Raw genomic sequence first — 56,299 nt, forward strand, 5'->3', positions numbered from 1 at the left:
TTCACCCAGGGCGGGTGACGAAAGAGCGACCCGCAGTTATCGATATCGAATGTCGAGGGTATCCCTTTCCTCAACGTCGTCAAGTGCACGATTTACCCACCATGCGCTGCCAAGACGCCGTTTGCCCCTTTAACGCGATGTAGTAAGGCGATGATGCATCAAAGCCTACTTCAATCCCTCGGATAGCGCGCTTCGAGTTCGGCGACTTGCTCGGGCGTCAGCCCCCGTGGGTTTTCGCCACGCAGCAGCAAGAAGAGCTTGGCCGTTTCTTCTAGCTCTTCTGTAGCGTAAACCGCCGCTTCGAGATTCTTACCCGCCACGACTGGGCCGTGATTTGCGAGCAGGACCGCGCTGTGTTTGCCCGCGAGCCCGCGTACGGCATCCCCGAGCTTGGGGTCGCCAGGCATGTGGTAGGGCACCAGGGGCAGTTTGCCCACGCGCATGACGTAGTAGGCCGTAAGCGGTGGAATGCAGTCGCAGTGATCGACTCCCGGCAGGCAGGAAACGGCCACGGAGTGAGTCGAGTGCAAATGCACGATAGCGCCGGACTGCGGCCGCTCGTCGTACATCGCCATGTGCAGAAACTGCTCTTTAGTGGGTTTGTCGCCGCTGAGCAGCTGGCCGTGCTGGTCCAAGTGCGAAATACGCGCCGGGTCCAAGCGGCCAAGACACGCATTGGTCGGCGTCATCAGCCAGCCACCATCGTCCAGGCGCACGCTGATATTACCGCTGGAGCCCATGGTCAGGCCGCGATCGAAGAGCGACTTGCCCAGGGTACTGATCTGTTCGCGCAGGCGGTTGTCGTCGTGAGTGCTCATTGCAATACCTCGAATGCTCGGGTGAAGAAGTCGATGCCGCCGAAGTTGCCCGACTTCAGTGCTAGCGATAAGGGGCGGCTACGACCCGCGAGCGTGGCTTGTGTCCAGGGAACGCCGGGATCGATCTGTTCGCCAATACGCAGCGCCTGGATACCCAAGGCAGAGACCACGGCCCCCGACGTTTCCCCACCGGCCACGACGAGACGCCCTACGCCCTCGTTGACCAAAGAGGCAGCGAGCTGGCTTAGCGCGCGTTCGACCAGCTCTCCCGCCTGGGCTACACCTAGTTCGGCTTGCGCTTGGTGTACTTTTTCGGGGTTGGCGGAGGCGTATATCAGCACGGGCTCGTCGTCCGCGAGGCGCTTCAACGCGAAGCCAAAAGCACTCTCCCATTGAACGTCGTCTTTGGCCAAGGAGAGTGGATCGAGCGCAAAGCCTGCGCCAGGGTGGCGTTCGAGAAAAGCGTCCACTTGAGCAAGCGTTGCCCGCGAGCAGCTGCCCGACAGCACCAAGGCGCGCCCACTAGCGGACTGAAGGCGCCCGGGTTCGGCAATCGGCGCAAGCCAACCTTGACGTCGATAGCGCTCGGGCAGGGCCTGCCCGAGACCCGAACCGCCGGTCACCAGTGGCTGTGAGGAGACCGCCTCGGCGAGTCGTTCGAGGTCGCCATCGCTGACGCTGTCACAGATCACATGGCGCACGTCTTGCCGGGCGAGCGCTTCCAAGCGCTGTTGAATGGCCTCTGTGCCCTGGGCAATTGTCGCGTGCGCGACTAGGCCAACGCCGTGCGGGGTTTGGCGGCTCAAGACGCGTACGAGGTCCGCGTCGGTCATCGGCGTTAGCGGGTGGTGTTGCATGCCGCTGTCGTTGAGCAGACGATCACCGACGAAGAGATGGCCCTGGTAAACGGTACGCCCGTTGACCGGAAAGGCAGGCACCATCACCGTTTGCCGTGCCCCTAGCTGGTCGAGCAGCGCATCCGCAACGGGGCCGATGTTGCCTTGGTCGGTCGAGTCGAAGGTGGAGCAGTATTTGAAGAAGAGTTGGCGTACGCCCAGTTGTTGCAGCCAAGTCAGCGCTTTCAAAGAGGCCGAAACCGCCTCTTCACTGGGGCAGGAGCGCGACTTCAGTGCCACGATTACGGCGTCGACGTCATCGAGCTGAATGGGCGCGCTTGGCACGCCGATCACTTGAACACAGCGCATGCCACCGCGCACCAAATTGTTGGCGAGGTCGGTCGCGCCAGTGAAGTCGTCGGCAATGGCGCCGAGTACGATGGTCATGAAAACCTCCGGAGAGCGCGCGTCATGCGGCGGCCGTCTTGCGACGAGCCCGCTTGATGAGCGGAGCGATGAGGGTAACGGCCAACAGCAGTGCCGCTACGGCCAAGAGCGATGCGCTAATCGGGCGCGATAGGAAAATGCTGACATCACCCTGCGACATAGATAGTGCGCGGCGCAGTTCGCTTTCGGCAATGGGACCAAGGACGAGGCCCAAAATGATCGACACGAGAGGAAAATTGATCTTCTCGAGCAAATAGCCGAGCACGCCGAAACCCAGCATCAGCCAGACATCGAACATGGAGTTGCGCACCGAGTAGGTTCCCACCACACAGCACATGATGATCAAGGGGCCAAGAGCCGAATAGGGAACGTTCAGCAGCTTGGTGAAGAGCGCAATGAATGGCTTCGAGAACAGCAAGATCATGAAGTTGACGATGAAGAGGCCGGCAAAAACGGCGTAGATCAGGTCGCTGCTGCTGACCATGAACATGGGCCCTGGTTGCAGGCCGTGCATGATGAAGGCGCCTAGGATCACCGCCGTGGTGCCGCTGCCGGGAATGCCCAGCGCGAAAAGCGGAACCAGTGCTCCCATGGCAGCCGCGTTGTTGGCGGACTCCGGAGCCGCGATACCTTCGGGCGCCCCCTTGCCGAATTTTTCCGGATGCTTGGACCAGCGTACCGTTTCGCTATAGCTGACCATTGCGGCCGTGCTGGCGCCAATGCCGGGCAGAATACCGATGATGACGCCAATGAGAGAGGAGCGCGACAGCGTAACGCCAATCTGGCGCAGAATGGGAAGATCGAAGATTTTGATCTTCACCTTCTTGAGCGGCTGATGGCTCTCGTGATCCAGTGTTCGCTTCATCACCTCTGATACGGCGAACAGCCCCACGATGACCGGGATCAGGCCTACGCCCTCGGCCAGGTTGAGATTGCCGAACGTATAGCGGCTGGTACCCGTGAGTGGATCGATACCGATGGTCGCGATGAATAGACCCAGGGCCGCGCCGATAAGCCCGAAAATGAGTCGCCCGCCTAGCGATGCCACCACGGTAAGGCCAAGCACTGCCAAGGCGAAGTATTCGGGCGAGGAGAAGCGCAGCGCCATGCTAGCGAGCATCGGGGTGAAAATAATTAGTGCAACGGTGCCCACCAAACCGCCGATGGCCGAGCTCAATACGCCGATGCCGAGCGCTTTGCCAGCTTCGCCGCGCTGGGTCATGGGATAGCCATCGAAGGCCGTCATGACGGCTTCGGGCGTGCCTGGTGCGCGGTAGAGAATGGCGGTAATGAGCCCGGAGAAAACGGTAGCGCCATAGATCGCCGTGAGCACCATGAAGGCGGTGGTTGGCTCCATGCCGTACGTCACGGGCAGCAGAATGACGACCAGAATCACACCGCTGATGCCGGGTAATGCGCCACCAATGAAGCCAATGAACACCGCCGAGGTAAGTAGCAGCAGGTTGAGGGGCTGCATCACGACGGCAAGGCCGCCAATAAAATGTTCTAGCATGATCGACTCCCTAAAAAGTCCGCGTTGGCAGGCAACTGCCTACGGCATGGGGATGCCCAGAAGTGAAACGAAGACGCCTTGCATCAAGACGCCAGCAACGACCAGAGTGATCGCGATGGCGACCCAGGAGCGTGCGCCCAATAGGTACGTACCGATGAGGGTGAAGGTGAGACTGGCAATCAAGAAGCCCACCTGCTGCATCAGCAAGGTGTAGGCAAGGGTTGCCAGCATCAGCCACCAATGCCGCATTCTTCCCAGCGAAAAGCCAGCACGGCGCGGTGTGTCATCGGTAGGCGCGGTAGCGGGGTCGCTCGCACGTGACCGCCAAGTAAGCAGCAACAATAAAAGGCCAAGGGCAATGAGAATGACCAGCAAGGCCAGCGGCCATACCCGTGGGCCGATGAAGGTCGACACCTCGGCGGAGCTTGGAAACTGAAGCGTCGGGTACAAACTGGCGACAGCGAGTGCTACGACGCCCAACGCGAAGAGAGATATCTTGGCGTGCATGACAAACCCTGAAGGAGTGAAGAAAGCGCCTGTTAGCCAGGCGCTTTCGAGTGACGACGAAGAAGAGGGCAAAGCCCCCTTCCAACCCGGCTTTGCGTTAGTCGTCCTGCAGCAGGCGCGAGTAGAGCTCGAAGTTGTTCTCGAGACGCTGGCGGTACTCGTCACTGCTCATCCAGCCTTCGCGGTAGGTGAGGTTCACGCGCTCGGCGTAGCTTTGATACTCCTCGGAGTCGTAGACCTCCTTGAGGGCCGTCTCGAGCTTCTCGACGATCGCATCGGGGGTGCTGGCGTGGACGAAGATCGCACGGTCATTGCCGTCGGTCAGGTCCCAGCCATTCTCCACCGTGGTGGGAACGTCGGGGTAGTCTTCTAAACGTTCGTCGCTAAAGACCAGAATCGGCGCCATCTGCCCGGCATCGATATAGCTCAAAAGCGGGCTGAGGGACGTCGTGGTGGCATCGATGTTGCCGCCCAGTACGTTGGCCGTGGCGTTACCGGTGCTGTCGTAGGGAATGAAGTTCATGTCGATGCCAGAAGCATCGCGCAGGGCTAGAAACGCCACGTGGTCTGGGCTTGCCGTATGCGTGCCCCCCACGTTGATTTCACCCGGATGCTCTTCGGCGTAGGCCATGAAGGCGTCAAAATCCTCGAAGCGCTCGGGATTGACGAACAGCGCCATCACATCCGACTGCATACGCGCCAGAGGCGTCACCTGATCGAGCCCTACGGGGTTCTGTCCCGCTGCCAGCGACGTCACGAAGGTGGTGGAGGCGAAGTCCAGGGTATGCCCATCCGCAGCACCGTTGGCAGTGCGCTGGTGGGCCAAGGCGCCCGAGGCGGCAGGCAGGTTGATGACGGTGGAGCGAGCGCCGCCCAGTGCTTCTTCGAGCATAGGGCGCACCACGCGAGCGAAGTTGTCGGTACCGCCCCCCGCGCCTGCCGCAACGAGAAGCTGGAGGGGCTTGCTGGGGAAGTCGTCGGCGTCGCTGGCACTGACGCCTGCCGATACGCCCAGCATGGCTAGGCCCAAGGTAAGGTGCTTGAGATGATTGTTCATGAGTGGCGATTCTCCACGTCTGTTTGTTGTTGCTTTGGTTGCTGACGAACGTTGCTCTTGGTGATGCCAGGGCAGCCGTTGGTGGCGCTACCCTTGGCACTGCGTTAACGCCGAGGCGTAAGGGTTACTTATGGAACAGGCGATCCTGCTCCAGGCGTAGCTCGTAAAGCCGCGATGCCGGTAGGCGTACATCCGCCAAAGTGATGGCTTGTCCTGCGGCAATATCGCGAACGACCTCGGCACCCGGAAGCAGATAGAAGGGCACGTTAGCGGTGTCGGCTAGCGCGGCAGCTGGATGAATTTCCGGGCGAAGGCCATCGATGTGGCGATGGTGGCCTTTCATTTCCAACAACTGTCCTGCTGCGATATCGCGCGTTGCCCGTGCGGTAAGGTCGAACTTCGGCGTGGTGTCGTGGCCGCCACCCGAGGGCAAGCCATTGAGCACGGCGTCCAGCAGCGAAATCGGCGCTTCCAGGCCAAGCAGATGGCGTGGCAGGTAAACCATGGCGCTAGTGCCGTTACGGCTCAGGACGTGGCCCTTGTCCTTCAAGAGCTTCCACACGTGCGGATCTTCACAGCGCACCACGACGAAGACGCCACCGGCAAAACTCAGCTCATCTGGGCGGCGCAGGCAGTTGAACACTTCCAAACGCTCGATACCCTGAAGCACACCCCCCTGGGTTTCGGCGTCCAACAGCGTGGGCACTTCGTCGGTGCGTAGCACCATGGCATGAAACTCAGGGCGATCAGGAGCGAGCCCCGTTGCGTTAGCTACGTTGACCATCTCACACAGATCGGGAACCGAGATTTGCGCAATGGCCGCCAGCGCCTTGCTGCGTGCCTGAGCGGTAGCGCCTGCGTGCTCGCCCAGTGTCCAGTGCTCGGCGAGGTCTGCTGCCGGGTACTCGATGCCGTTGCACGTTACGATGTTGCGCGCTTCATCCCAGACGAAGTCGTATTCGCTGCTTTTGCCCGCGGCGATGATCTCGAAGCCGAGCGTTCTCGCCCAGGTGACCAACCCGATCAACAAGCTGGGCTGGTCGCCATCGAGCGGCGTGAACAAACGTGCCTGTTTTTCTGCTAAGCGTGTCAGGTAAGGGCCGACGACCGACTCGGTCTCTTTGGTCGCGATCCCCACGTGCTTGCCTGCCAACAGCGCCGCTTCGGCGTAGCGGGCGCCAATATCGGGTATGCCGGTGGACTCGACCAGAATGTCGAAGGGCAGGGCGGCAACCGTTTCGAAGTTGCCTGCTGCCACGTAATCACCCCGCTCCCATGCTTGCTGTGCGTCTTTCTCAGAATGGCATACCATTATTTTTTCTTTGGAAATACCAGCATTAACAATGGCCTCTGCTGCTTTCTCAGGGCTAACGTCGATCGCAATGCGGGCAGAGAGTTGGCGCATCTGTTCCGCTTGGCGCAGTACGCCGCGGCCAAAATCACCTGCTCCTGCAATACAGGCTTCGACCACTCTTTCTGAATTGAAATGGTATAAGTAGTTCATATATATGTTCTTTTATGTGTTATTGAACGCGAATGGCGTAGCGCTGAGCTAAGGGTAAAGCGTTGCGTCCTGCCAAACCTTAAGCCCCGATATATGATTCATGTTGTGGTATACCATTTTTGCGGTCAATTATTCGGCGCTTATACTTTGGTCTTTGGTGGCGCTTTTTTAAGCATATTTATATGAAAAACAAGCCTATTTTTGTTCCTTGATAGAGGGTTTAGGATTTGAAAGGCTAGTTTTGGTATGCCATTCTTGCGCCTCATTGAAAGAGCGCAAACGCCATGGAAGAAGCCAACCAAGTCAGCCATGCGGGGCTGGTCGATAAAGTAGCCACTTTTCTTCGTGAACATATCGTGATGGACCGCTTTCAGCCTGGGCAACGCCTGCCCGAGCGAAAGCTAGCCGAGGAGCTCGACGTGTCGCGCACGCCGCTGCGCGAGGCATTGAAGATTTTAGCCACCGAAGGGCTCGTCGTGCTTCTACCGCACAGAGGCGCGGTAGTTGCCGATGTTAGCCCCGAGGATATGAAAGAGAAGGCCTACGTGCTCAGCGTGCTGGAACAAGCCGCTGGCGAGCTAACGTGCCAGCGGGCAAGCGATGGTGATATCGCCGAGCTAAAAGCGCTGCATTATGAGATGAAAGCTGCCTTCATTCGGCTGGATCGCCAAGCGTACTTTCGCCTGAACCAAAGTATTCATAACCGCATCGTGGCGCTTTCTGGGAATGCGACGCTCGTTGATATGCACGCCAATCTGAGCCGGCAGCTTTATCGCGTGCGCTATCTCTCCAACGAAAAGACCGAGAAGTGGTCGCGGGCGATGGACGAGCACGAGGCCATCATGGCGGCGCTCGAAGCGCGCGATAGTGAACGCTTGGGCATCGAGTTACGTAAACATCTGGGCAAGACGTGGATGAAGTACGCCAGTACAGAGCAGGCATCTTCGACGCCAACGTTGTCGTCCTGAGCACCTGCCACCATACTTGAACGGCAAGCTAGGCTACACAAGCCGGTTCAAGACGACTGCTCAACGACGCAAGGATGGTGTCCATGATGTCTTTACGCTTCTTATCTCAAGGTACGCTTTCTGGGGCGGCGCTGTTGGCTACCTTGGCGCTCGCGGGCTGTGCGCACCCTTCCGCTTCGCAAGGGGATGCCAAGCATGCAGCTTTTCCGCACGCTGATTACCGCTGCGATGACGGCACGACGTTCTCGGTTGCGTTCGATCAGCGACAAGACCTAGCGCTAGTAACGCTGGACGGCAACGTGATCGGTTTGGAGAGCCAGCGCCCTGCTTCGGGCATGTGGTACGCCTCGACCGACTACGAATTCCGGGGCAAGGGCAATGAGGCCACCTGGACGGCAGGCAGCGCCGAGCCTACCCAGTGCCGTATCCGCTAACTGCGGTGTACTAATCACGGTGTGCTTATTAGGCAAAGCCGACGCAATAGGTCGATGCAATAGAATCGACTCAAGAGGAGGGCGAGCTCGGCTCCGGCCGGGTCGCCAGCCACAGCGCCACGCTTGCCAACAGCACGACGATGGCCCAGCGTAGCCAGCCTTCCCCCAAATGCCAAAGCAGCAGCATGGCGCTGGCGATGATGCTGCTCACCGCGACGTATTTGGCGCGCCGAGAAATGGCGCGCTCGGTCTCCCAGTTCTTGATCAATGGCCCTACGTAGCGCCGCGAGCGAATCCAAGCCTCGAAGCGCGGCGACCCCTTGGAGGCGCAGTAGATCGCCCCGAACATGAACTCGGTGGTCGGCAGCAACGGCACGAAGATACCGATGACCCCGATGCCGAAGCTCAACGCGGCCAGCCCCACCCAGAGGGCGCGGGCCAGCGGGCTGCGTGCAGGTGCACGTTTAGGCGGTGTTGACGGAGTCGCTGTCGGTGGGGAGGACGGAGGCGTTTCTTTCATGCGTCGTGGCTCTCTAAGCTGCGGGCAGGGTCGCCGTAAATCGTTCAGAAGTAGTTCGCCACCTGGGCGATGTCGCTGTCATCGAGTTGCCCCGCTTGCCAGCGCAGGCTCAGCCAGGCCACTAGGTAATCGTAGCGAGCCCGCGCTAGGTCGCGCAACGCCTCGAAGCGTTGGCTTTCGGCATCCAGCACGTCCAGGTGGGTGCGCTCGCCGCCTTCCAGGCTGCGTTGGGTCGCTTCCACACGCTGGGTGGCGGCCTCGACGGATTGCCGGTACGCCTCTTCACGCCGCTGTCTGCTGCGTACCAGCCGATACTGGCGCTCTACGTCGTTGAGAATTTCTGCCGTAGCGGCATCCAACTCGTGGCGCTGCTGTTCGAAGGTACTCTGCGCCTGGCGGCTGGCGGCTACGACCCGCCCGCCCGAATAGAGCGGCAGATTGACCTCGACGCCGATGCTGTCGGTGTCGTAGCGCTGGCCGATGGTGTTTTCGCTGCTGGAGTCGGAAATCTGGCTACGGGCATAAAGCTGTACCGTGGGCAGGTGGCCGGCGTACTGGGCATGAACCTGATGGCGCGAGGCATCCAGGGCGCTGCGCTGTGCCGCAAGCTCTGGGTTATGAGCCAGCGCCAAGGTTTGCCACTCGTCTAACGTGGTGTCACTCGCTTGCGCCTGTGCTGCAAGCATAGCCCAGGCCTCCGGGCGAAGCGGGGCCAGGGGCGTGGCAGGTCGCTGGCCAATGAGCAGATCGAGTGCGTTATGCGCATCCTGTAAGCGATCCTCGGCTTCGATCAGGCGCGCTTCGACCAGCCGCGTTTGGGCAGCAATTTCCAACTGATCGGTACGCGTGCCCTCGCCATAGGCGACGAACTGGGCGCTTTTTTCCGATTCCTCTTCCAATGCCCGCAGGTGCGCTTCGGCCAGGGCGATATCGTCCTCGGCATAAAGGGCATCGGTGTAGGCCTGAAGTACCCGCACGGCGAGCGCTTGGTAGGCGCGGGCAAGCGTTGCCTCGGCGGCCTCGGCGCGTGCCTTGCCTGCCTGATACTGGGCGAAGGCCGCCGCATCCAGCAGCGGCTGGGTTAGGGTCACCGCCGAGGTGTGGCTCGAGTAGCGCATGTCGTTGGTGGTCGTGCCCCGCGGGGTCGACTGCTCTACGTCAGAGTGATTGCGCGCGTAGGAGTAGCGGTAGCCAAGCGTAGGCAGCAGCCGTGAGCGCCCAAGGGCGCGCTCCTGCTGCCCGGCATCGCGGGCATTTTGTGCGGCAAGCAAAGTAGGATCGTATTGGCGGGCGTAGTCGTAAGCGGTCTGAAAATCCAGCGCCTGGGCAGCCAGGGGCAGGCAGAGCCAGCAGCCGATGCTGAGTTTTACTGCCGTGGAACGTAACAACCTCATGCGTCTCCCCATGCCGTGCGTGCGCGGTCGATCAGCGGCTTGAACAGATAGTTGAGCAGTGAACGCTCACCCGTACGGACGAATGCCTCCACCGGCATGCCTGCCTTTAGCGGCGCCGTGCCCAGCACTGCTAGATCGTCGTTGGCGACCTCGACCTCCAGGCGGTAGTAGGGTAGGCCGCTGGCTTGGTCGATCAAACGGTCGGCAGAGACCTGGGTAACCGTCCCTGGAATGCGTGGCGTGCTGCTGCGCTCGAAGGCGGTGAAGGCAAGCTCTACCGGCAGGCCCGGTGCTACGCGGTCGATCTGGTCGACAGGCAGTTGGCCCTCCACGCGCAGTGGCTCGTCTTGGGGAACGATTTCCATCAGTAGGCTGCCGGGCTGCGCCACGCCGCCTTCGGTGTGCAGGGCAAGCCCCACCACCCGGCCCGAGCGCGGGGCACGAATGATTGCGTGTGCCTGCTCGTAGGCGTTGTTGGCCATACGCCCGGCAGCTTCTTGGCCGCGCAGGCGGGCCTGAGCCAGCGCTTCGCCCACTTCGCGCTGGTACTCGTCCTGGAGCTGGGTCAGGCGCAGCGCTAGCTCGTCGATTTGGCGTTGGGTTTGCAATAGGGTGCCGTTAGCGCTGGCAATATCGCCCTGTAGTTGGGCATAGCTGCCTTCGAATTCCAGCATTCGGTTGCGCGGTATGTAGCCACCGGCGGCCAGCTCGCTTAGGTTGCGCCGCTGCTCGCTAAGCACGTCAAGGCGGGCGCGCTGCTGGCCGAGCGACGCCTCAAGGCCGGTGGCTTGGGCGCGCTGCCCGGCAAGGCTGGCCCTAAGACCCGCGAGTTCGGCGTCTAGGGCGCTGCGGCGGCTGGCAAAGAGCAAGCGCTGCTGGCTGACGAGCGTCTCGATATCGGCATCGCCCGAGGGCATGAGATCGGGCGGGAAGGTGATGCTCGCTTGCCCATCGCGCTCGGCTTCCAGGCGCGCCGTTTCCGCCAGCGCCGAGGCGTGCTGCAAGCGCAGCACCTCGGCCTCGTTTTGTAGCTGCGTGGTATCCAGGCTAACCAGCGGCTGCCCTTGATCCACGTGATCGCCATCGCGCACCCAAAGCCTTTCGACCGTACCCCCGGTAGGATGCTCGACCGCCTGGCGGTTTCCTGATACCACCACCGTGGCAGGCACGGCGATGCCATTATCCAGCGGTGCCCAGGCGGCCCAGATGACGAATGCTGCGAGCCCTGCGATGAGCAAAAGCCCACCCAAGCGCCACGGCTTGCGCGTGCGCCGCATGGCCATGGCCTGCCAATCTGGCAGGGTGGAAGGGCTGGCGTGAGGGGTAGGCGCTACCGCAGGCGTGTGATGTTCGCTGGTCATGCGCGTTGCTCCTCGTGTCCTGTATTGGCCTGTCCTTTATTCGTCCGTTCTGGGTGAGCCTGCCCATGATTCGCATGACCATTGATGGCGACGTTGCCGTAGGTATAGGCGCTTTGCCCATAGGCGTTGCCAAGCGGGGCTGCCGTGGGTGCTGCTGCCTGCCGGGCGGCGCTCATGGCGCTCAGTACCTCACTCGTGGGGCCGAACTTTTGCAGCCGACCGCTGCGCAGCGCCAACAGGTGCGTGGTGGCCTTTAGCACCTGCGGGCGATGGGTGATCAGCACGACCGTAACCCCGCGTTCGCGCAGCTGGGTCAGTGCGGCCAAAAGGGCTTTTTCGCCGCTGTCGTCGAGGTTGGCGTTGGGTTCGTCCAGCACGATGAAGGCGGGCGTGCCATATAGCGCTCGGGCCAGGCCGATGCGCTGGCGCTGGCCGCCGGAAAGCCCCAGGCCGCCTTCGCCCAGCAGCGTATCGTAGCCCTGGGGCAGGTTGAGAATCAGTTCGTGCACCCCGGCAATGCGTGCGGCCTCGACCACGCGCTCGGGTTCTGGCGCGGTAAAGCGGGCGATGTTCTCGGCCACACTCCCCGCGAATAGCTCTACGTCCTGAGGTAGATAGCCAATGTGCGGGCCTAGTTGCGCTTTGTCCCAGTGTTGGATATCGGCGCCATCCAACCGCACGGCGCCTACCCGTGGCTTCCATACGCCTACCAACAGCTTGGCTAGGGTCGATTTGCCCGACCCCGAAGGGCCGATCACGCCCATCAAACTACCGGGCTCGAGGGCGAAACCTACCTGCACCAGCGTTGGCGCAGTGGCACCCGGCGGCATGGCGCTTAGCGGTTCGACATCGACACGCCCCTTGGGTGCGGGTAGCGTCATGCCCGGTTCACGGGCGGGGTAGGCCGCCAGCAACGCCTGCAAGCGCTGGTAGGCCAGCCGCGTCGAGCTCCACTGCCGCCAGGCATTGATCACTTGGTCGATGGGGCTCAACGCGCGGCCCATTAGAATGGAACCCGCGATCATCGTGCCTGGGCTTATCTCGCCGCCAATTGCCAGCCACGCACCCAGCCCCAACACCAACGACTGCAACGCGATGCGCAAGCTCTTGGAGATGGCGGTGATCAGCGCAGTGCGCTCGCTGGCGATGCCTTGAAGCGTCACGAACCCCGCGTGCAGATGCCCCCAGCGCGCTGCAAAAGCACTCAGCATGCCCATCGACTCGATGCTATCGGCGTGACGAAGCTGCGCTTCTGCCGTGGCATTGGCCTGTACCGAAAGCGCCCCCGCCTCGCGCAAAGGCGCGCGTGATACCCGTTCGTTGAGCCACGCCAGCCCCACTAGCAGCAGCGCCCCCACCAGCGCCAAACAGCCAATCCAGGGGTGAAACATGAACATCACCAGCAAATAGAGCGGGAACCAGGGCGCATCGAAGAAGGCGAACACGGCATTACCGGTGATGAACTGACGCAGCGAGTCGAGATCGCGCGTAGCTTGCCCTGCCTGCGCGGCTTGCCCACTCAAGCCGCGCTCGAAGGCCGCCGTATAGGCACGTTGGCCCAGCTGCTGGTCGAAGCGCTCGCCAATGTGGATGACCGCCAAGCTGCGCACGTACTCCAAAGCACCCATGAGCGCCAGCAGCCCCAGGGCCATGAGCGTCAGCATCATCAGAGTGGTGGTATTGCCCGAAGCCAACACGCGGTCGTACACCTGCAACATATATAGGGGTGGCACCAACATCAGCAGGTTGATGATGGCGCTGAACAACCCCACGCAGCGTAACGCGCCGCGATAGCGCCCCAACGCTTGGGTGAGTTCATTGCCGGTGGAGCGGCGGGAAGTGGCGGGCATGGCGGCGTGTCCTGAAAATCACATGACAAAAAGACGAACGCGCTTGGGCTCTAAACCCAAGCCATTCGGCTCGAATTCGTTCTCTCATTGATGGTTTCGTCACGTCCTGCTTGACATTACGCCGCAACTGGCGAGAATGCGCAGGCACCGCGCCAGGGCCTAAGCCTGAGGCGCGGTGTTCGAACACTCAGCAAGGGATCCTTCCCTTGCTTTTTTTATTGGTTTTTTACAGCGATAGCGTGGCTCACGCCGCCAGGGCGAAGTCGAAGTCGCTGGCAGCAACACCGGTAACGGATGCCGGAATGGCATCGCCGAGGATGCCTGCGTCTTCAAGCACTGCCAGCAAGCCGCCACTGGTGCCAGTGCCAGCACTATCGTCGGCACCGTTCACCGAACCGTTCATCAGGCCCCAAATGATGTCGTGCACTTCGTTACCACGGCCATCATGGCTGGAAACGATGGGATCATCGAAGGTGAAGGTGATGAAGTCGTTGATCACTTCCCCATTATTAAGGCCCGCACCCAACGTAAGCCCCGTCAAGGTGCCCGTCAGTGCATGGTCAGCGAAGTTATAGGAAAGGCTGCCAGTGGCGGAGAAAGCGAAGTCGCCATCATTGTTAGCCATAGCGTAAGTATCGCCCGCCAAGCCTGAGCTAACTCCGTTGGTGAAGAATCCTCCAGTATTGATACCACCTGGGTTATCGTTGCTATGCTCCCCACCGGCTCCCTCCTTTTGAAACTCTGTTAACAGGAGTTCTAGCGTGCCGGTTGAAAACGTATCAGGGAAATAGGCTTCATCATAAGTATAGCTAATGGACATTTTCAGTCTCCTTGATTTATCAATGTTGGCTTTGAGGCCGTGATTGGCAGATAACGTGAGTTATCTGCCCTGCATGCCCACTGGATGGGCATGTTCGTTAGCAGCGCAGTCGTGCGCTGCGATTAAATTAAAAACGCAGTTCTGCCCCGGCCATTAGGGTGCGGCCCGCACCGTAACTCTTGGAGAAAATATCCGAGTAGCCGGTCACGTAGTTGCGATCACGCACGTTAAGCATGGTGGCGCGTAGAAGCAGGTTAGGGCTGACTTGGTAGCTGGCGTAGAGGTCCCATGTGGCGTAAGTGGGCCAGAGGTCGAAATCGAAATCTTTTGGGCCGCCGCCTGCGCTGTAATTGAGGCGTGTGCCTACATCCAGGCGCTGATCTAACCAGCGGGTACCGAAGGTGAGGCTGCCGCGATCCATGGGCAATTGCCGGGCGCTGTTCATACCGATGACATCGATGCCGCAATAGGTCAGATCATCTCTCATGGCTTCATAAGAGTCGTAGCCAGCCTCGATGGCTTCGTAGTGGGCGTCAGAGTAGTTTCCGTTCTCATCCGGTATATCTTCGCGGATATTACCGCTGCCCAAAGGATAGATCTTCTGGCAGAACTGATTATCGCTACCCAGTACATGTGTGTAGTTAGCTTGGGCATACCAATTTTCAGCGTCGTAATCGATCTCCAGCTCTAAACCACGGAAGTTCATCGGTAGCAGGTTGGGCACGAACATGGTGTGGCCCAGCCCTCCTTGCTGCCCTGGCATCACGTTAACCATAGAGGTGATCAGGTAGTTATCCACGCGGGTGTCATAGTAGGAAAGCTTGCTGAAAAAGCGGTCTCCATCGCGAAAGAGGTCTTGGGCAGTAAAGTTGGCACCTACGTCCCAACTGCGCGAGGTTTCCGGTTGTGCGTGGGGATTAGGGAATAACACTGCAAAAGGGTCACCTGGGTGGCTGCCCTGCATCAAGGTTTCGGTAAGTGCCGGTGGCCGCCAGCCACGGCCCCAATTAGCAAATAGTTCGACGTTCCCATTGGGGCGGTAGGCCGCGGATAACGTTGGCAGCAGCTTATCCATGCTGTTATCGACATCGTAATCTTGCATCACGGTATCCGATAACCAAGTAGGTTCGTAACGCCAGCTTGTCTCATAGTCGATCATTGATGTTGGATCGTTGACGTAACCTTCCCAAGTCGGAATATCATCGCAAGCTGTCTGTCTTTTTTGCTCTGGAATGATAGTACTGACGCAGTTGGATCTCCGAGTCCTCAGACCGCTTTCAGCTCTTCTTAACGCTCTTTCGTAGCGGTTATGGTATGTCCACTCTACTCCAGGCAACTGTGTTGACCCCTTAAGCTTGTAGTAGTCGTAACGAAGTCCGGCTGCCAGGGTGAAGGTCTCATCTTCCCACTGTAAGTTACCAAAGGCGCTGGCAATACTGCGTTCACCGTTGGGCTGCATGGTGTTTTGGCTACCGCCAAACTGTCGCCCGCCGCGCTCTTGTGTCGTCGTCGATTTACCCTTGTCGATGAAGTACTCGATACCATGGTTGGACGAAAATCCGTCGATTCCGCCTAGTGAAAAGCGCGCGGTATTTTCCAGCGTAAAGCCGTAGGTATCGATTTCAGTGCGGTTATTGTTATCGAGACCTGCTCGGCAAGCGTTGTAGTAACTATCCTGCACTGGATTGGTTTCGCAGACGCCAATCATCCATGCCAGATCAGTCATGTTGGTGCCGCCTTGAATCACCGGCCTGCCCGCTTCGATATAGCGGTTCCCCTCGGTAGAAACGAAATAGGCATTCGCTTCGAGGTTGATCAAAGGCGATTCAGGGTTGAGGTTATAGCGCAGGCTGACCGAATCGGAGGTGGTATTGGCATCGCCAAAGCGGCGCCAGGCATTATCGCCGTCGACTACCTCTCCGGCTCGTAAGACCTGCCGATCAGAGACGTTGTTATAAGAGAGCTCGGTGCCTAAGTAGGAAAACGTTAGCGACTGATCGTCATCGATATGAAAACGCGCTTTGAACAGGTTCGAGTCCTGCTCGTTGTCGGTAAACCGCACGCGCTCTACATCTTGCTGAATTTCTTGGTGAAATTGATCCTGCACGCCGACCGTCAGGAAATCGTAATTAGGGCGCCGACGGCCAGGGGCATATTCGCCGAAGTTGCGGTTGCTGCGGGCCGCCAGGAGTTCCAAACGGTCGCCAAAACGTCCCGCCACGGCGGCGCTGCCGATGAAGTTGACCCCATTGCTACGGCCACCGACGCCGGTCATGCCGCGTAGGCGTACACCGATATCGTTGCCGGGCAGTAGCACGTCGTCCACATCGATGGTGCGAAAGTTAGCGCTACCGGCAATGGCCCCGGCGCCATGAACGCCGGTACTGGCCCCTTTCTCGATGACGACATCCGACAATAACTCAGAGTCGACATACATGGTGCCATTGCGCTGTTGGTGACCGTTTTCGTTGAAGTTCTGGCGCATGCCATCGATCATCATGTTGACGCGGCCAAAGTCCTGCATGCCACGAATATTGACCGAAAGCCCCGGGTCTTGGGCATTGATGGCGCTGTAGACGCCTGGCGTATCTTGCAACATATCCGCCGCGTGGCGCGGTGGCGTACGATCAATCTGCTCCCGACTAATCACACTCACCGAGCGCGGCTCGTAGTAGACCCAGTCGTCGTTTAGGCGGTCGGCTTCGACGGTAACGGTGCTGAGGGCTGCTTCGCCGCCAGCGGCGGAAACGGCGCTGGGGGAGAGGAGCTCTATCGAGCGGGGGTTGCGGTAAACGGCGGTGAGAGAAGAGTCGGCTAGAAGCGTTTGAAGGGCTTCTGCGGCGGTCATGTCGCCTTGCAGCGCCGGGGCCATGCCCTCGATGGGTTGGCCATCTTCGCGAACCACGGAGATTTGGGTGAGCGCGGTAAACTGGCCCAATGAGTAGAGCAAGTGCTGTTCAGGGAAATCGAAGCTATAGCGCTGTTGTACGCCTTGCGAGGCAGGCGCACCAGCGGCCGCAGTGCTTTGTGCCTGCGCAGAGGCAGTCAACAAGCCAACCATGACGGCGAGCGTGGTGCGCCTGAGTAACGTTCGCGGCGGCGACAGTAGTGCCTGGGCCAGCGGGCGGCGTTGAAAACCCTGATTCATGAATGCCAAGCTCCCTTGCTAAGTAATGATTATCATTCATTACTAATAACGATTGAAAGCCTGACCTTCCTCATAGGTTTTTCTGGTTATTTACAAATTATTTTTCAACCAGTTGAATTTAAAGAGATTAATTTTCTATTTTTTGTGCGAAAAAAGTCGGAAACACAGGGTGAGCAGGCCTGTTGGCCTGCCTTGAGGCTTAGGTGAGAAGTGAATGTTGGCTTCAGGACTCTGCCTCTACCGCCGTGGGCTCCGGCCGGGTTGCCAACCATAGCGCTACGCTTGCCAGCAGCACGACGATGGCCCAGCGTAGCCAGCCTTCTCCCAAATGCCAAAGCAGCAGCATGGCGCTGGCGATGATGCTGCTTACCGCGACGTATTTGGCGCGCCGAGAAATAGCACGCTCGGTCTCCCAGTTCTTGATCAACGGCCCTACGTAGCGCCGCGAACGAATCCAAGCCTCGAAGCGCGGCGACCCTTTGGAGGCGCAGTAGACCGCCCCGAGCATGAACTCGGTGGTCGGCAGCAGCGGCACGAAAATACCGATGACCCCGATGCCAAAGCTCAGCGCGGCAAGCGCCACCCAAAGGGCGCGTACCAGCGGGCGGCGCGCGGGGGCACGCTTGCGTGTTCCCGGCGAGGAAGGCGAGATGGGCGTGTCATTCATACGGCGTGGTTCTCTAGGCAGTGATACAACGTCCACCCTCAAAGTGGTGCGAAGATGGCCGTTAGGTCTTTAACGTATTGAAAAGCATCCCTAGCACCATGCAGGGCCTCGGTCGCTTGCTTTGCGGAGAGTGGCAGCGCATCGAGCTGGGCGGTAAAGCGGCGCCAATGTAGCCCACGGCCGGAATCGCTGGGAGCGAGGTGGCGCGCACCAAAGTTGACCGACAGGCCAAGCTGGTCGGCATACTTCAGCAAGAAGGCGGCACCCAGGTTCGAGCCCTCGCTAACATAAAGCCAGCCCACGGCGGCCGCGTGGGAGGGAATGGGCGGAGGCGCCAGTGGCGATGGCTTCAAGGTGGCGTCATCGAGATTTAGGTCCTGGCAGTCCTGTACTACGGCCGCGTAACGGCAGCGTTCGGAGAGCCTTTCCAGCCAGTCATTGAGTGAGGGTTGGTGATACAGCGCGGTGGTCTGCTGCTGAAACCAATACTGCACCTGAAGAAACCGCCGATAACCTTCCAGGCTGGCAAAAGGCGACAGCGCCATGATCGCCTCATCGACCCGCTGGTGGGCATTATGGGTATCCAGCTTCAAGCGCTTGCTCAGCGGCAAGGTACCGTTTCCACGCGGCGGGTTTGGAAGTGTTTGCATGTAGGGACTCGCTATGGGTAAGAACGGAGGAGCACATCAAGCGCCCTTCATGCGCGTGTATGAAGGGCGTGTTTGTGGTGGGGTTAGAACTGCAGCTCTATCCCTGCCATTGCCGTACGTCCAGGGCCATAGGTGCGTGAGAAAATATCCGAATAACCTTGAACGTAATTCCGGTCGCGTAAGTTTTCGATAGAAGCACGCATAAGTAGATGGTCGTTGAAGCGGTAACTGGCGTAGAGATCCCAGGTGACATAGCTGGGCCAAATGGCATACGTGAAATCTTCAGGTTTACCTTCGGCGCTATAATTGAGGCGTGTTCCCATATCCAGCCTCTCATTGAACAAGCGTGTCCCTATTACCCAGCTTCCTCTATCCATCGGTACATTGCGGGCGCTGTTCATACCGTAGCCAGTGGCTTGTCCACCAGTTGCGCAGACCAACTGTTGATCAAGGAAGCTTTCGTAGGAGTCATAGCCGTTTTCGATGGCCCATTGATGCTCTTCGGTATAATTGCCTTGCTCGTCGGCCATATCAAACTGGGGCTGATGACTACCCAGTGGCCACCTTTCTTGGCAGAAACTTTGGTCACCGCCAAGTACATGGGTGTAGTTGAGGCGCGTATACCAATTGCGGGCGTCGTAATCCAGCTCAAGTTCAATACCGCGAAAGTTCATGGGAAGACGGTTATTTATGAACATGGTGTTGCCCAACCCTGCGCCAGCAACCACGCCAGGCATTGCATTGGCCATGCTGGTAATAAGGTAGTTATCGGCGCGGGTATCGTAGTAGGTCACTTTACTGAATAGACGGTCATCGTCTTTCAGTAATCCCTGAAACACGGTATTAAAGCCCACTTCCCAGCTACGAGAGGTTTCAGGATCTGCATAGGGATTTGGGAACATAATGGCGAAGGGGTCGCCGGGGTGGCTGCCCTCCATTAACGATTCAGTCAGCGCTGGTGGGCGCCATGATTCGCCCCAACTGGTGAACAGCTCCAACCAATCCGATGGACGATAGGCTGCCTGCAGCGTCGGCAGCAGTTTATCCTCACGATTATTGACCTCATACTCGTACATCCCATGCTCCGCAACATAACCAGGAGCGTATAGGCCACGGTTAAAGATTGTGTCGTAGGTGCCAGCATCACGCATTCGCTGCTTGGCTTCCTCGTCAAACTTTTGATCAAACCTCTCCTGACGAGTTAGGTAGTTCCATTGCACGCCGGGTACACGGGTATCGCCTTGAAGGCGGTAATAGTCGTAGCGTAGGCCTCCACCGAGTGTCCAAGTATCGTTTTCCCACACTAAATTACCGAAGGCACTGGCAATGCTGCGTTTTCCATTAGGCTGAAGCGTATTGTCGGATACCGTGATGGAACTGCCACGTCTATCATAGGCAGTACTGGACTCCCCGCGATCTTGAAAATACTCAATACCATGGTTAAAACGAAAACCATCAACCCCACCAAGGGAAAAGCGAGCGGTATTCTCAAGTGCTAACCCGTAAGTATCGATACTGGTTACGACATTAGATCCCAGACCCGCTTCACACTCCTCGCGCCAACTGTCGGGAAAAGGTGTCGATGAACAAAGACCAATGCTCCAGGCCGTTTCGGTCATGTTGAGGTCGCCCACCATGACGGGGCGACCCTCTTGGGTATAACGCTCGTTATCGGTAGAAACTCGATAGACTCTCGCGTTTAGGTCAACCAAGTCTGATTCAGGATTAAAGGCATACTCGAGCCCGATGGACTGTGACGTCGCCTGAGCATCACCGCGTTTCTGCCATGCCTCTTCGCCATCGAGCGCGCTGCCATCAGCGGGATTAGTAATCCGGCGATCAGAAACATTGTTGTAGGAAATTTCGGTATCCAGGTAGGTAAACTGCAGCGACTGATCTGGTGTCAGGTTCCATCGTGCTTTGAAAAGGTTTGAGTCCTGAGTCTGGTCACTGAATTTAACGCGATCTACCACCTGCTCTCCATCACGGCGAAAGTCATTGCCATCCTGTACACCGCTAAGAAGCCAGTCGAAGCTTTCCTTCCTGCTTCCCGGCGAATATTCCCCCAAGCTGCGCTGACTTCGGGCGCCCAGCAACCCCAGGCGGTCATCGGCGAAACGCCCTGCAACCGCGACACTGCCGATAAAGTTGACCCCGTTACCTTCGCCGCCTAGCCCTGTATTGGCTCGGATACGGGCACCAACATCATTGTCATCCATAATGATGTCGTCATAGTTCAAAGTACGAAAGTTGGCGCTACCGGCAATGGCTCCTGCTCCGTATACGTTGGACGAAGGGCCTTTCGAAATTACGACTTCACTAAGCAGTTCCGAATCGACATACATGTTGCCGTTACGTTGCTGGTGAGCATTCTCGTTGAAGTTCTGGCGCATACCGTCAATCATCATATTGACGCGGCCAAAATCCTGCATACCACGGATATTGACCGATAGCGCGGGATCTTGAGTATTCACCGCGCTGTAGACACCTGGTGTCTCGATCAGCATGTCGGCGGCATGTCGAGGCGGTAAGCGATCAATCTGCTCCCGGCTAATCACACTCACCGAGCGCGGCTCGTAGTAGACCCAGTCGTCGTTTAGGCGGTCGGCTTGTACGGTAACGGTGCTTAAGGCGGTGTCGCTTGCAACCGTTGCGGAGGTGGCGGCGTGTGAGCCGCTGCCTTGCTGTAGCGTGTAGCCGCCCTGAATGGGCACGATGTAGAGATCGTTGCCTTCCAGCAGACGCGTTAGAGCGTCTTCTTCGGTGTAGTACCCCGACAGCCCTGGCGATGCGCGGTTAGCCGTGTAATCGGCCGGGTAGCTCAGCGTAACGCCCGCTGTGGTAGCGAACTGGCTTAGGGCTTGGTCGAGCGCGCCGGGCGCAATGTCGTAGGCGGTGAAGGGAATCTCTTCGCGCGTGGCGTTGGGCGCTCCCTGCGCAAGGGCAGGAAGAGGGCCTAGCAGCAGGCTGCAAAGTGCCAACCTTATGGCCTGGGTAAGCCGCTTGGGGCGTAAGGGGGTTGGGGGTGTCATGGACGCTACCTTGAATGCGAAAGGGCGACATCTTGTGTGTCGGCTCACATAACAAGACGAATGAAAATGAAAATCAGACACCCCTGAGATGAATTTTTTATCCCGCGTTGTTATCGCGCGCTTACGCGGGCTGGAGGCGTACCCAGTAGCGCGTGAGGTAACGCACCTCTATGGGCAGTGATGCGGCCAAGGCATCGAAGGCCTGTGCGGTATCGTCAATCTTCAGCGCGCCCGAGACGCGTAGCTGGGCAATGGCCGGGTCGCAGGAGACGTAGCCACGCCGATAGCGCGCCAGCTCGTTGGCAACGCGCTCCAGAGGCCAATCGACGATGCTCAGCATGCCGTTGAGCCAGGCATCTTCTCCTAGCGGCAGCGGAGAGGGGGCGGCGGTAATACGGGTGCTATCGAAAGTGGCGGTATGCCCGGCAGGAAGGTGCAATGCCGCGCTACTCTGCTGGCGAGGCGTAAGCGCCACGGCATGGCGATAAACCCCAACGCGGCACTGCTTGGCCTCATGGCGCACGCTAAAACGAGTGCCCAGTGCTTCGATGCGCCCTTCCGGGGTATCGACGTAGAAGGGCCGCGAAAGCGCGTCCGAGGCGGTCTCTACCAATAACTCGCCAGCGTGCAGTTGAAGCTTGCGTTCGGTTGGGGAGAAGTGCACATCGACGGTGGTGCGCGTGTTGAGGTGCAGCTGGCTACCATCATCCAGCGTGAGTGCTCGGCGTTCGCCGGGAGCCGTACGCAGGTCGGCCAATAAGCCGTGCTCTTTTACCTGAACGCTTGCGGCCCAGCCTCCGCCTCCCAGCAGGGCCAGTGCGCCCAGGCTGCGCAAGAACGCCCGGCGCTGGGTATGTACGCCGTTCAGCGCATATAGGGCGGTTTGGTTAGGTAGGTTACCCAGGCGCTGCTGTAGGCGCTCGACCCGGGCCCAGGCCTGGCGGTGCAGCGGGCTCTCTGCCAGCCAGTGGCGCCAAGCCTGCTGGGTTTGCGTATCGTCCGGTTCGGCGTTGAGACGTACATGCCAGGCCACGGCGGTTTCGAGGATGTCGCGGTTCATCACGCCCTCACTCTTCGTCGTCCATCAGTAACAGGCATTCGGTCATGGCGCGAATCACGTGCTTCTTGACGGTCGTAATGGAAACGCCCAGTTGCTCGGCAGTAGCGCCGTAGGTGAGGCCTTCCAACTGAACGGCAAGGAAGATGCGTCGGGTTCTGTCGCCCAGCCGGTGGAGGGTGGCATCTACCAGGGCAAGCGTTTCTAGAATGTCGAGGCGCTCTTCTGGCGATATATCCACGGGTTCGGGGCGCAGCGCCAGCGCTTCGAGGTAGGCACGCTCGATGTTTTGGCGACGGTAGCGGTCGACCACCAAGCCCTGCGCAATAGTGCGCAGATAAGCGCGGGGCTGGCGTAGGTCGGGGCTCTCCTTGGCTGTCATCAACCGAATGAAGGTGTCATGCGCCAGGTCCGCCGCATCGCTGGCAGAGCCCAAACGCCCCACCAGCCAGCTCTTGAGCCAGCCGTGGTGCGCTTGATAAAGGCCGCGTAAGCGATCGGAGTCGTGGGAGGGCATGGCACACATGGATAATCGATTATGATAATTAATCGCATTATCCATTCGTTGCGTGGTGACTGCAAGACGTGGGCTAAACCTCGGGATCCATCACGCTCGCTCTATCAACGTTATCAACGCTCGCTATTCGTAGCGCTCCGCCTCACTTGCGGCAATACCCAGTGCCGCTATGACGATAACGCCGTGCAGCATCGAGCCTGCGATGAAGGCAATCAGTAGCGCCCAGCCCATCGAGTTGCCCTCCTGCAACAGCGCAACGGCAAGGCCTGTGCCTAGTGCCACGGCGTTGATGAGGCAGAGCAGAGCGACCCACCAGTCGAGAATGTGGGTGGCGATGGTGAGGCGGGCAGAAAGGCGTAGCGAGACGTAAGGGGGTTGCGTCATGAGTGTTCCCTGCGGCTTTCATCGATCAAAGGAGAGCGCGGCGCTTATGGTTAGAGGTTATTGCGCCAACTGCTCGACGAACTGGAAGGCGTTACGTGCGCCTGCCAGGGTTTGTTGTTTCTGCGCTTCGGAGAGCGCAAGGCTATCCAGTTGGGCGGTGAACTGGCGCCAGTGCAGACCACGGCCATCTTCGCTTGGTGCGAGGTGACGAGCGCCGTGTTGGGTAGTGAGCCCTAACTGACTGGCGTACTTGAGCAAAAAGGCCGCGCCCAGGTTGGAGCCTTCGTTGACGTAGAGCCAGCCTACGGCTTCGGCGGCGGGCAGATCGGCGAGCGGGGCGTCGGTGCTTTGGATGTTGTCGGGCGTAAGGCCCAAATCGAGGCAGTCTTGGGTGATGGCATCGAAGCGGCAGCGCAGCGGCAGATTGGGCAGCAGGGTATTCAGGTCGTTACGGGCGTAGAGCGGCGCCGTACGCTGCTGGAAGCGGTACTGCACGGCGAGAAAACGCTTGTAGCCTTCGAGGTTGGCAAAGGGCGAAAGCGCCATGATGGCATCGTCGACGCGCTGGTGGGCCTTGTGGGTTTCGAGCTTCAGGCGTTTGCTGAGAGGCAAAGTGAGAGAATCGCTTTCGGTGTTAAGCAGTGTGTTCATGGTGGTGTCCCTGTGAGTACGTTAGTGCGTTATAGGAGGTGGTGGTCACGTGGTGCGCGCTCTGCGCGAGGCGTGGTTCGTTGGCGCCAAGCCACACCAGTTGGCCCGGCAGGCGGCGCACGTCGACGCCGAAGGTAGCGGCCAGCGCATCCAGCAAGACATCGGGGTCGTTGCGGGGAAAGCTTCCCGAGACGCGCACACCGCTCAAGGCGCTGGTATCGTGCAGTACGCGCCCTGGGAGCATGCGTTCGAGCTCGTCGATGACGTCGTCGATACGCGCGTTGGCGAAGAGCAAGCGGTTCTCGCGCCAGGCCAGCGCCAACTGCGTATCCACCGGCTGTACGGGGCCAAGCCGCCCCTCATGAAGGATGACCTGCTGATGATCCGTCAGCGTGACCTGGCGCGCGAAGCCATCGTTGACGGCCACGCGGCCTTCGCCGACGGTGACGATGACGCGGTTGTGGGCGTGTGTAACGGCAAAGTGAGTGCCCAGAACGCGAATGGAGGCATCGCCTGCGCTGATCACGAAGGGGCGTTCGATATCGCGGGTCACGTCTACCCAGAGCCTGCCTCGGCGCAGTGATAGTGCGCGCTCACCCTCGCTAAAATCGACGGAGATCGCGCTGTTGCCATCGAGCAATAGCGTCGAGCCATCGTCGAGGGTGAGCGTTTGTGGCGCCCCGGGCGAGGTAACCGTATCGGCCATCAGGCGGTCGAGGTGAGCGGGCTCGCGCCAGGTTTCGACCCCCAGTAGCATGACCAACAAGCAAAGCGCTGCCACTGCCCAGCCCCAGCGGGGCGCCCTGGCGTTTTGCCGTCGTGGCGCGCGCGCCGCAGGCGCATCACGCAGCGCCAGAAGCTGGGCAGGCGCCTCCACCGCTTGCCAGGTGGCTTCGATGTGAGCAAAAGCGTGCGCATTGGCGGGCGAGGCCGCATGCCAATGGGCAAAGGCGCGGCGCTCCTCGCCGCTGGCGCTGGGGTCCTTGAGCTTCAAAAACCAGCTCAGGGCTTGGTCATCGGTCGATGGCGCGTTGGCCGCCGCCGTCGCGGGCGGTGATTTATTGTTCATGTGGGTGCTCATGGCTCGTCCTGATAACGCGGCGTATTATCATTGAAACGTTCCAGCGCCTCCTTTTCCTCATTTTGTCGTTGTTGTTGCCAGTTAAGACAGGTGCGCATGGCAAGCATCATCTCTTTTTCGACGGTGCTCATCGAGACGCCCAGCCGCTTGGCGATGGCGGCGTAGGTTTCGCCATCGACGCGGTTGAGCAGGAAGATTTGCCGAGTGCGCAATGGCAAGTCGTCGAGCTGTTCGATGAGCGCTTGCCACTGCTGGAGCGTCGCGGCGACGCGCTCCGGGTCTGGCGTGACGGGTACTTCTTCGGCCTCCTCAGGCGCGTCTGCCAGGTAGCGCTGGCGCACCGCTTGGGCGCGAAGGTGATCCAGCGCCAGGTTGTGCGCCGTGCGGTGCAGCAGGCCTGCCGTGTCCTTATTAGAAAGTGGGCGCTGCCAGAGCTTGAGGTAGGTGTCCTGAGCGATGTCCTCGGCAGCGCTCTTGCAGCCAACGATCCGACGCACGCGCTGCACCAGCCGCTGGCGTTCGCGGGCAAATAGTGTGGCAAGCGAGGGGCCGGGCTTGGTCATATCGGCAGTCTCAACACCTCTTTTCGAATCACCCAACATCATTACGGCACCAGAGCGAACAGCGGCGCTGTGCCGGTGGCGTTGCTTAGTATCTGCAGCTCGGCGCCATATACGCTGGTAAGCCGCTCGGGGGTGAGCACCTGTGCGGGCGTGCCATGGGCGGCGCGGGCGCCGTTGTCTATTAGCCAAACGCGGTCGGCGTAGAGGCTTGCCAGGTTGAGATCGTGCAGCACGCAGACGATTGCCATGGCGTGTTGATGGGCCCAGTGGCGCAGTTGGCGCATCAGCCGCTGCTGCTGGCCGATGTCCAGAGCGCTGGTGGGCTCATCGAGCAGTAAAAGGCCGCCATCCGTGGCAGCATGAGAACGACGTGACAGCAGCTGGCAAACGCCGCGCGCGATCAGCACGCGTTGACGCTCGCCGCCGGAAAGCGTCAGGATGCTGCGATCACTCAGATCGAGTAAGTCCATCTGGTCGAGCAGTTGGGTCACCAGTGCCGGGTCGGGATCGCTGCCAAGCGCAATCAGCTCCTCTACGCGCCAGTCGAAGCCGGGGGGCTCTTGTTGGGCCACCATGGCGCGACGGCTGGCAAGCGCATAGACGGGCCACTGCGCCAAGTCGCGGCCATCCAAGCGAATGGCACCGGCTTGGCAGGCGCGAAACCCCGAAAGCAGGCTCAGTAGCGTGCTTTTGCCCGCGCCGTTGGGGCCAACGATGGCCAGTAGCTCACCAGGGCGCACGCTGCCATCGAGCGGAGCGAGCGTGGGCGGTGTGGTCAGGGCAGCGCCGTGGAGGGTCAGCATGTACGGCTCCGGCGCATCAACAAATAGAGAAAATAGGGCCCGCCGAGCAGGCTGGTGAGTAGGCCGACGGGAATTTCGGCCGGTGCCGCCAACGTGCGCGCTAAGGTGTCGGCGACGACGAGCAAGATGGCGCCGCCCAGCATCGAAGCGGGCAGCAGCAGGCGATGCCCAGGCCCAAGCCACAGCCGTAGGCAGTGGGGCACGAGCAGACCCAAAAAGCCGATGACGCCCGTCAAGGCAACGCAAAGCCCCACTCCGAGCGAGGTCGCCACCACTACCCGGCGCTTGAGGCGCGGGGCGTCGAGCCCGGCGCCGTGGGCCGTGGTTTCGCCCAGCTGCAATAGATCGAGCTCGCGGGCGCTTCGCAACAGGCCAATCAACGCCAGCGGAATCAATACCAGCGCCACGAGCGTGGTGCGCCATAGCGAGTGGGTCAGCGTGCCCATGCCCCAGAGGCTCAGCTGGCGCAACTGCTCGTCGCTGGCGATGAAGGCCAGAATGCCGCCACCGGCACCGGCTAACGTATTGATCGCAAGCCCTGCCAACAGCAGCGTCATTACCGCAGCGCTGCCGCCGCCCTGGCGCTGGGCGAGACCGAAGACCACCGCGCAGACGCTAAGCGCACCGAGAAAACCGGCGATGAACTGGCCATAGAGGCTGACCGGCCCAGCGCCATGGCCCGCTCCTTGAAACAGTACGATCCACAGTGCGACGAAGAGCCCCGCGCCGCTGGCAAGCCCGAGTAGCGTGGGGTCGGCCAGGGGGTTGCGAAATAGCCCCTGCATGGCCGCACCGCTTCCCGCCAGCATGGCGCCTACCGCGGCGCCCAACAGCAAGCGGGGCAGGCGCAACTGCCACCATACCTGCACGCTCAGCGCATCTGCCTGGTCCGATATCAATGTCAGCGGCGATAGCCCGAAGGTGCCGCTGCTGGCGCTCCACGCTAGGCTAAGTGCCAGCAGCGCGGCCAGAAGCGCCAGCACCCCCAGGGCGCGCTGGTGAAACGGCTCGCGCCGACTGCGTAGTAGCAGCGCCATCATGGGGTATCTAGCGCATCGATGGCCTGGCGCAGCCGAGAAAGCTCGCCAGGCGTACGCGGGCCAAAGCCCAAGAGGGCCTGGTCATCGACTAAGATGAGATGGCCGCGCTCACCGGCGGGCGTCAACGCCATGCCGGGTAGCGCCCAGAGAGCGTCCTCTCCGCCTAGCGCATCCAGCCCGCGCTGAGACATGACGACGACATCCGGTGCCTGCTGGACCAGCGCTTCGGCGCCGATACTCTGGTAGCCCTGCATGTCGCCAAAGGCATTGGTCACGCCAATGGCGTCCAGCGCCTCATCGGCACCGGTCTGGCGACCGGCGGCGCGCGGGGTGAGCCCGCTGTGATGAAGAATGAACATCACGCGCAGGTCGTGGCGCGGCGGTAGCGTATCGAGAGCGGCGAGCTCACCTTCCAGACGCTGGGCCAGCGCCTCGCCTTCGGCTTCGCGGTCGGTCTCCGCTGCCACGCGCCGCACCTTGTCGGGAATCGCCGCCAGGGTGGGCGGTACGTTGATTTGGATGATCTCGACGCCCACCGCTTCGATCTGTTCAAGCGCCTCGGCGGGCCCTGCGGCCGAACTCGCCAGAATGCGATCCGGGTGCAGTCCGAGCACGCTCTCCGCCGAGAGCTGGCGCAGGTAGCCCACCGAAGGCAGTGCCACGATGGAATCGGGGTAGAGACTGGTGTCGTCACGCGCGACCAAGGCGTCGTCGGCCTCTAGTGCGGCCAGGGTTTCGGCGATGTCGCCGCCGAGTACCAGCCAGCGCTCTTGGGCGAGTAGCGTCGTGCTGGTGAGGCTGCCAGCGAGTAGCGCGGCGGCTAAAAGGTAGCGTTTCATGCCACTGCCTCGCAGGTTCGTAGCGTGGAGAGAAGATGACGCCAGGCGGCGCGTTCGCGCTGTCCTTCCTGGCGTTCGGCGTAGATTTGCAGGACCAGCTCGCCGTATTCGTCGAAGGCCTCGACGCTGGTGACGCCACCGTCGCGGTTGGGCTTTTCGACGATCCAGGCGCGGGCAATGGCGGCGTCGTCCAGGTGCAGTGTGAAGCGCTCACCAAAGAGGCTGAGCCAGCCTGGCGTGCGTTGGGGCAGAGGGAGCGCGCCGGTATGGATGTGTACGCAGCCTGGGCTGGCGACGAACAGCATCAAGGGCAGCGCCTGCTGGCTGGCCTGGGTCAGCAGCGTCTCGATGGCTTGGGGCGCTAGCGCATGGGTGAAGCGTCCTTGCATCAGCGTATGCGCTTCCTGGCGTTCGAGACGGTGGCGCTTGAGCAGGCCAAAGAAGTGGTGAACGTCCTTCATTGCCGCCCACTCGTCGGCAAGGCTCGGCACCTCGGGCAGCGGGCGCGGCAGTATGGGCGCCATCTGGGTGAAGGCCGGGGCATCCAGCGTGCCCTGGGCGGCAAGGTAGCCCCAGGCGCGCGGCAGCGGTGACTCCAGGGCAAAGCATTTGTGCACCGCGCGGCCGTGGCGGTCGAAGATCTGCACGCTCCAGCGCCACTCGTCGCCGTCACCGATGGCGTCGCGGATCAAGCACGCCCAGTGCCAGTAGCCGTAGAGCAGGCGCAGATCGAGGCCACCGGGATCGAGCAGCAGGCCCGAGCATTCGCCGCCGCGAAGCTCCGGGTAATCCCCCTGCTGTTCGAGGACCGCGAGCGACGAGCGGGTCATGCTCTTTACTCGGCCAAGCCCGGCAAAACATGCGGCCAGTGCATGGGGGCTCAGAGGAAGCGTCCACACGTCACGGCCGAGGCGAGCGGCTTGCAGCTCGCCTTCGCTGATGTCCAGCCGCTGGGCAATCGAGATGACCGGCAGGCGCGGCCGGGCGCTACGCCCGGCGTCGATGGCTTCCTGAATGGCGGTTTGCTGCAGCGTGCATGTCATGGCTGTCTCCTTGCATTACCACTGCCAGTTGAGCGTGGCGAGCAGGCTCCGGCCATCCCCCAGGCTGCCATCGGGGCGGTACCAGAGTTTGTCGCCGACATTGGCTAGACGCAGCGTCGTATCGAGCGACGGGGCGAGCGCCCAGGCCAGATGAATGTCGTGAAGTCCGTAGCCGGGCAGGTGTCCTTCGTCGCCCTGCTTGTCGAAGTCCTGGGCGAAGCGGCTCTGCCAGCCGATACGTACCTTGCCTTCGCCCAGTGCCAGCTCGCTGCCGAGCGCGAGCTCCAAGGGCGTTTGGCTGCCAAGCGGCGCGCCGCTGTCGCGATCTTTGCCTGAAACCTCGGAGAGCCCCAGGTGGCCTTGCCACTGGGGGAGGGCGCTGGGCTGCCAGGTGACACGAGCGTCATAGCCCCAGAGCTGGGCGCGGCTGACGTTCACCGCCTGGGTAGTGCCCGCCGTGATGTCGACCTCGGTATCGATGAAGTCGTCGGCACGGGTATCGAAGTAGCTAGCGCGCATCTGCCAATCGCCCTGGTGCCACACCACGCCGCTCTCCCAGGTGTTACTGGTTTCGGGCGAAAGGTGAGGGTTGGGCACCCAGTAGTTGTCCGGCGTGCAGAAGAAGGGCCCGGCGCAGAAACCTGCGAAGTGGCGTTCGTTGGCGTAGAGCTCGGAAAGGGTTGGGGCGCGGAAGGCTTCGGCGTAGCCCGAAAACAGCATCAGCCCTTCGTTCGGTAGCCAGGCCAGGCGCACTCGGGGAGAGACGCGGTCATGAGTGCTGTCGGCATCTTGGACGCCGCTGGCGTCATAACGGTCGTAGCGCGCCCCTAGGCCCACGTCGAATGCGCCCGCGCCGCCCTCGGCAAGATAGCGGCCCGCGCTGAGGGTGGTATCCAGATAGGCCGCTTGGGTATCGATGTCGGCGCGGGGGAAGCCGTTGGCCTCGCCGTCGGGGCGCTGGCGCGCCTGCTCGATCTCGGCGCCGAACGCCAGCGTTTGCGAGAGCCAGCCGTGCTGCATGCTGTGGTAGCCGTCGCTTTGGAGTCCTACCCGGTCCAGCGTGCGATTGGCCTGGGGCTCGTCGATCTCTTGCTGGCTGAAGGTAAGCCGGGTGGTGAGCTCGGTGGCCGCGCCCGGCTGCCAGCGATGCCCGAGCTGGACGTTGTTGCTGGTAACGTCGCGATCGCGCAGGGCGTTGCTGGCGCCGCTGGTGAGCTGCTGAGGGTTGGCGGGCTGGGTGGCGCGCTCGGCGTAGTGCTGCCAACTGACGAAGAAGCGCTGATCGTCGCTAGGCTCCCAGCCGCCTTTTAGTAGCAGGCTGTTGAGCGAGGCATCCTCTTCGGCTTCGTCGCCCCCTGCTCGGCGGATATCGCCCGATTCGCTGCGGCCCAGCGATACCAAACCATCGACCTCGCCGCGCAGGGTATCGCGGCGGCCGAAGGCGCTGACGTTGGTGCGCCACTCGTCGTTGGCCGTGGCGCCGCCAACCGAGAGGCGCGCGCCGCTCTGTTCGCCTGGCGCCAGCAGGTCTTTGGCATCGACGCTGGTAAAGCTCACCACTCCCCCCATGGCGTTACTGCCGTAGAGGCTCGATAGCGCTCCGCGGGCGATCTGCACCTCTTGAATCAGCGCAGGGTCGAGGAAGAAGTTGCCCAGGTGGCCGGTGGTGATGTCCTGGCGCACGCCGTCCAGACGTACCAGCACGCCGTTGCGACCGAAGCCGCGCAGGCTCAGCGTTTGGCCATTGCGGCGGCCCTGCCCTGCCACGTGCAGGCCGGGCTGGCGGCCGAGAATGTCTTCCACGCGGCTAGCGGTGGCAAGCTCGGCGTCGTTACGGTCGATGATATCGATGATCAAGGGCGCACGGGAAAGATCCAGCGGCGTACGCGTGCCGCTGACGGTGACCGGGTCGAGCGCGGCATCGTCACGGGTAGCGGAGGCGGCCATGGCCGAGGAAGCGACGAGGGAAGCAAGCGCAAGGCAAAGAGGGCGCAGCGCGAAAAGACGTTTCATGATCCAGACAGTTCCAACCTAAGGCGGTAGTGAAGGAGGCTGGCTGGGTGCGCTGGGCGACCTGGCTGGCTGGCGTTTTTACGCTAGCTGGCGCGTGCGTCGAGTATTCTGATCCGAAGGGTCATCGTCGTAGGCAACGCCTTGGCTAGCAAGAAGTGACATAGCCAGCGCCGCAAGCGACGCTAGGGCCATGAAAAAAGCGCGTTCAGGCGTTGAGGATCAGCTTGCCGCTCTTGGTTCGACGCAGCACGTAGCGACGCTGGTCGTGAAGAATGACGAGTTGACCCTGGGCCCCCAGCAGCGCTTGGCTCTCCACCTCGCGCACGGGCGCGGTGGGCGCGGAAGAAGGCCCGTTTCGTTGTTCGGAAACCGGCATGAGAAACTGCTCCCTGTGCTATTGATAAGCATTTTTATTAAGTTACCAAAAGGCGAGTGCCGTCTCAAGCGCGATGTGACCGAAGATGGGCGTTAAGGAGGAATTAGTGGGTGTTATTGGCGGTGGGCGACCAAGCGAGGGCGTGCTGTGCAGGCGTCGAGTGATGCTCTAGCTTGAACTGCGCAACAGCGCTTACCAGAAGCTCTGCCTGTTGCTTCAAGCTGCTGGCGGCAGCTGTCGACTCCTCGACCAAGGCGGCATTTTGCTGCGTTGTCTGATCGATTTGACCGATCGCCTCGCTGATTTGCCCTATCGTAGTGCTCTGTTCGCTACTGGCGATGCTGATCTCGCTCACGATGTCGCTCACCTTGTGAATGGAGGAGACGATATCCGCCATCGTCGTGCCTGCTTGATCGACGAGTGTTGCACCGTGGGCAACCCGCTCGACGCTGGTGCCGATCAGCGTTTTGATCGCCTTGGCCGACTCGGCGCTGCGCTGCGCCAAATTGCGTACTTCGCTGGCTACGACGGCAAAGCCACGTCCATGTTCTCCCGCACGCGCGGCTTCGACCGAAGCATTGAGTGCCAGAATGTTGGTTTGGAACGCGATCCCATCGATAACGCCAATGATGTCGCTAATCTCGTCGCTGCTGGTATGGATCGCGCGCATGGTTGCGACGACTTCATCTACGATGATGCCTCCTTTCTTTGCTACCTCGCTGGCGCTAACGGCTAGCTGCGTGGCCGAGTGGGCGTTGTCTGCATTCTGGCGAGCGCTCGAGCCCATCTCCTCCATTGAGGCTGACGTCTCCTCGAGCGCGGCTGCCTGCACTTCGGTGCGCTGACTCAAATCGCTATTACCCTGGGCGATCTGAGCGCTGGCAGCTGCTACGCTTTCGGCATTTTGACGCACGTCCGATACGACATTGGCCAAGCCAGTGGTCATGGCGTGCTGTGCCCTCAATAGTTGGCCGATTTCATTGCGTGCTTGCGATATATTCTCATGTTTAGTCAAATCGCCCGAGGCGACGGCTTGCGCGTGGGCGACGACACGACGCAAAGGCCTTGTAATCCCTCGGGTGATGACGAAGGCGATCCACAGGGATATCACAACGGCCATGAAACCCAGGCCTAGCACCTGCAAGATCGAAGCATGGTAGCGTGCCTCGCTCTGTGCCATGCCGACTTGCGCTGCGTGCAACTGAAGATCGATGAGCTCACTGATGATACCGCTGATCGGGTCAATCGTTGCGTAGAGCTGACCATTGAAGGTGGCGAGTTGCCCTGTTATCTGGCCTGACAGTGTGTTCAGTGTGCTTTCAAGGCGATCCAGGTCACTCTCGGCAGGAACAAAACGTGCCTGGACTTCGCTAACCAAGCGGACTTCTTCGGGTGTAAGCCTCGTGCTCATGTAGCCACGCCACTCACGTTCGATGACCGAGCGCGCGCCGTGGACGGCTGTCAGCGCATCTTCGGCCGTAATGAGTCCGCTGTTGGCTTTGTTGACGGCATCGATTACGTCTACGGCGTAGGCATCCGATATAGCCTTAAGACCTTTTAGCGGAACGACACGATCATCGTAGAGCGAGTGCATATTGACATTGAGGCTACGTAGGCTCAGTGAACTTAGTGCGCCGCTTACTAGTAAAAACAGTATGGCGACCGAAAAGCCAAGGCCAAGCTGTTTGCCAATGGATAGATGCTTGAAACGCATTGAATGCTCCGGGATAGAGATAGAGAAATAGCGCTGGTGCCATGCCATCTACGACGCTAGGCGCTCCAAGAGGGGAAGCTTGGAGCGCGGCGACGTTTGAATGCAGTGAGCGAGGTTTCTCTCAGGTGTGAGAGAGGATCGCGGTGAGCGTTCTTGAAGCGACGAAAGCCGTGCAGGCACATTGCTTCTAGCGAGAGTGTTCTCAATGCGTGTGCGGGTGGCAAGTGAGTACACTGGCATGACCGTTTTGTAGCAAGCCAGCCTCTGCAATGTCGGCCATTCGCAGTAGAACTTTAGGAAGGTGGGAGGCGTTATGCGCGCTTGGCATTATCCGCAACATCAATGAGCAAAAGTCGGTTGGGTAAAGCCTAAAGGCGGTTTGCTACCAGATGCCAAGCTACGAAAAGCATCATCAACGCCACGGCTACGTCGATTAGCCGCCAGACCAGCGGGCGGGAGAGCCAGGGTGCGAGCCAAGCGCCGCCCAGGGCCAAGGCGCCGAACCAGAGCATGGAGGCAGTGGACGCACCTAGAGCGAAGGCGCCGGGTTCGGGCTGCTGGGCGCCTAAAGAGCCAATCAGCAGTACGGTATCGAGGTAGACGTGCGGGTTTAGCAAGGTCACGCCCAGCGTGGTAAGAAGTACGGCCTTGAGCGAACGCGGCGCCGCCTCGCCCGCGTGCAACGCCTCGGGGTGTAACGCACGCCTAAGCGCCTGACTTGCGTACCAGAGCAGAAACGCCGCGCCACCCCAGCGCGCCACGCCAAGCAGTACCGGGCTTTGAGCCAGCAGCGTGGCAAGACCAAACACGCCTGCGGTGATCAACAGGGCATCGCAGAGTATGCATAGCCCGGCTACCGCCAGGTGGTGTTCCCGCCTCAGGCTCTGTGCCAAGACGAAGGCGTTTTGCACGCCAATGGCCATGATCAATCCTATGGCGACCATTACGCCGCGGGTATAGCTTTGCCACATACCTTGTTCCTCTCTCCTAATCTCGCCTAATCCCTAACATCGCGCGCCGCTCTTACGGTGAGCGAAAGATGGCGTGCGAAAAGGTAGCCATCTTGGCGAACGTCTATGTATAAGAGAAACGAATAATGCTGATGCATCATTAGGAGAATCGATATGTTCGACTATAAGCTTTTAGCTGCCTTGGCTGCTGTGATCGAACAGGGCGGTTTCGAGCGTGCCTCGCAGCTATTAGGGCTATCGCAGTCGGCGGTGTCTCAGCGTGTCAAGCTGCTCGAAGCGCGTATTGGCCAGCCAGTGCTGATTCGCGCCACGCCACCTGCGCCGACCGAGACCGGGCGGCGGCTGCTCAACCACGTTCAGCAGGTACGTCTGCTCGAACGCGACGTGCGAACGCAGGTGCCTGCATTGGAGGAGGGCGAGCCGGAGCGGTTACGTATCGCGCTCAACGCCGACAGCTTGGCGACCTGGTGGGCGGCGGCGGTGAGTGATTTTTGCCGTGAGCGTCGTGTGCTGCTCGACTTGGTGGTGGAAGACCAGGACGTGGGGTTGAAGCGTATGCGCGCGGGTGAGGTGGCAGGCTGCGTGTGTGCTGCAGAGCGCCCCGTGGCGGGAGCCAACCGCATCGCTTTGGGCGCGATGCGCTACTGCGCCGTGGCAAGCCCGGCCTTCGTGGCGGACTATTTTCCCGAAGGCCTCGACCCTAACCGCTTGGCAAAGGCGCCAGCGGTGGTCTTTGGTACCGACGATCAACTGCAGCACCGCTACTTGGCGGCGTTAGGTGTTACCGGCCACTTTGTGCACCATCTTTGCCCCTCCTCGGAAGGGTTCGTCCGCCTGCTCGAAAATGGCTTGGGCTGGGGCATGGTGCCAAGACTACAGGTGCAGGACGAACTCGCCCAGGGCACGTTGGTCGAGCTCGATCCCTGTCTATCTCCCCGTCTCCCTCCCCACTCCCGTCCCCATCCTAACCACCGCCACGCCATCGACGTGCCGCTCTATTGGCACTACTGGCGCAGCGGTGGCCAGCTGCTGGCGGGGCTCACCGCGCATTTGGCCGCGCGGGCCGGGCGTATGCTGGTTACCTCGTAAGCCGTCACCGGATGTCAAACAAGTGTCATATTGATGGGATAACGTGCTCCTTTTGTCAGGGGTCGCCCCATGTTCACCGCATTGCCCACTGTTGCGCCTACTGCTGCGTTGGCCATCGAAGGCTTATACAAATCGTTTGGCGACAAGATCGCCCTGGATGGTATCGATCTACATCTACCACAGGGCAAGGTGTTGGCGCTGCTTGGGCCATCGGGGTGCGGTAAAACGACGCTACTGCGCTGTATCGCGGGACTGACGGGGATCGATAAAGGGTATATCGCGCTGGACGGGCATCGGGTAGCCGAAGCGTCACGCTGTTTGAGCCCAGATGAGCGTCGTTTAGGCATGGTGTTTCAAGACTATGCGCTCTGGCCGCATATGAGCGTGGCGCAAAACGTTGCGTTTCCGTTAGAAATGCTGGGCGTTAAGGGCCGTATCCGCCAAGAGCAGGTGGCTTGGGCACTATCGCTGGTGGGGCTTGAGGAGTACGCCGAGCGCCAGCCGGGTGCACTTTCCGGTGGCCAGCAGCAGCGTGTTGCATTGGCACGTGCCATCGTGGCCAAGCCGCGCCTATTGTTGATGGATGAGCCGCTCTCCAATTTGGATAAAGGGCTTCGCGATGCGCTGGCGTTGGAAATTCGCGCCTTGATTGAAGAGCTGGGTCTCACTGCAGTGTTCGTAACTCATGACCAGCAAGAAGCGTTTGCCCTAGCGGACGATGTCGCTGTGCTCCAGAACGGGCGATTACAGCAAGTCGCCTCACCCGAAACGCTTTACCACGCACCGGCGAGTGCTGATGTTGCAGCGTTCATCGATGCAGGCGCTTTGTTGGCGGGCCATATCGATCGCCATGGTTTCCACCTAGGAAAACAGACGTTGCGTATTCAGCCAGTTGAGACGTATGTCGGTCCTGTCAAAGCGCTCTTACCTCGCAGGGCGGTGACGCTAGTTTCTCCCGCCGAGGCGGATATCGTCGCCACGTTGAAAGGCCAGCTCTTTCAGGGTGACCACACCGCGCTGACGTTGACGCTGGCGCCGGGGAGTGACCTGAAACTACGCCTTGATCAGCCAACCAAGATTGCCAGCACGGTGGGGTTGGCCATCGATGCCTCAGCGCTCTGCGTCTGGACGCCAGAGGGCCGGGCGCTTCGCTGTACGCCGCTTCGTGAAGCGGCCGCGCTCATCTAACGTGCATCACTTCGTATATCAACTAACAACACCCGCTTGCGGTTCATGCTCACTACCATAGGGAAAAATGGAACATGTCGATTCGTTTACGTTCTCGCTACACGCTGCTGTCGCTTACCGGCATCGCCCTGCTTGGCTCGGGAAGCCTCGTCTACGCGCAGGCGCTGACGGTCTATTCGGCAGGTCCTGATGCGCTGATCGAGCGGTTGGCAGCGGACTTCACCGCTCAGAGCGATATCGACATCAACGTTTTTCAAAGCACCACGGGGCAAGTCATGGCGCGGCTGGAGTCCGAGCGGGCCAATCCGTTGGCCGATGTCGTCATCTCGGCCTCTTGGGAGAGCGCGGTCGCCCTCTCTCAGGAGGGACTGCTGCATCCTTACCGCTCCCCCAATGCCGAAAGCGTGCCCGATTTTCTTCAAGCGGATGATTACGTAGCGCAAGGCATCTCTGCCCTGGCATTGGTGTGGAACCGCAATAGTGATACACCGATGCCGACGGACTGGGCCGATATGACCGATGCCGTCTATGCCAATCAAGTGACGATGCCCGACCCAGCGCAGTCGGGCACAGCCTTTGAGCTTTTGACCGGGCTTGTAACGGCAATGGGGGAAGAGGCGACGTGGTCGCTTATGGAGGCGCTGGTCGATAACGGCATGATCGTTCCTGGACCTAACGCCCGCGCTCTCAATCCCGTTCTTCAAGGTGCCAAATCCGTGGTGTTCGGCGCCGTCGACTATATTTCGCTAGGCCAGCAAGCCGATGGTGAGGCGATCGAGGTCATCTTCCCCGCAAGCGGCACGGTCATTGCGCCAAGGCCAATGATGATTCTGGCTTCGAGCCCCATGCAGGACGAAGCTGAGCAGTTCATCGACTTCGTACTCTCCGAACAGGGCCAGCGCCGAGTCGCTGAAAGCTATTTGATGCCCGCCCGTAGCGATGTCGAGGCGCAGCGGCCGACACTCGACGAGCTTACGCTGATCGATGTCGACAGCGCAGCCATGGGCGCGCAGCGTGAGGCCTTATTGGCGCGTTTTCGTGACGTGATCGGCGGATGATGGCGACGCGTGAAGGAGGGCGCTTCTCATGGCCTAAAGGGGCGGATATCGTACTTTTGCTGACGGCGGTGGCGCTCTTGTTGCTGGTCGGTCTGCCGCTTGTGTATATCCTGCTGCAAGCGATTTTTCCGCACTGGTCGCGCGGAGATTTCGGCGACGCCTTGGCGCATGTATGGCCTACCTTGAGCGATCCCTCTCTGGTGACGCTAGTTGGCAATACGCTGCGTTTAGGTGTTGCCGTAGTGGTGGCTTGTGCGCTACTCGCTGTGCCCTTGGGAGCGTTGCGCGCGCTCACGCGCGTACCTGGCGGAGGGCTTTGGGACATCGTCTTTCTGATTCCCTTCATGATTCCTCCCTACATCGCCGCGCTCTCATGGATGCTGACGCTGCAGACGCGCGGCTATGCTCAGCAGCTCAGCGGTATCGAAGCAAGCGGCTTTCTCTACTCATTTTCTGGCATCGTCTTCGTCATGGTGCTTAACGTCTTTCCCGTGGTCTACTTTGCTGTTTCACGCACGCTGATGAGCGTGAGTGGACGCTACGCCTCGGCAGCACGGGTGTGCGGAGCGGGAAAATGGCGAGCGCTCTGGCGCGTGACGTTACCACTGTCCACGCCAGGCATTGCTGCCAGCCTTCTACTGGTCTTCGCTTTAACCATCGAAGAGTTTGGCACTCCCGCGACCTTGGGAGCTCAGGCGGGCTACCACGTGTTGGTCACAGGTATCCATCAGCGCTTCTCTGACTGGCCCATCGATATTCCAGGTGCCGCCGTGCTGTCGCTGCTGCTGGTGCTTTTAGCAATGGCCGCATTCTATTTGCAGCACTGGCTAGTGACGCGTCGCTCCTTTGCCAGCCAGACGGGCAAGCCCGTGCTGGCTGAGCGCGCCGAACTTGGGCCATGGAAGTGGCCGGTCGTGGTCCTGTTTGGCTTTGTAGGCAGCGTTGCCGTGCTGGTGCCGCTACTGGCCGTGCTGGCCACCTCGCTGAGTGCAACGCTATCGAGCGGGTTGGCTCTCGATAATCTATCGCTGCGTCATTTCGAGGCGCTGCTGGCCAATCGGGGTGGGGCGCTCAAGGCGCTATCGACGAGTTTGAGCTTGGCGCTAGGTGCGGCACTGCTCACAGGAATTCTGGGAGCGTTGGTCGGTTATCTGGTGGTGCGTGCCCAGGTGCGCGGCAAGCGGCTGCTCGATCTCCTGTCACTGCTGCCCAATACGCTACCGGGTATCGTCGTGGCCGTGGGCTTGATCCTCGCCTGGAATCAGCGCTTCTGGCCCGTTCAGGTCTATAACACCAGTGCGATGCTACTGCTGGCCTATACCTGCTTGCTGTTACCTTATCCCGTGCGTTACGCCAGTGCCGCTTTTCGTCAGATGGGAGAGAGTCTGGAAGCCGCCGCACGTGTCTGCGGAGCGGGATTCGTCACGACATTTCGACGCATTTTATTGCCCACCATGGCGCCTAGCTTGCTGGTATCGATGCTACTGGTTTTCGCCATCGCCTCGCGTGAGCTTGTCGCTTCGCTGATGGTGGCGCCTGCAGGAATGAGTACGGTATCGACGTTCGTTTTTGGTCAGTTCGAGCAGGGCTCTCCCGGTGTAGGAATGGCGATGAGCGCCGTGGCGATATTCACCACCACGGCGCTATTGGTACTACTGACGGTGTTCACACGACGTCACCTACCCATAGCAGGCTAGTCAGGATTCGCATGAACACCTAGAAAATTGCGCGTACGCCGATATACAGCACTGAGGGGGCGAGTAGGGCGCCAAGGCCGGTGTAGAAGGTGGCGGTCATGGCGCCGTAGGGCACGAGTTTGGGGTCGGTGGCGGCGAGCCCCGCCGCGACGCCGCTGGTAGTGCCCATCAAACCACCGAAGATCATCGCCGAACGCGGGTTGTCGAGGCCGATATAGCGCGCAGCCATGGGAGTCATCACCATCACCAGAATCGACTTGAAAAGCCCTGCTGCAATCGAAAGCGCAATGATCTCGGAGGAGGCGCCAATCGAAGCGCCCGCAATGGGGCCGACGATGTAGGTCACCGTGCCCGCGCCGATGGTGGTGAGCGATACCGGATCGCGGTAGCCAAAGGCGTAGGCCACGGCCACCCCGGCGACGAAAGAGACCAAGACGCCGAGAAACAGCGCTACGATACCGCTGATACCGGCTTCGCGAATCTCTTGAAAACGCACTCCATAGGCGGTGGCGATGATGGCGAGATCGCGCAGCATGCCGCCGCCCATGAGGCCAAGCCCGGCGAAGAGGCTGATGTCGGCAAGCCCTTTGGTGCCGCCGGTGTGAATGCCGCCGAAGTACGCCAGTGCCAGCCCCGCCATGATGGCGATGGCGGAGCCATGCACGCGCCCACGGGTCAGCTTGGCGCTGATCAGATAGGAGACGTACATGGTGGCGCCGACCAGAGCGAAGGCGGCGATCAGGTGCTGCTTTTCCAGCTGAGTGACGAGTGATTCGATCATGCGGGCGGTCTCCGATCAGCGAGCGTGGCGGGTGGGCGAGCGCGACGGCGCGGATACCAGCGTCCCGCGACTGCGTGCGGCTTGAGCGGACGGCTCTTTGCTCACGGCAGGCTTAGTAGGGGGCGTTTCGGGCGTGGGTTGGGTGGCATCGCTTTTGCGGCCCAAGCGGTTGAGAAAAGGCACCAGGGCAAAGCTTGCCACTACGGCCACGAGGCTCGCTAAAAGCGCGATCATGCCGCCATCGAAGGCCGCTGCCACGTTCTGACTCGCTGCCATCGCAACGACGATGGGAATGTACATGCCATTCCAGAAGGTGATGCCGCTTTCGGTACTGGGGGGCATCTTCTTCTTGTCCATCAGGTAGCCGCCGAGAAAGATCAGCATCAACATCGCGATGCCGACGCCACCGACGTTGGATTCCACGCCGAGCAGCATGCCCAGCACGTCTCCGGCCCACAGGCCGACCAGCATGCACCCTGCCAGCAGGGCGACTCCGTATATCACCATGAGGGTTCTTCCTATGTTGTCGTTATTGTAAAAGCTAGTAAATCTATAGGCTTAGCGTGACGGTCGTGTGCCGCAGTCGGGCCAGGCCCTCCCCTGCGGCGCGGGTGCTACGCTCACGCCTGGCGTGAGCGCAAACGCTATCAGGCGGTGGCGTTCTCCTGGGTAAAGGTATCGGCGTAGGTGCTGCGCAGCTGGTTCTTTTGCACTTTGCCCATGACGTTACGCGGCAGCGAATCGGCAAAGAAGACGCGCTTGGGCTGCTTGTAGCGCGCAAGCTCCCCTTTCAAGGCAGCGAGTATCTGCGCTTCGTCGAGCGAGGCGGAGGCCTCGGGCACCACGACGGCCACCACGCCTTCGCCCAAATCCGTGTGCTTGACGCCAATGACCGCCGATTCGACCACGCCGGGCATGTCGTCGATCAACTGCTCGACCTCTTTGGGATAGACGTTGTAGCCACCGGAGATGACCAGATCCTTGTCGCGGCCGACGATGTTCAGATAGCCGTGCTCATCGACGAGCCCCAGATCACCGGTAATGAAGAAGCCATCATCGCGGAACTCGGCTTTGGTCTTTTCCGGCATGCGCCAGTAGCCCTTGAAGACGTTAGGGCCGCGCAGCTCGACCATGCCGGTCTCGCCCTGGGGCAGCGCCTTGCCGGTTTCGCGGTCGGCAATACGCAGCTCCACGCCCGGTAGCGGCATGCCGACGGTGCCGGGGCGGCGTTTGCCGACGTAGGGGTTGGAGGTGTTCATGTTGGTTTCGGTCATGCCGTAGCGCTCGAGAATGGCGTGACCGGTACGCGCTTCGAACGCCTCGTGGGTTTCGGCGAGCAGCGGCGCCGAGCCCGAAATGAACAGGCGCATGTTGGCCACCACGTCGCGATCCAGACGAGGGGAGGCCAGAAGGCGCGTATAGAAAGTAGGCACGCCCATGAGCACGGTCGAGTGCGGCATCAAATCGAGCAACTCGTCGACATCGAGCTTAGGCAAAAAGGTCATCGAGGCGCCGTTGATCAGCGTCACATTGCAGGCGACGAAAAGGCCATGGGTGTGAAAGATCGGTAGCGCATGGATCAGGTGATCCTGATCGCTATATTGCCACGCCTCGGTAAGTGCCTGGCTGTTGGAGGCCAGGTTGGTATGGCTGAGCATGGCACCCTTGGAGCGCCCGGTGGTGCCCGAGGTGTAGAGAATCGCCGCCAGATCGTCGGCGCCGACGTCGCAGACACTTTCGGTCTCGCGCGCAGTAGCGGCTTTTTCCATCAGGCTGCCGTCGGCCTTAGTGCCGAGGCTTTCAACGTGGGCGACATTGCTGGCGCTCGCGCGGGCCTTAGCATCCTCCAATACGTCTGGGCGGCAGACGTAGAGGTGCGGTTCGGCATCTTCGAGGAAGTAGGCGATTTCGCTGTCGGTGTAGGCAGTATTGAGCGGCAGATAGACCGCGCCGACCTGCAGACAGGCGAGGTAGAGCATGACGATCTCGGGGCTCTTGTCGACCTGCACGGCCACGCGGTCGCCGGGCGAGACGCCGAGTTCGAGCAGGACGCTCGCCAGTCGGCGGCTGGTGGCGAGCACGTCGGCGTAGCGGTAGCGTTTGCCGTCGAGGGTATCCATCAGCACTTTGTCGGGATTGCGCTCGAAGTGCGGGTAGAAGGCGAGGTAGAGGTTGTGGTTCATCAAGGTCTCCTTGTTATTGTCGTCTGGCAGTGAGGCTAGGCGTTGGCTTCGGTAGCAGAGGACGGCTCTGAACGAGACGGCTCGGGGCGAAAATAGGTACCTGCTTGTGCTGCCAAACGACGGATGTCGTTGGCGCAAACCACGCTGTTATCAGCGCTATAGGCTTCGTGGTTCTGCTCGATGCGGTCGAGTTGGTAGAGGTAGTTGACCATCAGGCCATGGGACTGTTTCATCCCCTTGGACGAGGTGTCGGCCTGGGCGTTCAACCGGTGCAGGCTGGCGCCGTTACCCAGGTGAAAGCGGGCGACGGGGTTGAGCGGCTGACCGCTACGGTGCTTGGCCTCGACCAGGTAGTAGGCGGCCAAGCGCATGAATACTTTGTGTTCGGCGGGGGCGAGCGTGTCCAGGCTGTTAGCGTCGAGCGCGCTTTCGAGCTCCTCCGGCAGGGCGAGGGTTTCGCGCTCTTGCTGCTCCATGAGCCAATCGGCAAAGCCCGGCACCGGCGAAAGGGTAACGAAGTTCTTGATTTGAGGCAGCTCGCGGCTCAGCTCTTGAACCACCTGTTTGATCAAAAAGTTGCCGAACGAGACACCTTTGAGCCCGGCTTGGCAGTTGCTGATGCTGTAGAACACGGCGGTGTCGGCCTCGTCCAGAGGGAGCTCCTCGCCGTGTTCGAGGATGCGCTGAACGTTACCGGGAATACCGTTGCACAGCGCCACCTCGACGAAGATAAGTGGCTCGTCCCCGGTCGCCGGGTGGAAAAAGGCGTAGCAGCGGCGATCATCCGGGTCGAGGCGGCGGCGCAGGTCGTGCCAGTCGCCGATGGCGTGCACCGCCTCGTAGCGAATCAGTTTTTCCAGCACCGCCGCCGGGGTGTTCCAATCGATGCTTTCGAGCACCAGAAAGCCGCGATTGAACCAGGAGTTGAACAGGTGAGCAAAATCGCCATCCAGCGCCGCAAGTTCGGGGGCGTGGCGTAGCTGCTTGAGCAGATCGGCACGCATCTTGACCAGTTCGAAGGTGCCGCCGGGGCACAGGTTGAGGCGCCGTAGAAGATCCTGACGACGTGGCTCGCAGGCGTTGAATAGCCGCTCCAGTGCGGCGTTGTCGGGCTGTTCGCAGTAGGCCGCGTAGGCGGCATGAATGGCCTCGGGCTCGGCGGCGTAGTCGTTAGCCAGCAGGGTGAAGAAGGCGCGCTGCTCTTCGGGTTCGAGCTGACGGTAGTGGTTCAGCGCCTGTTGGGCGGTGAAGATCTGCGAAGCTTCGCCACCGCGCTGCATGAGCGTCTGGCAGGCACGGGTCAGCCCGTGCAGGTGCACGGCGCTGCCCTCGTCGTCATCGGCTGCGCCTAAGTGGCGCCGGGTGCGCACGCTGATGTTGGAAAGCAGTCCCTGGAGGAACGACATGTTCATGTTCATGCGCATGGACCTCTTGGTGGACGGTTCGCTGTGGCAGCGGTCGCCGCTCGTGGGTTATTGTCGTTGATATCGGTACAGAAGAATTTAACACTGCGCGGTGTTATATATAACAAATAGGGTTTTGCGATATTACCGTCAAGGTGGGGAGGGGTAGACATATGGCGAAGACGCTAGCAAAAAGCGCTAAATCGGCCGCCAGCGCCAAGGTATCCCAGGCCCAGCGGCTGCGCGATTTGCTCGAGGATGCCATCGTCGAAGGACGTTTCATGCCGGGCGCGCGGCTCGACCCCGATGCCCTGGCGCGCGAATACGAATGCTCGCGCACGCCCATTCGCGAGGCGATCCAGCAGCTTGCCATGTCGGGGATGGTGCAGGTCGTGCCCAAGCGTGGCACCTTCGTCACTCAACTTAGCGTGGCTGAGCTGGTCGAGCGCTTCGAAGTGATGGCCGAGCTCGAAGCGCTCTGCGGCCGCCTGGCCGCCCGGCGTATCGACGTGGACGAGCTCGCCCTACTGCGTCAGGCGCATGAGGCCTGCCGGGCGCGGGTCGAGGCGGGGGACAGCAACGGCTATTACTACGAGAACAGTGTCTTTCATCACCGCATCTACGCCGCCACCCACAATCAGTTTCTGATTCAGGAGGCTTCACGCCTGCACGCGGTGCTGCAACCCTATCGGCGGCTACAGCTGCAGGTAAGGTTGCGTCTGGAGAGCTCCTTTACCGAACACGAGGCGATCGTTGCGGCCATTGCGGCCGGTGACGCTGCCCTTGCCGAGCAGCGTCTACGCGATCACGTCATGATCCAGGGCGAGCGGTTCAACGATCTGGTCGCATCGGTCAATCAGCTAAAGCGGGCCTAGGCGTCGCGGTCGACGGCGAAAGGCGACCACGCTTGGCGCACCGGCATGATTTCGAGGCGGTTGATGTTGATATGCGCAGGCAGCGTGGCGAGATAGAAGAGCTGCTCGGCGATGTCCTCGGCCTGAAGCGGCGTAGTGCCGCTGTAGAGGGCATCCGATGCCGCTTGGTTACCTTTGGTGCGCACCAGGGTGAACTCGGTTTCGGCCATGCCGGGCGCAAGATCGGTGACCCGCACGCCGGTGCCCAACAGATCGCAGCGCAGGTTGTAACCGAACTGCTGAACGAACGCCTTGGTCGCACCGTAGACGTGACCGCCCGGGTAGGGCCACTGCCCGGCCACTGAGCCCAGGTTGAGAATGCTCGCTCCCGCGCCGTGCTCAAGCAAAAGCGGTAGGGCCGCGTGGGTGACGTTGACCAGCCCCGTGACGTTAGTGTCGATCATGGTGTGCCAGTCTTCGAGCGCCACTTTTTGCGCTGGCTCTGGCGCCAGGGCAAGCCCTGCGTTGTTGATCAGGCAGGTCAGCGGCAAGAAGGCATCGGGGAGGTTGCCCAGCTCGCGCGCCACGGCGTCGCTATCGCGTACGTCGAGGGCGAGAGTGAGCACCGGCACCTTGGCAGCAAGCTCCTTTTCGAGGGCGTCCAAACGCTCCTTACGCCGTCCGGTGAGTATCAGCGACCAGCCCGCTTGGGCGAAACGCTGGGCGGCGGCCTTGCCAAAGCCGGAAGTGGCACCGGTAATCAAAACGCTGGGCATCGATTGTCTCCTTGAGGCTACATGGGTGAGCGCATAGCGCTCTAATGTAGCCTGTTTGGGCGCTTCGAATGAAGGGTTTGCGAGCGGCGATGCCTCGCTTTTAGGTCTCAGCCCAGTTGGCGGCGCCAGCGATTCTCGATGGTATCGGGCTCGGTGGGGCCGTAAGGCACGCTCGCCTGGCCGCTATAGTGGCCCCAGAGCTGGTCGCCAAAGTCGAAATGCCACCATTCGCTGGGCAGGTTGGTGAAGCCTTGGTCGCACATGATGCGGTAGAGCAGGCGGCGGTTGTCGCGCGCCTGGCGCTCGGCGACGGTGAGGTTTTCTTGGCGTTCGAAGTGATCGGTGTGAGAGGCGGGCAGCGCCTCGTCGAACAGCGTCCCCATGTCAAGCGGCACGCCATCGGCATCGCACAGGGTGACGTCTACTGCGCCGCCGGTGAGGTGCGGGCTCGGTGCGGTAGGCTCGCGGCTGGGAATGGAGACGAACTCGCGCGTGCGCTCGAGCAGTTGAGCCTCGTCGAGGTCGGGGTGGCGGTGTTTGATCGCCGCCTGCAGGGTCTCGAACAGGTACTGCTGTACGCGCCAGGGGCGCCAGCCGTCGATGACGATGAGGCCAAGCCCGGCGGGCAACTGACGCGCCGCTGCGACCAGCGCACGAAAGACCCCTTCACGCACGAAACACTCGCCCACCGCGCCGGGAATGCCCAGCCGTGCATAGGCGGGAAAGACACGCACGGGGGCGCTGGCCAAGCTCATCGGCAGCAGGCGCTCGCCGTTGTCGGCGATGGGCAGGCGCCGCAGCGCCGCCCAATCGGGCGCTGCCCGAGAGGGAATGGCGGGCAGGTCGGTAGTGTCGAATAAAGGGGTAGCGCTTGAGGACATTGGTTCATCCAAGGTAGGCAGGCAGCCACAGGGCCAGGCCGGGGAATACGATCAACAGTAACAGCACCGCGATGGCGGTCAGCACGAAGGGCCAAATGGTCTTGAACAGCGCGACGATCTCCAGGCGGCTGACGGCTGCGGCGACGAACACGCAGGCACCGAGCGGCGGGGTGATCAACGCAATGGTGATGTTCAGCGTAATGATCACGCCCAGATGCACCGGGTCCACGCCCGCCATCATCGCCACCGGCGCAAAGATCGGTGTGAGCAGCATCAACGCCGATACCTCCTCCATGAACATGCCGGTAACGAAGGTGATGGCGCTAAGCAGCAGCAAGATGATGATGGGACTATCGATGTAGGGTGAGAGCAGCGAGACGAACTGCATCGGCACCTGAGCGTAGGAGAGCAGCCAACTGATGGTCGAGGAGGCTGCCATGATGAGAAAGATCGCCGAGGTCAGCCGTGCGGTATCGACCAGCGCGCGCCAGCAGTGGCGCAAGCGAAGCCCGCCCAGTACCACACCGCATAGCGCCACGTAGAGTGCCGTGAGCGCGCCCGATTCGGTGGGCGTGACGATGCCCAGCACGATACCGGCAACGATGATGAACGGTGCCACCAAGGCGGGCAGAGCGGCGACGAACGCCACGCCAAGCTGGGCAAGCGACGGCAAGCGGCCGCTTTTGGGAAGCCGGTGGCGCCAGGCGTACCAAGCGTTCATCCCCATGAAGGCCAGACCCAGTAGGAGCCCTGGGATGATCCCGGCTAGAAACAGATCGCCCACCGAGGTATTGGTCAGCGAGGCGTAGAGAATCATGAAGATGCTGGGCGGGATGATCGGCCCGATCAAGGAGCTTCCTGCCGTGAGTCCGGCAGCGAAGGCGCGCGAATAGCCCTCTTTCTCCATCGCCGGAACCAAAAGCGAGCCGAGCGCTGAGGTATCGGCCACCGCCGAGCCGTTGACTCCGGCGAAGAACACGCTGGAGACCACGTTAACGTGGCCCATGCCGCCGCGCAGGTGGCCGACGAGCAGGCGCGCAAGCCCCATCAGCCGCTCGGTCAAACCGCTTGCGTTCATCAGGTTACCGGCGAAGATGAACAGCGGAATGGCCATTAGCGAGAAGGCGTCGATGCCGCCGAAGAACTGCTGCGGCAGCATGCGCGGAATCATCGAGGGGTCGACGAAAAGAAAGCCCACCAGCGCCGTCACCAGCAGGGCAATGAACAGCGGCAAGCCCAGCAGCACATGGCCGAGAAAAACGGCCAGCATGGTCAGGGTCATAGGGTCTCCTCCTGGGTCTTGAGCGGCGCGGGCCCGTACAGCAGTGCGTGCCAGGCCAGCAGGGCGAAGCCCACGGTAAGCGCTTGCAGCGGCAGTGAACGGCTCAAACCCAGCCCCGAGGTCTTGAACATGCCGACCGAGAGCGCATAGCGATAGCTGACCCAGGCGCCGCCCACGGCGATGGCGAGCGTCAGCAGCCACTGATAGACATTGAGCAGTCTGGCAAGTGGCGTGGGCAGTAAACGTTCGAGCAGGCCTACGCGCATGTGGCCGCCTTCGACCCAGACGGCGCCCGCCGCCAGCATGACCGTGGTGATGATCAAGTAGCGCGACAGCTCATCGGTCCAGATGGGCGCGCCACCGGCGACGTAGCGCATGAACACGCCGTAGAGAATGGCGCCAACGTTGATGCCAAGGGCAAGACCAGCAAGCGACAGCGTTACTGGACGACTGATCGCTAACAGCTGGGCGCGAAGGGGGGTGAGCATGGAGCGCTCCTGGTGCAGGGCACGAAGGAAAGGGGCCGATCAAAATCGGCCCCGGTTCAGGTCAGCGACGCGCTATCAGTCGTCGGTGCTCTCTCCGATACTCTCTCCGGTACTCTCTCCGGTATTCTCTTCCGTACCCGCGCCGACGTCTTCCAGCGCCATGTCGATCCAGCGCTGTTCGATACCGCGCTCGGCGAGCCACTCCATGTAGGCGGGCTGGCCAACGCTACGAAACGCTTCCAGGTCTTCGTGGCTGGGGCGAATCACTTCCATGCCTTCCGCTTCGAGGTAGGCGATACGCGATTCGACCTGCGCCTGGTTAGCTTCACGGGCGTTGTGGTTGGCCTCGGCGACGGCTTCCATGATGGCGTTGCGCGTTTCGTCGTCCCAACTGGCGATCATCTCGCTGTTACCCACCAGGAACTGGTCGGAGTACTGGATGTTGGCCAGCGTCAGGTAGTTCTGCACTTCGTAGAGACTCGCCAGGATGATGTACATCGGCGGGTTCATCTGGCCGTCGGCCACGCCCGTGCGCAGGGCCATGTAGGTCTCGGTCCAGGGAATCGGCGTGCCGGAGGCGCCAAAGGCTTCATACAGCGCTACCTGGCTTGGGTCCATGGCGCGAAAGCGCAGGCCTTCGAAGTCTTCGGGGCGCTGAATCGGACGCTTGCTGTTGGTGAAGGCGAGGAAGCCGCCCTCTTCGACCACGGCGAGCATGTCCACACCGGCACGCTCGCTCAGCTCGCTGCTCAATGTTTGCCAGTACTCGCCTTCGTCGAAGAACGTCCGTGCAGCATCGAAATCTTCGAACAGAAACGGAATGGCGCTAACGAATATTTCATCGGCAAGCGGTGAGATACCCGCGAAGGAGGCAATGTTGAGCATCGGTGTGCTCATGGTCTGCTCCATGCGGTCCTCTTCGCTACCCAGCATGCTGTTGGGGAAAAGACGCAGCTCTACCTCGTGGTCGGTCTTCTCGGCGACCAGCTCCTTGAGATTGTTGGCAAAGACGTGCACCGCGTTCTTTTCGGGGTCTGGCGCGCCGTTATAGCTTAGATTGATGGTGGTGGTCGCCAGCGCCGAGCCGCTCAGCAGGGCAGAGCCCAGCAGGCAGGCTGCCGTCAGTGTCTTGGGGGAAAAACGAATCATGGTGCACATCTCCTTGCGTTACTTTTTTATGACGACGGGTAGCCGAAATGACAGCCGTCTATCGTTATGCTTTGGAGACTATGCATTGAGGCGTTGACTATGCAATACCCAAAGCGTTGCTTTAATAACAACGCCTTTCGTTTCGCTAGGGAGGCATGTCGACGCCATCAACGCAGCAGTCTCGGGGCATCCGCTGAGAAAAACCGCATTCCATTGTGTAAATGCTCGACGCAGGTAGTGGCAGCGACGGTCAGCTCTTGACCGTGAAGGCTTACGATCTGCGCGCGAGCGCGGTTCAACAGCGTATATTTCATCGGCAGGGCCGCGATCTCTCCGCGGCGAATCTCGTCGATGACGGTAAGCTCGGGCATGAAGGTGACACCAATACCCGAGCGCACGAAGTTCTTGAGGACCGACACCGAGTTGGTGTGCAGTCGCGCATCGAGATGCACGCGCTCGAGGTGAGCGACCATATTGACCATCTGGCGCATGCCGAAGGGGTTGTCCATCAGCCCCAGCGGCCAACCGCGCAGGTCGTGCAGGCCAATCGGCCGCTCTAGCGCGCACAGAGGGTGGCCAGGGGGAACGATGAGATCGAGCGGCTGACGGGTCTCGACGTGACAACGCAGCTGTGGGTCGACCGGCGGGGCATAGAGCAGGGCGAGGTCCACTTCACGATCCTTGAGCAGCGACATGGCCTCGTTGACCCCGGCCATACGGATCTCGACGTCGATACCCTCGAAAGTGGTCATGAAGACGCCTAGCGGCTCGGCAATCAGGTCGGCGATGTAACCTTCACCCACGGCGATGCGTACTTCGCCTTGCGCCATGCCCTGTAGCGCCATGAGCTGTGAGCGCACGGCTTCTTCTTGAGCGCGCTGGGCGTGAAAGTGCTGCGCCAGGAGCTTGCCAGCGGCGGTGGCACGCATGCCGCCGCCGTGGCGCTCGCACAGCGGCGTTCCCAGCTCTTCCTCTAACGCTTTGATCTGGCGGCTCAGCGCCGAAGGGTCGACGTCCAGATGCGCTGCCGCCCGGCGCAGGGAGCCGCGACGAATCACTTCATTGAGATAGATCAGAGCACGCTGATTGAGCATGGCAATATCGAGGCTGGACGCTGGTAAACGCTAAGTTTATCAGAGCCTGATAAAGGCAAAAGCTTGAACTACCGGGAAAAAAGCCTCGCTTTGCCCTTCAGGGGGATTTGGTCGACAATGCTAGCTCTTCTCTCGGTCGGGTATGCGCTCATGCAGGCACAGGGGTTCTTCGAGTCCATCGGTGAAACCATCGGCGACGTCATTCGCACGGTAGTGGAGTTTCTACTGGCGATCTTCACCAACTTCTTCGGCGCGCTGGAGTCCTTCGTTGATGGTCTGAGCCGCTCGCTGGGTATCAACGCTTCCTTCTTTTCCCTGCTGGTATTGCTGGTCGGCCTATGGCTCTTGTGGCGCGGTATTCGAGCGCTTTTGCGCGGTGCGTTCTTGGGTGCCCTCGTACGCATTGGCCTGGGGCTTTTAGTGCTCTCTTGGCTGCTGATGTAACGTCGGTCTCTATGCTAACTGCAACTGCATAAGCGATTGGCTTTTTATAACGCTAGATTTATTTATCATTTGCCTATTTGGTGCATTTTGCCATCATTGCGCTCTTCTTTGGTGCGTTCAGCAGGGAGTGAGCAGAGGTCGATGAAGAGTTATCTGGGCAAGATGCGAGGCGAGCGCATTCAGCGCCAGCAGGTCGGGTGGCAAGATGCGCTGTGGTCGTGGATCGGCGCGTTTAGCGGCATGGCGGCCATCTGTTGGCTGAGCGCAGGCTGGCTATCGCATCAACTGCTCATCGTTGGCTCCTTCGGTGCCACCTCGGTACTCATCTACGCTGCGCCCGAAAGCCCCTTTGCTCAGCCGCGCAACGTCATGCTCGGCAGCGTGCTGTCGGCTGCCATTGGCGTGGGCTGCTACTACGGCTTTGGGGCGACGCCGTTCTCCATGGCGCTGGCCGTATCGCTGTCGATCCTGGTCATGCAGTTGACCCACTCGGTGCATCCTCCAGGCGCGGCGGCCGCGCTGATCGCCGTGGCCGGCGGCGAGGGCGTTCACGAACTTGGCTGGTGGTACCCGCTATTGCCCATCGGCATGGGCTGCGCGCTAATGGTCTTCATTGCCATGCTGGTAAATAATCTGGCGCGCCACCGCCGCTATCCGCGTCACTGGTAGTCGTGATACGACTCGATGGACGTTGTGCGATTGGCTACCATGGGCAGTATCGATCCTCCAGGAGCCGTCATGCGTGCCATCTTCCTCGTCGATAACGGGTCACTGCGTGCAGCGGCCGTGTTCAATCTGCGCCGTCTTGCGGTGCTATTGAGTGAGCGCTTGGGCGAAGAGGTGCAGGCGGCCTCGCTGTTGCACGCCAACAAGATCCCCAGTGAAGAGCTCGATGGCGTGGCAGCGGCGACCCTTGGGCCTGCCGCCGAGCGCGCCGCCGAGGTGGGCGCGCAGGAGATCATCGTGGTGCCGCTATTCTTCGGCGCCAGCCGGGCACTCACCGACTACCTTCCCGAGCGTTTGGGCGCGCTACAGGCACGCTTTCCTCAGGTGCCCGTTACCGTGGCGATGCCGCTGATCGATGAGTATGGCGATAACGACCTGCGTTTGGCCGAGCTCTTGGCCGATAATGTGCGCGCGACGCTGCCCAGCGAGTGCTGCGGGGTGATCCTGGTCGACCATGGCTCACCGATTCCCGAGGTGACAGCGGTGCGTAACCGCGTGGCCGGGCAGCTAAGCGCGCTGCTGGGAGATCAGGTGCGCTTCGTCGTTGCGGCCTCCATGGAGCGGCGGGAGGGCGAGGCGTATCGCTTCAACGAGCCGCTGCTGGAAACCCTGCTGGCGACGCCCGAGATCGATGGCCCGGTGGTGCTGGCGATGCTCTTTCTCTCGCCGGGTCGCCACGCCGGGCCGGGTGGCGACATCGCTCACATCTGCCAGGCGGCCATGGTCAAGCGCGAGACGCTACGCGTATTGCCCACGCGCCTGGTCGGTGAGCATCTCGATATCGTCGCGCTCTTGCACACGCGCGCCAAGCAGGCGCTGGCGCATCAGCGCTTTCTGCTCCAGATGCCTGCAGGCGAGGCGGCGAAGTGATGCCATGAGGGCGAAGAGCGCGTAGAATCGCGCCCCTTGCACCTGCCATTCATTTTGCCGACCAGGGCCCTTTCGTGATCGCCACCGCCAACATCACCATGCAGTTCGGGGCCAAGCCCCTGTTCGAGAACGTCTCGGTCAAATTCAACAACGGCAACCGCTACGGGTTGATCGGCGCCAACGGCTGCGGCAAGTCCACCTTCATGAAGATTCTCGGCGGCGAGCTCGAGCCCTCGTCGGGCCAGGTGATGCTCGACAGCAGCACTCGCCTTGGCAAGCTGCGCCAGGACCAGTTCGCCTTCGAGAGCGAACGGGTGATCGACACCGTCATCATGGGCAACGTCGAGCTGTGGCAGGTGGCGGCGGAGCGCGAGCGCATCTACGCCTTGCCGGAGATGAGCGAAGAGGATGGCATGGCGGTGGCGGATCTCGAGGTGCGCTTCGCCGAGCTCGACGGCTACACCGCCGAGGCCCGCGCCGGCGAGCTGCTGCTGGGCTTAGGCATTCCGCTCGAGCAGCACTTCGGCCCCATGAGTGAAGTGGCGCCGGGCTGGAAACTGCGCGTGCTGCTCGCCCAGGCGCTGTTCTCCGACCCGGACGTGCTGCTGCTCGACGAGCCGACCAACCACCTGGACATCAACACCATCCGCTGGCTCGAGGAGATCCTCAAGGCGCGCAGCAGCACCATGGTGATCATCTCCCACGACCGCCACTTCCTGAACAGCGTCTGCACCCACATGGCGGATCTCGACTACGGCGAGATCACCCTGTTCCCCGGCAACTACGACGAGTACATGACCGCCGCCACTGCCGCCCGCGAGCGCCAGCACGCCGACAACGCCAAGAAGAAGGCGCAGATCGCCGAGCTTCAGCAGTTCGTCAGCCGCTTCTCCGCCAACGCCTCCAAGGCCAAGCAGGCGACCTCCCGGGCGCGCCAGATTGACAAGATCAAGCTCGAGGAGATCAAGCCCTCGAGCCGGGTGAGCCCGTTCATCCGCTTCGATCAGAACAAGAAGATTCACCGTAATGCGGTCAGCGTCGAGGCGATCAGCCAAGGGTTCGAGGGCAATCCGCCGCTGTTCGAGCGCTTCTCGATGGTCGTGGAAGCCGGCGAGCGCATCGCCATCATCGGCCCCAACGGTATCGGCAAGACCACGCTGTTGAAGACCTTGGCCGGCGATCTGGCACCGCTAAAGGGTGAAGTGAAGTGGACCGACGCCGCCGAGCTTGGCGTGTTCGCCCAGGACCACGGCGCCGACTTCGCCGAAGACGCGACGCTGTTCGAGTGGATGGGGCAGTGGACCAAGGGCGGCGAGCAGGTGGTGCGCGGGGCGCTCGGGCGGATGCTGTTCTCCAGCGACGACATCAATAAGTCGGTGAAGGTCATCTCCGGTGGCGAGCAGGGGCGGATGCTGTTCGGCAAGCTGACGCTCACCAACCCCAACGTGCTGCTGATGGACGAGCCCACCAACCACCTGGACATGGAGTCGATCGAGGCGCTCAACCTGGCGCTCGAGAACTACCCTGGCACGCTGCTGTTCGTCAGCCACGACCGCGAGTTCGTCTCGAGCCTTGCCACCCGCATCATCGACATGCAGCCGGAAGGCATCGTCGACTTCAGCGGCAGCTACGACGACTACCTGCGAAGCCAGGGCGTGCTGGCTAGCTGAGGATCTGCTGGTAGGTCGTGTCGGTGGCGGGGTTCTGCTCGCCATCGAGCATGTCGCCCTTGAAGGCGTCGTTGAGCTCCTTGGCCAGCGCCACGTAGACGTGCATCTGCTGGTTGCGCCGCTTGTGCAAGGGGGGCTTGACCAGCAGGCTCACGCCGCGAATCGGCGCGTGGGACTCGCCACGCAGTAGATCCGGCATCTCGCCGGGAGGAAAGGCGTTGGCCAGGGTGACGGGGTTCGAGCGCTGCTGGCCGTCGATCAGAAAGACCTTCTTGAGCGGGTCGAAGCGGGCGTTCTTGCCGCGCAGCCACTCGGTGAGCCGCTCGTCGGTGGTAGCGTCCGGGTGGGCGAAGATCACGAACAGCGAATGCTGCTTGACCTTGACGGCGGGCACCGGCGGCGGGGCGGGCTCGGTCGGCGGTGCCGGGGCGGGCTTGGGCATTGCTGCCTGCGCCTTGCGCGCCTTGGCGCGCCGACGCCTTGGCAGCACCACGTAAACGAACAGCGCCGCCGCCACCACCCCGCACAGCAGCGATACAAAGGCGAGCCACACCGGAAGGGAAATCGTATCCATTTATCACCCCAAGCCAGACACCAAACGCGAACCCTGTCGATCGAGGGCAAGTGCCCCCTGCGACAGCCCTGCACGCGTGAACAGGTAACGTAGTCGAAAATAACAGGATTTTTAGACATCCGGGTACAAAAAAAGCACCACGGGCGTGGTGCTTCGATAAAAACGACTGCTTTTTCAGATGTCTATAACCTTTCGCAAGGCAAATTTTACTTCAGTCGGTCGTGGCCGTTGTCGAGAAAGGGGTAGTCGGTATAGCCCGTCGCATCGCCCCCGTAGAAGGTCTCCTGGTTCGGCTCGTTGAGCGGCGCACCCACGCGAAAGCGCTCGACCAGATCCGGGTTGGCGATGTAGGGACGGCCATACGCCACCAGATCGCCGTTGCCGCTCTCGAGCAACGCCTCGCCCTTGTCGGCATCGTAATGGCCGCAGTAGATCAATCGGCCATTGAAGCGCTCGCGCATCCGCTCGCGGAAACCGTCCGGGAAGGTGTTGTCGCCCCCGGCCCAGTTTGGCTCGTTGAGGTGGATATAGGCGATGCCCCGCTTGGAGAGCTCGTCGGCCAGATACAGCGCCATCTCCTCGGGCTCGTCGTCGGTCAGGCCGAAAATCTCGATGAACGGCGTGAGGCGAATGCCCACGCGACCTGCGCCGACCACCTCGATCACCGCATCGACCACCTCCAGCGGGAAGCGGGCGCGGTTCTCGATCGAGCCGCCGTAGCGATCAGTGCGCTGGTTGGTGCCGGTGGCCAGGAACTGGTTGAGCAGGTAGGCATTGGCGGCGTGCACTTCGACCATGTCGAAGCCTGCCCGCTTGGCGCGAAGGGCGGCTTGGCGATAGTCATCGACGACACCGGCGATCTCGTCGGTTTCCAGCGCTCTGGGGGTGCTGGTGGGGTGCTGCCCGGCGCTGCCGTCTTCGAACTCGACGAAGCACTGAGCGCCTTCGCCCTTCAGCGCGCTTGGTGCGACTGGCTGCTGGCCGTCGGGCTGCACCATTTCGTGGGAGACGCGACCCACGTGCCAAAGCTGTAGCGCGATGCGCCCACCCTTGGCGTGTACGGCTTCGACGACGTCCTTCCAGCCAGCTTCCTGTTCGTCGGTCCAGATACCGGGGGTGTAAACGTAGCCGCGCGCGGTAGGCGAAATATTGGTGGCTTCGCTGATGATCAACCCCGAACCAGCGCGCTGGCCGTAGTAGGCCTGCTGCAGCTCGCCCGGTACGCTATCGGGCGTGCGCGCCCGGGTCAGCGGCGCCATGACGATGCGGTTGGGCAGGCTGAGGGTGCCTAGCTCGAGGGGGCGGAAAAGCGGCTCGTGAGCCATCCGGTACTCTCCTTGTGACGGGCCTGATAATAGGCAGAATGAAAGCGCCAAAAGAATAGACCAGTTTACTAGTAAGTGCCAGCGCGCAGAGCAGTGACAAAAGCCACGGGCCTGATCAATGCTGCGATCAGGCTCGTGGTGCGGTCAGCGTGTTGCAAAAGCTGTCTTAAAGGCTGTCTCAAGCTCTTA

General features: G+C 61.0%; 52 protein-coding genes. 11 read left to right on the plus strand and 41 right to left on the minus strand.

Features of this window, described 5'->3' with window-relative positions; genetic code table 11:
• Window positions 1–170 precede the first annotated feature (170 nt).
• The 6 genes from otnC to LLY24_RS02370 all read right to left on the minus strand — a co-directional run bounded on the left by otnC (window position 171) and on the right by LLY24_RS02370 (window position 6,682).
• Window positions 171–818 carry a 3-oxo-tetronate 4-phosphate decarboxylase gene (gene otnC, locus LLY24_RS02345; protein WP_259034652.1) on the minus strand — a complete coding sequence of 216 codons (648 nt, stop codon included), beginning with the start codon at window positions 816–818 and terminating at the stop codon, window positions 171–173.
• The gene (gene otnK / locus LLY24_RS02350) at window positions 815–2,101 is read right to left on the minus strand and encodes a 3-oxo-tetronate kinase (RefSeq protein ID WP_259034653.1); all 1,287 of its coding nucleotides are present in this window, start codon (window positions 2,099–2,101) and stop codon (window positions 815–817) included. The genes otnC and otnK overlap by 4 nt, the downstream gene beginning before the upstream one ends.
• A 22-nt stretch (window positions 2,102–2,123) precedes the next feature.
• Window positions 2,124–3,614 carry a tripartite tricarboxylate transporter permease gene (locus LLY24_RS02355; RefSeq protein WP_259034654.1) on the minus strand — a complete coding sequence of 497 codons (1,491 nt, stop codon included), beginning with the start codon at window positions 3,612–3,614 and terminating at the stop codon, window positions 2,124–2,126.
• Window positions 3,615–3,653: 39 nt separating this feature from the next.
• Entirely contained in the window at window positions 3,654–4,121 is a 468-nt protein-coding gene (locus LLY24_RS02360) for a tripartite tricarboxylate transporter TctB family protein (protein ID WP_259034655.1), read from the minus strand.
• A 97-nt stretch (window positions 4,122–4,218) separates the two neighbouring features.
• Window positions 4,219–5,178: a Bug family tripartite tricarboxylate transporter substrate binding protein gene (locus LLY24_RS02365; protein ID WP_259034656.1), complete on the minus strand. Its 960-nt coding sequence runs from the start codon at window positions 5,176–5,178 to the stop codon at window positions 4,219–4,221.
• 124 nt (window positions 5,179–5,302) lie between these two features.
• Window positions 5,303–6,682, minus strand: a complete 1,380-nt coding sequence (locus tag LLY24_RS02370) for a flagellar biosynthesis protein FlgA (RefSeq protein ID WP_259034657.1) — start codon at window positions 6,680–6,682, stop codon at window positions 5,303–5,305.
• Between the two features lie 284 nt (window positions 6,683–6,966).
• Here LLY24_RS02370 and LLY24_RS02375 point away from each other — a divergent pair, with 284 nt between their 5' ends.
• Together LLY24_RS02375 and LLY24_RS02380 are read left to right on the plus strand one after the other, a co-directional pair.
• Window positions 6,967–7,650 carry a GntR family transcriptional regulator gene (locus LLY24_RS02375; RefSeq protein ID WP_259034658.1) on the plus strand — a complete coding sequence of 228 codons (684 nt, stop codon included), beginning with the start codon at window positions 6,967–6,969 and terminating at the stop codon, window positions 7,648–7,650.
• Window positions 7,651–7,733: 83 nt separating this feature from the next.
• The gene (locus LLY24_RS02380) at window positions 7,734–8,084 is read left to right on the plus strand and encodes an MliC family protein (RefSeq protein ID WP_259034659.1); all 351 of its coding nucleotides are present in this window, start codon (window positions 7,734–7,736) and stop codon (window positions 8,082–8,084) included.
• Window positions 8,085–8,154: 70 nt separating this feature from the next.
• On the opposite strand, the gene LLY24_RS02385 is transcribed toward LLY24_RS02380, so the two are convergent.
• The 23 genes from LLY24_RS02385 to LLY24_RS02495 all read right to left on the minus strand — a co-directional run bounded on the left by LLY24_RS02385 (window position 8,155) and on the right by LLY24_RS02495 (window position 34,578).
• The gene (locus LLY24_RS02385) at window positions 8,155–8,604 is read right to left on the minus strand and encodes a YbaN family protein (RefSeq protein ID WP_259034660.1); all 450 of its coding nucleotides are present in this window, start codon (window positions 8,602–8,604) and stop codon (window positions 8,155–8,157) included.
• A 44-nt stretch (window positions 8,605–8,648) separates the two neighbouring features.
• Complete coding sequence (locus tag LLY24_RS02390) at window positions 8,649–9,998, minus strand: TolC family outer membrane protein (protein ID WP_259034661.1); 1,350 nt, start codon at window positions 9,996–9,998, stop codon at window positions 8,649–8,651.
• A complete protein-coding gene (locus LLY24_RS02395; protein WP_259034662.1) occupies window positions 9,995–11,359 on the minus strand; it encodes an HlyD family type I secretion periplasmic adaptor subunit in 1,365 nt (454 codons plus the stop codon). The genes LLY24_RS02390 and LLY24_RS02395 overlap by 4 nt, the downstream gene beginning before the upstream one ends.
• Entirely contained in the window at window positions 11,356–13,209 is a 1,854-nt protein-coding gene (locus LLY24_RS02400) for a type I secretion system permease/ATPase (RefSeq protein WP_282563375.1), read from the minus strand. The genes LLY24_RS02395 and LLY24_RS02400 overlap by 4 nt, the downstream gene beginning before the upstream one ends.
• Window positions 13,210–13,453: 244 nt before the next feature.
• On the minus strand, window positions 13,454–14,029 hold the full coding sequence (locus LLY24_RS02405; protein WP_259034663.1) for a hypothetical protein: 576 nt from the start codon (window positions 14,027–14,029) through the stop codon (window positions 13,454–13,456).
• Between the two features lie 127 nt (window positions 14,030–14,156).
• Entirely contained in the window at window positions 14,157–17,177 is a 3,021-nt protein-coding gene (locus LLY24_RS02410) for a TonB-dependent receptor (protein ID WP_259034664.1), read from the minus strand.
• Between the two features lie 223 nt (window positions 17,178–17,400).
• Window positions 17,401–17,844 carry a YbaN family protein gene (locus tag LLY24_RS02415; protein WP_259034665.1) on the minus strand — a complete coding sequence of 148 codons (444 nt, stop codon included), beginning with the start codon at window positions 17,842–17,844 and terminating at the stop codon, window positions 17,401–17,403.
• Window positions 17,845–17,882: 38 nt separating this feature from the next.
• On the minus strand, window positions 17,883–18,494 hold the full coding sequence (locus tag LLY24_RS02420) for a biliverdin-producing heme oxygenase (protein ID WP_259034666.1): 612 nt from the start codon (window positions 18,492–18,494) through the stop codon (window positions 17,883–17,885).
• A gap of 83 nt (window positions 18,495–18,577) precedes the next feature.
• The gene (locus LLY24_RS02425; RefSeq protein WP_259034667.1) at window positions 18,578–21,526 is read right to left on the minus strand and encodes a TonB-dependent receptor; all 2,949 of its coding nucleotides are present in this window, start codon (window positions 21,524–21,526) and stop codon (window positions 18,578–18,580) included.
• Between the two features lie 121 nt (window positions 21,527–21,647).
• Window positions 21,648–22,586 carry a FecR domain-containing protein gene (locus LLY24_RS02430; RefSeq protein WP_259034668.1) on the minus strand — a complete coding sequence of 313 codons (939 nt, stop codon included), beginning with the start codon at window positions 22,584–22,586 and terminating at the stop codon, window positions 21,648–21,650.
• Window positions 22,587–22,593: 7 nt separating this feature from the next.
• A complete protein-coding gene (locus LLY24_RS02435; protein ID WP_259034669.1) occupies window positions 22,594–23,109 on the minus strand; it encodes a sigma-70 family RNA polymerase sigma factor in 516 nt (171 codons plus the stop codon).
• A gap of 114 nt (window positions 23,110–23,223) precedes the next feature.
• Window positions 23,224–23,484, minus strand: a complete 261-nt coding sequence (locus LLY24_RS02440) for a hypothetical protein (protein ID WP_259034670.1) — start codon at window positions 23,482–23,484, stop codon at window positions 23,224–23,226.
• Between the two features lie 57 nt (window positions 23,485–23,541).
• Window positions 23,542–24,135, minus strand: coding sequence for a biliverdin-producing heme oxygenase (locus LLY24_RS02445; RefSeq protein WP_259034671.1), 594 nt, complete (start codon window positions 24,133–24,135; stop codon window positions 23,542–23,544).
• The gene (locus tag LLY24_RS02450) at window positions 24,119–25,204 is read right to left on the minus strand and encodes a FecR family protein (RefSeq protein WP_259034672.1); all 1,086 of its coding nucleotides are present in this window, start codon (window positions 25,202–25,204) and stop codon (window positions 24,119–24,121) included. Before LLY24_RS02450 ends, LLY24_RS02445 begins: the two co-directional genes overlap by 17 nt.
• 8 nt (window positions 25,205–25,212) lie before the next feature.
• On the minus strand, window positions 25,213–25,779 hold the full coding sequence (locus tag LLY24_RS02455; RefSeq protein ID WP_259034673.1) for an RNA polymerase sigma factor: 567 nt from the start codon (window positions 25,777–25,779) through the stop codon (window positions 25,213–25,215).
• A 41-nt stretch (window positions 25,780–25,820) separates the two neighbouring features.
• Window positions 25,821–26,582 carry an ATP-binding cassette domain-containing protein gene (locus tag LLY24_RS02460; protein ID WP_259034674.1) on the minus strand — a complete coding sequence of 254 codons (762 nt, stop codon included), beginning with the start codon at window positions 26,580–26,582 and terminating at the stop codon, window positions 25,821–25,823.
• A complete protein-coding gene (locus LLY24_RS02465) occupies window positions 26,576–27,622 on the minus strand; it encodes a FecCD family ABC transporter permease (protein ID WP_259034675.1) in 1,047 nt (348 codons plus the stop codon). Before LLY24_RS02465 ends, LLY24_RS02460 begins: the two co-directional genes overlap by 7 nt.
• Window positions 27,619–28,461 (minus strand): heme/hemin ABC transporter substrate-binding protein, encoded by an 843-nt coding sequence (locus tag LLY24_RS02470; RefSeq protein ID WP_259034676.1) that lies wholly within the window; start codon window positions 28,459–28,461, stop codon window positions 27,619–27,621. Before LLY24_RS02470 ends, LLY24_RS02465 begins: the two co-directional genes overlap by 4 nt.
• Window positions 28,458–29,504, minus strand: a complete 1,047-nt coding sequence (locus LLY24_RS02475; RefSeq protein ID WP_259034677.1) for a ChuX/HutX family heme-like substrate-binding protein — start codon at window positions 29,502–29,504, stop codon at window positions 28,458–28,460. Before LLY24_RS02475 ends, LLY24_RS02470 begins: the two co-directional genes overlap by 4 nt.
• 15 nt (window positions 29,505–29,519) lie before the next feature.
• Complete coding sequence (locus LLY24_RS02480) at window positions 29,520–31,517, minus strand: TonB-dependent receptor domain-containing protein (RefSeq protein ID WP_259034678.1); 1,998 nt, start codon at window positions 31,515–31,517, stop codon at window positions 29,520–29,522.
• A 205-nt stretch (window positions 31,518–31,722) separates the two neighbouring features.
• Window positions 31,723–31,893, minus strand: a complete 171-nt coding sequence (hemP, locus tag LLY24_RS02485; RefSeq protein WP_259034679.1) for a hemin uptake protein HemP — start codon at window positions 31,891–31,893, stop codon at window positions 31,723–31,725.
• Window positions 31,894–31,996: 103 nt separating this feature from the next.
• Window positions 31,997–33,607, minus strand: coding sequence for a methyl-accepting chemotaxis protein (locus tag LLY24_RS02490; protein WP_259034680.1), 1,611 nt, complete (start codon window positions 33,605–33,607; stop codon window positions 31,997–31,999).
• Between the two features lie 368 nt (window positions 33,608–33,975).
• Window positions 33,976–34,578 (minus strand): LysE/ArgO family amino acid transporter, encoded by a 603-nt coding sequence (locus LLY24_RS02495; protein WP_259034681.1) that lies wholly within the window; start codon window positions 34,576–34,578, stop codon window positions 33,976–33,978.
• Window positions 34,579–34,731: 153 nt separating this feature from the next.
• Between LLY24_RS02495 and LLY24_RS02500 the strand changes: the two genes are divergently transcribed.
• The 4 genes from LLY24_RS02500 to LLY24_RS02515 all read left to right on the plus strand — a co-directional run bounded on the left by LLY24_RS02500 (window position 34,732) and on the right by LLY24_RS02515 (window position 39,610).
• Complete coding sequence (locus LLY24_RS02500; RefSeq protein WP_259034682.1) at window positions 34,732–35,667, plus strand: LysR family transcriptional regulator ArgP; 936 nt, start codon at window positions 34,732–34,734, stop codon at window positions 35,665–35,667.
• 69 nt (window positions 35,668–35,736) lie between these two features.
• Complete coding sequence (locus LLY24_RS02505; protein ID WP_259034683.1) at window positions 35,737–36,855, plus strand: ABC transporter ATP-binding protein; 1,119 nt, start codon at window positions 35,737–35,739, stop codon at window positions 36,853–36,855.
• A gap of 74 nt (window positions 36,856–36,929) precedes the next feature.
• Window positions 36,930–37,913, plus strand: coding sequence for an ABC transporter substrate-binding protein (locus tag LLY24_RS02510; RefSeq protein ID WP_259034684.1), 984 nt, complete (start codon window positions 36,930–36,932; stop codon window positions 37,911–37,913).
• Entirely contained in the window at window positions 37,910–39,610 is a 1,701-nt protein-coding gene (locus LLY24_RS02515) for an ABC transporter permease (RefSeq protein ID WP_259034685.1), read from the plus strand. The genes LLY24_RS02510 and LLY24_RS02515 overlap by 4 nt, the downstream gene beginning before the upstream one ends.
• Window positions 39,611–39,629: 19 nt before the next feature.
• On the opposite strand, the gene madM is transcribed toward LLY24_RS02515, so the two are convergent.
• The 4 genes from madM to LLY24_RS02535 form a co-directional block, all read right to left on the minus strand.
• Window positions 39,630–40,391: a malonate transporter subunit MadM gene (madM, locus tag LLY24_RS02520; protein ID WP_259034686.1), complete on the minus strand. Its 762-nt coding sequence runs from the start codon at window positions 40,389–40,391 to the stop codon at window positions 39,630–39,632.
• Window positions 40,392–40,406: 15 nt separating this feature from the next.
• Window positions 40,407–40,898: a malonate transporter subunit MadL gene (gene madL / locus LLY24_RS02525; protein ID WP_259034687.1), complete on the minus strand. Its 492-nt coding sequence runs from the start codon at window positions 40,896–40,898 to the stop codon at window positions 40,407–40,409.
• Window positions 40,899–41,038: 140 nt separating this feature from the next.
• Window positions 41,039–42,574 (minus strand): malonate--CoA ligase, encoded by a 1,536-nt coding sequence (locus tag LLY24_RS02530; protein WP_259034688.1) that lies wholly within the window; start codon window positions 42,572–42,574, stop codon window positions 41,039–41,041.
• A 35-nt stretch (window positions 42,575–42,609) separates the two neighbouring features.
• Entirely contained in the window at window positions 42,610–43,986 is a 1,377-nt protein-coding gene (locus LLY24_RS02535; RefSeq protein ID WP_259034896.1) for a malonyl-CoA decarboxylase, read from the minus strand.
• A 164-nt stretch (window positions 43,987–44,150) separates the two neighbouring features.
• On the opposite strand from LLY24_RS02535, the gene LLY24_RS02540 reads away from it, so the two are divergent.
• On the plus strand, window positions 44,151–44,852 hold the full coding sequence (locus LLY24_RS02540) for a GntR family transcriptional regulator (RefSeq protein WP_259034689.1): 702 nt from the start codon (window positions 44,151–44,153) through the stop codon (window positions 44,850–44,852).
• Here the strand turns inward: LLY24_RS02540 and LLY24_RS02545 are convergent.
• From LLY24_RS02545 to LLY24_RS02570, 6 genes are all read right to left on the minus strand, one after another.
• The gene (locus LLY24_RS02545; protein ID WP_259034690.1) at window positions 44,849–45,607 is read right to left on the minus strand and encodes an SDR family NAD(P)-dependent oxidoreductase; all 759 of its coding nucleotides are present in this window, start codon (window positions 45,605–45,607) and stop codon (window positions 44,849–44,851) included. The genes LLY24_RS02540 and LLY24_RS02545 overlap by 4 nt on opposite strands.
• A gap of 107 nt (window positions 45,608–45,714) precedes the next feature.
• Entirely contained in the window at window positions 45,715–46,488 is a 774-nt protein-coding gene (locus LLY24_RS02550; protein ID WP_259034691.1) for a M15 family metallopeptidase, read from the minus strand.
• Window positions 46,489–46,492: 4 nt separating this feature from the next.
• Window positions 46,493–47,770 carry a TRAP transporter large permease gene (locus tag LLY24_RS02555; protein WP_259034692.1) on the minus strand — a complete coding sequence of 426 codons (1,278 nt, stop codon included), beginning with the start codon at window positions 47,768–47,770 and terminating at the stop codon, window positions 46,493–46,495.
• Window positions 47,767–48,258, minus strand: coding sequence for a TRAP transporter small permease (locus LLY24_RS02560; RefSeq protein ID WP_259034693.1), 492 nt, complete (start codon window positions 48,256–48,258; stop codon window positions 47,767–47,769). The genes LLY24_RS02555 and LLY24_RS02560 overlap by 4 nt, the downstream gene beginning before the upstream one ends.
• Before the next feature lie 75 nt (window positions 48,259–48,333).
• On the minus strand, window positions 48,334–49,407 hold the full coding sequence (gene dctP / locus LLY24_RS02565) for a TRAP transporter substrate-binding protein DctP (RefSeq protein ID WP_259034694.1): 1,074 nt from the start codon (window positions 49,405–49,407) through the stop codon (window positions 48,334–48,336).
• A 167-nt stretch (window positions 49,408–49,574) separates the two neighbouring features.
• Entirely contained in the window at window positions 49,575–50,501 is a 927-nt protein-coding gene (locus tag LLY24_RS02570; protein WP_259034695.1) for a LysR family transcriptional regulator, read from the minus strand.
• A gap of 150 nt (window positions 50,502–50,651) precedes the next feature.
• Between LLY24_RS02570 and LLY24_RS02575 the strand changes: the two genes are divergently transcribed.
• The 4 genes from LLY24_RS02575 (at window position 50,652) to LLY24_RS02590 (ending at window position 54,211) form a co-directional block, all read left to right on the plus strand.
• Window positions 50,652–50,945 carry a hypothetical protein gene (locus LLY24_RS02575; protein WP_259034897.1) on the plus strand — a complete coding sequence of 98 codons (294 nt, stop codon included), beginning with the start codon at window positions 50,652–50,654 and terminating at the stop codon, window positions 50,943–50,945.
• Window positions 50,946–51,086: 141 nt separating this feature from the next.
• A complete protein-coding gene (locus LLY24_RS02580) occupies window positions 51,087–51,614 on the plus strand; it encodes an HPP family protein (RefSeq protein ID WP_259034696.1) in 528 nt (175 codons plus the stop codon).
• 69 nt (window positions 51,615–51,683) lie between these two features.
• Window positions 51,684–52,541, plus strand: a complete 858-nt coding sequence (locus LLY24_RS02585; RefSeq protein WP_259034697.1) for a sirohydrochlorin chelatase — start codon at window positions 51,684–51,686, stop codon at window positions 52,539–52,541.
• 74 nt (window positions 52,542–52,615) lie between these two features.
• The gene (locus LLY24_RS02590; protein WP_259034698.1) at window positions 52,616–54,211 is read left to right on the plus strand and encodes an ABC-F family ATPase; all 1,596 of its coding nucleotides are present in this window, start codon (window positions 52,616–52,618) and stop codon (window positions 54,209–54,211) included.
• Here the strand turns inward: LLY24_RS02590 and LLY24_RS02595 are convergent.
• A complete protein-coding gene (locus LLY24_RS02595; RefSeq protein WP_259034699.1) occupies window positions 54,204–54,785 on the minus strand; it encodes a cell division protein ZipA C-terminal FtsZ-binding domain-containing protein in 582 nt (193 codons plus the stop codon). The two genes, LLY24_RS02590 and LLY24_RS02595, sit on opposite strands and share 8 nt — an antisense overlap.
• 206 nt (window positions 54,786–54,991) lie before the next feature.
• On the minus strand, window positions 54,992–56,110 hold the full coding sequence (locus tag LLY24_RS02600; RefSeq protein WP_259034700.1) for an alkene reductase: 1,119 nt from the start codon (window positions 56,108–56,110) through the stop codon (window positions 54,992–54,994).
• Window positions 56,111–56,299: the final 189 nt, after the last annotated feature.

The organism is Halomonas dongshanensis (assembly GCF_024790395.1).
Taxonomy (GTDB): Bacteria; Pseudomonadota; Gammaproteobacteria; order Pseudomonadales; family Halomonadaceae; genus Vreelandella; species Vreelandella dongshanensis.

Coding starts and splice junctions, on each gene's coding strand:
- otnC (WP_259034652.1), bottom strand. CDS start 818: ATGAGCACTCACGACGACAACCGCCTGCGCGAACAGATCAGTACCCTG.
- otnK (WP_259034653.1), bottom strand. CDS start 2,101: ATGACCATCGTACTCGGCGCCATTGCCGACGACTTCACTGGCGCGACC.
- LLY24_RS02355 (WP_259034654.1), bottom strand. CDS start 3,614: ATGCTAGAACATTTTATTGGCGGCCTTGCCGTCGTGATGCAGCCCCTC.
- LLY24_RS02360 (WP_259034655.1), bottom strand. CDS start 4,121: ATGCACGCCAAGATATCTCTCTTCGCGTTGGGCGTCGTAGCACTCGCT.
- LLY24_RS02365 (WP_259034656.1), bottom strand. CDS start 5,178: ATGAACAATCATCTCAAGCACCTTACCTTGGGCCTAGCCATGCTGGGC.
- LLY24_RS02370 (WP_259034657.1), bottom strand. CDS start 6,682: ATGAACTACTTATACCATTTCAATTCAGAAAGAGTGGTCGAAGCCTGT.
- LLY24_RS02375 (WP_259034658.1), top strand. CDS start 6,967: ATGGAAGAAGCCAACCAAGTCAGCCATGCGGGGCTGGTCGATAAAGTA.
- LLY24_RS02380 (WP_259034659.1), top strand. CDS start 7,734: ATGATGTCTTTACGCTTCTTATCTCAAGGTACGCTTTCTGGGGCGGCG.
- LLY24_RS02385 (WP_259034660.1), bottom strand. CDS start 8,604: ATGAAAGAAACGCCTCCGTCCTCCCCACCGACAGCGACTCCGTCAACA.
- LLY24_RS02390 (WP_259034661.1), bottom strand. CDS start 9,998: ATGAGGTTGTTACGTTCCACGGCAGTAAAACTCAGCATCGGCTGCTGG.
- LLY24_RS02395 (WP_259034662.1), bottom strand. CDS start 11,359: ATGACCAGCGAACATCACACGCCTGCGGTAGCGCCTACCCCTCACGCC.
- LLY24_RS02400 (WP_282563375.1), bottom strand. CDS start 13,209: ATGCCCGCCACTTCCCGCCGCTCCACCGGCAATGAACTCACCCAAGCG.
- LLY24_RS02405 (WP_259034663.1), bottom strand. CDS start 14,029: ATGTCCATTAGCTATACTTATGATGAAGCCTATTTCCCTGATACGTTT.
- LLY24_RS02410 (WP_259034664.1), bottom strand. CDS start 17,177: ATGAATCAGGGTTTTCAACGCCGCCCGCTGGCCCAGGCACTACTGTCG.
- LLY24_RS02415 (WP_259034665.1), bottom strand. CDS start 17,844: ATGAATGACACGCCCATCTCGCCTTCCTCGCCGGGAACACGCAAGCGT.
- LLY24_RS02420 (WP_259034666.1), bottom strand. CDS start 18,494: ATGCAAACACTTCCAAACCCGCCGCGTGGAAACGGTACCTTGCCGCTG.
- LLY24_RS02425 (WP_259034667.1), bottom strand. CDS start 21,526: ATGACACCCCCAACCCCCTTACGCCCCAAGCGGCTTACCCAGGCCATA.
- LLY24_RS02430 (WP_259034668.1), bottom strand. CDS start 22,586: ATGAACCGCGACATCCTCGAAACCGCCGTGGCCTGGCATGTACGTCTC.
- LLY24_RS02435 (WP_259034669.1), bottom strand. CDS start 23,109: ATGTGTGCCATGCCCTCCCACGACTCCGATCGCTTACGCGGCCTTTAT.
- LLY24_RS02440 (WP_259034670.1), bottom strand. CDS start 23,484: ATGACGCAACCCCCTTACGTCTCGCTACGCCTTTCTGCCCGCCTCACC.
- LLY24_RS02445 (WP_259034671.1), bottom strand. CDS start 24,135: ATGAACACACTGCTTAACACCGAAAGCGATTCTCTCACTTTGCCTCTC.
- LLY24_RS02450 (WP_259034672.1), bottom strand. CDS start 25,204: ATGAACAATAAATCACCGCCCGCGACGGCGGCGGCCAACGCGCCATCG.
- LLY24_RS02455 (WP_259034673.1), bottom strand. CDS start 25,779: ATGACCAAGCCCGGCCCCTCGCTTGCCACACTATTTGCCCGCGAACGC.
- LLY24_RS02460 (WP_259034674.1), bottom strand. CDS start 26,582: ATGCTGACCCTCCACGGCGCTGCCCTGACCACACCGCCCACGCTCGCT.
- LLY24_RS02465 (WP_259034675.1), bottom strand. CDS start 27,622: ATGATGGCGCTGCTACTACGCAGTCGGCGCGAGCCGTTTCACCAGCGC.
- LLY24_RS02470 (WP_259034676.1), bottom strand. CDS start 28,461: ATGAAACGCTACCTTTTAGCCGCCGCGCTACTCGCTGGCAGCCTCACC.
- LLY24_RS02475 (WP_259034677.1), bottom strand. CDS start 29,504: ATGACATGCACGCTGCAGCAAACCGCCATTCAGGAAGCCATCGACGCC.
- LLY24_RS02480 (WP_259034678.1), bottom strand. CDS start 31,517: ATGAAACGTCTTTTCGCGCTGCGCCCTCTTTGCCTTGCGCTTGCTTCC.
- hemP (WP_259034679.1), bottom strand. CDS start 31,893: ATGCCGGTTTCCGAACAACGAAACGGGCCTTCTTCCGCGCCCACCGCG.
- LLY24_RS02490 (WP_259034680.1), bottom strand. CDS start 33,607: ATGCGTTTCAAGCATCTATCCATTGGCAAACAGCTTGGCCTTGGCTTT.
- LLY24_RS02495 (WP_259034681.1), bottom strand. CDS start 34,578: ATGTGGCAAAGCTATACCCGCGGCGTAATGGTCGCCATAGGATTGATC.
- LLY24_RS02500 (WP_259034682.1), top strand. CDS start 34,732: ATGTTCGACTATAAGCTTTTAGCTGCCTTGGCTGCTGTGATCGAACAG.
- LLY24_RS02505 (WP_259034683.1), top strand. CDS start 35,737: ATGTTCACCGCATTGCCCACTGTTGCGCCTACTGCTGCGTTGGCCATC.
- LLY24_RS02510 (WP_259034684.1), top strand. CDS start 36,930: ATGTCGATTCGTTTACGTTCTCGCTACACGCTGCTGTCGCTTACCGGC.
- LLY24_RS02515 (WP_259034685.1), top strand. CDS start 37,910: ATGATGGCGACGCGTGAAGGAGGGCGCTTCTCATGGCCTAAAGGGGCG.
- madM (WP_259034686.1), bottom strand. CDS start 40,391: ATGATCGAATCACTCGTCACTCAGCTGGAAAAGCAGCACCTGATCGCC.
- madL (WP_259034687.1), bottom strand. CDS start 40,898: ATGGTGATATACGGAGTCGCCCTGCTGGCAGGGTGCATGCTGGTCGGC.
- LLY24_RS02530 (WP_259034688.1), bottom strand. CDS start 42,574: ATGAACCACAACCTCTACCTCGCCTTCTACCCGCACTTCGAGCGCAAT.
- LLY24_RS02535 (WP_259034896.1), bottom strand. CDS start 43,986: ATGAACATGTCGTTCCTCCAGGGACTGCTTTCCAACATCAGCGTGCGC.
- LLY24_RS02540 (WP_259034689.1), top strand. CDS start 44,151: ATGGCGAAGACGCTAGCAAAAAGCGCTAAATCGGCCGCCAGCGCCAAG.
- LLY24_RS02545 (WP_259034690.1), bottom strand. CDS start 45,607: ATGCCCAGCGTTTTGATTACCGGTGCCACTTCCGGCTTTGGCAAGGCC.
- LLY24_RS02550 (WP_259034691.1), bottom strand. CDS start 46,488: ATGTCCTCAAGCGCTACCCCTTTATTCGACACTACCGACCTGCCCGCC.
- LLY24_RS02555 (WP_259034692.1), bottom strand. CDS start 47,770: ATGACCCTGACCATGCTGGCCGTTTTTCTCGGCCATGTGCTGCTGGGC.
- LLY24_RS02560 (WP_259034693.1), bottom strand. CDS start 48,258: ATGCTCACCCCCCTTCGCGCCCAGCTGTTAGCGATCAGTCGTCCAGTA.
- dctP (WP_259034694.1), bottom strand. CDS start 49,407: ATGATTCGTTTTTCCCCCAAGACACTGACGGCAGCCTGCCTGCTGGGC.
- LLY24_RS02570 (WP_259034695.1), bottom strand. CDS start 50,501: ATGCTCAATCAGCGTGCTCTGATCTATCTCAATGAAGTGATTCGTCGC.
- LLY24_RS02575 (WP_259034897.1), top strand. CDS start 50,652: ATGCAGGCACAGGGGTTCTTCGAGTCCATCGGTGAAACCATCGGCGAC.
- LLY24_RS02580 (WP_259034696.1), top strand. CDS start 51,087: ATGAAGAGTTATCTGGGCAAGATGCGAGGCGAGCGCATTCAGCGCCAG.
- LLY24_RS02585 (WP_259034697.1), top strand. CDS start 51,684: ATGCGTGCCATCTTCCTCGTCGATAACGGGTCACTGCGTGCAGCGGCC.
- LLY24_RS02595 (WP_259034699.1), bottom strand. CDS start 54,785: ATGGATACGATTTCCCTTCCGGTGTGGCTCGCCTTTGTATCGCTGCTG.
- LLY24_RS02600 (WP_259034700.1), bottom strand. CDS start 56,110: ATGGCTCACGAGCCGCTTTTCCGCCCCCTCGAGCTAGGCACCCTCAGC.